The organism is Bacillus altaicus, from assembly GCF_042136375.2.
GTDB classification, from domain to species: Bacteria; Bacillota; Bacilli; order Bacillales; family Bacillaceae_G; genus Bacillus_A; species Bacillus_A cereus_U.
Genome location: NZ_CM143394.1, coordinates 3,395,834 through 3,453,504, shown reverse-complemented (window position 1 = coordinate 3,453,504; position 57,671 = coordinate 3,395,834). Strand labels below are relative to the sequence as shown.

Genomic DNA, 57,671 nt, shown 5'->3' with positions numbered 1-57,671 from the left:
GATAGAAGAAAAGGCATTGAAATACGGACAAAATAAATTAGCAATCAGAAAAGATTTTCCTAATACGTTAAGAAATCCTGAATATTTAAATGCAAGATTAGAAGATATATACTTTTCACAAGAACAAGGAATTAATTTTGCATTAAAAAAATACGATATTGATGCGATAATGTTCCCTTCATATATAGGCTCTACAATATGTGCAAAAGCTGGTTACCCATCTATAGCAATACCAGCCGGATATATGAAAAGCGGGAGACCTTTTGGGATTACTCTTGCAAGTACTGCTTTTAGTGAAGGAACTTTAATTAAGTTGGCATATGCTTTTGAACAAGCGAAAAAACATAGAAAGATTCCGAACTTATCATGAATAGAGAATACAAAAGGACAGGTGAACCCTGTCCTTTTTGCTCTATAGATTAAAATGAAATATCTTTCTTCTCTGTCTTCTGATATTTTAATAAGCTAAAAGATAAACAAGCAGAATATAAAATAAGAAAAGAAGCGATAATATAAATAGTGCGAACACCGAAAATGTCAGTAATTGTAGCTGATTTAGTTGTGATATAGATGTGAGTGGTAATAATCATTATATACACAATTTCAGCGAGAGTAATGCATATTTTGGAGCCAAAATAGTAAGTTAGTGAAAGTTTCGGCAATAAGAATACCACTTTTAAATCAATAATGTTTTTAAAATTATAATCTGAAAAAATTTTTTTGAAAGAATTAAATTTTTTGTCATTTTTTGAAAGGAATTTTCATGTATAATGAAGAATATATTAATATAGTATTTTATTAATGCTTGTTGTAACAGCGAATACATATAATAGCTTGTAGCAAACGCCCCCTCTATGAGAAAGGGCGGATAAACCATTCTTTTCTTCATATACATATAGAAAATGAGAAAGAAAGTGAGGGTTGCATATGGCTGGATGGGTGATTTGGTTTATAATAGCGGGTATTTTATTTATTGCAGAAATGTTGTCGATTACGTTTTACATGCTTTGGCTTGGAATTGGAGCTGTTGTCGGAGGTCTTATTGCTTTGTTTGCTCCTGATGCACTATTTTTACAAGTTGTTGTTGGGGCGATTGTAAGTTTAACATTGACTTTCTTTACGAAAAGAATTTCAAAAAACTTTCGAGAAGCAAAAGGTTTTACTGATACAGTAGATAAACTGGTTGGTAAAAATGGAATTGTTATGCAAACGATTACAAGTGAAGTGAACGGTATTGTGAAAGTGGATGGAGATACTTGGACAGCTATTTCGGATACTCCTATTGATGCTGGAGAAAAAGTCGTTGTTATAAAGAGGCATAGTACTATTTTACAAGTGAAAAAGGAGAGTGAATAAATATGGTAGTAGCATTAACGTTAACGATTATTTTCGCATTGATTGTCGTTGTATTTATTGCATTGACGATTAAAATTATTTCTCAGCAAAAAGTTGGGGTTGTTGAAAGGTTTGGTAAATTTCAACGGATTATGCACCCAGGATTAAATATTTTAATCCCAATTGTAGATCGTGTTCGTGTATATCACGATTTACGTATTCAACAAACGAATGTACCACCGCAAAAGGTAATTACGAAAGATAATGTACAAGTAGAAATTGATACAATTATTTTCTATCAAATTGTTGAACCAGAGCTTGCGACATATGGTATTTCAAACTATGAATATGGTGTTCGTAATATTACATCTGCAACAATGCGTCAAATTATTGGTAAAATGGAGCTTGATGAAACATTATCAGGCCGTGAAAAAATTTCAACAGAAATTCGTTTAGCACTTGATGAAGCGACAGAAAAATGGGGCGTTCGTATTGAGCGTGTCGAAATAGTCGATATTAACCCACCAAAAGATGTGCAAGTATCAATGGAAAAACAAATGAAAGCAGAACGTAATAAACGTGCGATCATTTTAGAAGCTGAAGCAGCAAAACAAGATAAAGTCCTTCGTGCTGAAGGGGAAAAACAAAGTAAAATTTTAATGGCTGAAGGGGATAAAGAAGCGCGTATTCGAGAAGCTGAAGGTTTAAAAGAAGCAAAAGAATTAGAAGCGCACGGGGAAGCAAGAGCGATTGAGGAAATTGCAAAAGCAGAACAAAACCGAATTGAATTACTTCGCGCAGCAGATTTAGATGAGCGCGTACTTGCTTATAAATCATTTGAATCATTGATTGAGGTTGCAAAAGGGCCAGCAAATAAAGTCTTTATTCCGTCTAATGCAATTGAAACACTTGGTACTCTTGGTGCGATTGGAGAAATTTTCAAAGAGAAACAAGCGAAGAAATTACCTTCGTCAGATACAGAAAAATAACTATAAGAGTGAGGAAGAGAAATGGGATGCCATTTCTCTTTTTTGTGCGTATATTACGAAAGGCTTGTACATATCCATGTATAAAGAAGGTGATACAGTGAGAAAGTATGCAACTCGTATACATGGGAAAAAACTAGCTTCGTTACTCTTTTTATATGCACTAATAGTAATTATTATTGCGTCGATTTTGACGTCACTTTTACATACAATGAAATCGAATTATGCGAATCAATGGTTTGGAAAAGTATCTATGCAAGGTTTTGTTCAAATGATAGAAAGTGAGAATCGCTATTATGGATTTGATTATTTTAAGCAAAATAAACGAGAATCAGTTGGGAATTTAATGTTCTCTATTGCGACAGATTTGAAAATAAAAGATTTAAGAACATTTGTCGGGAAAGAAGTACCTGGTATGTCAAAGTATTACTCGAATATTATCGTAGCTGGGGAAGGGACAAACTTTACGAATATCCCAAATGAATCTAGTGTACCGATTGAAGAAATAACGAAAGAGCGAGAAGTAGCAAAAGATAAAGTTACAGAAGCGGAAAAGAAAAATCCAGTGCAGAAAAAGAACGGAACGAAAAAAGGAGAAAGCGCAGTATACATTTATCATACACATAGCTGGGAATCCTTCTTTCCGTTATTACCAGGGGCTACCGATCCATCAAGTCCGGATGTAAATGTATCCTTACTAGGGAAACGTATGAAAGAACAACTTGAAGGACAAGGAATTCCGGTAATTCATGATAAAACGAATATGGGGGATTTATTAGCAAGTAAAAAATGGAAATGGCCGCAATCATATAAAGCGTCTCATGGATATGTAAAAGAAACATTAGCACAAAATAATAAAATTGCGTTTCCGATTGATATACACCGTGATGATCAGCGGAAGAAGGTAACAACAAAAGTAATTAACGGGAAATCGTATGCAAGATTATATTTTATAATTGGGATGGAAAATGAAGGGCTTGCTGAAAATGAAAAAATTGCAAGGGCAATCAATAGTTATTTAGATGAAAACTATTACGGATTAAGTAGAGGGATTTTTCCGAAGTATAAAAAAGATGGAAATGGCGTTTATAACCAAGATTTATCTAAAAATGCGATGTTAATTGAAGTTGGTGGTGTTGATAATACGTTAGATGAATTATATAACACAATTGATGTGTTAACGGAAGCGTTTAGTAAGTATTATTGGAATGATGCAGAGAAAGTGAATGGGTGAGGAACGGGAAATCGTTCCTTTTTTATTTTTGAAATCCTAAAATATGATATAATAGAATTTTGTGAATTTTAAACAAGGAGTGGGATAGACATGCAAATACTACTAATACGTCATGGTAAATCGGAAGCTGATATTTTAAATGTACATGAAGGTCGAGCTGACTTTGAATTAACAGAAAAGGGAAGACAGCAAGTACAAAGACTTGTACAGAAAGTGAAAGCAGACTTTCCACCAGATTTCATTTGGGCAAGCACATTAAAACGTGCTCGAGAAACTGGTGAAACATTAGCAGAAGAAATCGGATGCCAAATTCAACTAGAAGAGGAATTAATGGAGTTCAATAATGGAGTGCAAGCAGGTTTATCATTTGAAGAAGCGAAAAAATATCCAGAGCCAAAGTTTCTTCATGATCGGTTTGAAAACGGGGAATCATTTATTGAATTTAGAATGAGAATAGAAGGAATCTTTTCTAAAATCGTGACAGAAAATACATATGAACGGATTGCAATTGTTGCACACGGTGGTGTAATAACTAGTATTTTTCGAGCGTTTTTCCAAATGCCAATTTCAATGGACTATTATTTTAAAATGGGAGATACGGGAATTAGTTTGATTGAAATTGAGGGTGCACAAAAAACGGTACATTTCATAAATGATACGAATCATTTGGACGGGATGTAAGGACCTGTGTACAAAGTTGTATTTTTTGATGTTGACGGTACCCTTTTAAGTGAGATTGATAGAAGTATGCACGAAAGTACAAGAGAAGCGATACAAAGGTTAATAGATAAAGGGATTCACGTAGTTGTTACAACCGGGAGACCATATAGCTTATGTTCACAATTTAAAGAGCTGGGCATAAATACGTTTATTTCTGCAAATGGTGCACATATAAAATGTGCTGATGAAGTTATACATAAATCGGTACTTTCAATTGAAATTGTTCATGACATTTCAAATTTCGCTGAATTACATGGTCACAGTGTTTCTTATTTTACAGAAGAATTTGTAATGAATGGTATTGCCTCAAAAGACGAACGTGTAATACGAGCATTAAATGAAACGTTAAATTTAGAGCGGTATCCTGACAAAGTTAGAAACTTGTCGGAAGAGATTTATTGTGTATGTCTGTATGCTGATGAAACAGAAGCTCAAAAATTCTTTGAAAGATATCCAGCACTTACGTTTGAACGTTTTCATGGTTACGTTATGAATGTGTTGGAAGATAATAAAGTATCGAAGCTAACTGCAATTCAAAAGGTATTGGAACATCTGAAAATTTGTAAATCAGAAGCAATTGCTTTTGGTGACGGTGGAAATGATGTTGAGATGTTACAGTATGTAGGACTGGGAATTGCGATGGGGAATGGCGGAGAAGAGTTAAAAACAAGAGCAGATTTCGTTACAAAGAAATCAAGTGAAGGTGGTGTTTCTTTTGCTTTAAAAGAGTTTGGGATTATTTGAAAAAATAATTAGTCAGCTTAAAAAAATCCTGTTTTAATAACAGGATTTTTTTGTCTCACAATATTCTTGCAATAAAAGGAAGAATGTGAGTATAATGAAAAGTAGTTAGGTAAGCTAATTAATTGAAGGGAAAGGAGAGTGAAGATGAATGGATTCAAGAAAAGATTCTCTTCCTTTAGGGATTGAGCCTTATGTAGAGTTAATAAAAAAGACAGCATCAGCGGATACGGATCCAATCGCAGCAAAACTTGGTTTGTTAATGTTATGGACGTCTGATAATGTTCTTGATGCTGTTGACGTAGATTTAGCTCCGCTTGGTATTTCGGAAAGTAAATTAGATTTTTTACTGTTATTTATTCTGCGTGAAATGGAAGCGAATGGGGAAGAAGTGAACATGAGTCCTTCGGATATTGCGAGCCGATTAGGGATTACACGTGCTTCTGTCACTGGCTTATTAGATTGGATGGAGAAACGAGAGTTAATCGTAAGATTCCATCATTCTGAAGATCGAAGAAGATTAAAGGTGAAAATTACTCCAAAAGGAAAAGAGCTAGTTACGCATTCTTTACCAACTTTTTGGTCATCTTGCGCTTCGTTAGTTGATGACTTTAATCAAGAAGAGCGTCAAGTTTTAGAGAAGCTATTAAATAAAATGCAAGTAACTATGCAGAAGAAATTAGGGGAAGGCAGATAAAAAAGTTGATTATGAGAGTCAACTTTTTTATTTAAACATATAATTAGGTTACCTTATTATATGTTTAGCTAATTTGATCAAGGTGGTGATGTGTCTTTTAACGTAAACAAATTAAGTGAGTATTGAAGGAATGTCATTTTGAGTAATTTGCTTCAGATGTTTTAAACCGATGGGAAAAATCATTGTAAGGGGGAGATTTTATGATGGAAATATCAAAAGAAGTAAATAGTGAAAGGAATTATGCAGTAATGACAGCGGTGTTATGTTGGGCAGGTATGGTAGTTATGTCCAGCCTATATGTGACGATTCCTTTAAATGCTCTATTTTCAGACCTTTTTAAGGTTTCATTAGCGCAATCTGCGGCTACAGGCAGTATATTTTCTGTAGGCTTTGCTATAGGTTGTTTGTTATTTGGGGCAATCTCTGATAAATATGGGCGGAAGAAAGTGATTTTTATCGGATTACTTGCGCTGTCGATTGTTTCTTTTTTATTAGGGTTTGTTGATAGTTTATTTTGGCTTGTTATTCTTCGAGGATTACAGGGTATAGCAGCAGCTACATTTTCTCCAGTAGCGTTAGCTTACGTTGTAGAAATGTTTCCAGTAGAAAAAAAGGTTACAACAATAGGATTTGTTAGTACCGGTTTTTTAGTAGCTGGAATTGCAGGGCAAGTAATAAGTACTGCTGTTAGTCAGCATTTTGGATGGCATATGGTGTTCTTTCTTCTTAGCATTGTCTATATCATTACTGCTGTATGGATCCATTATTTTCTTCCGAAAGGGGAAACGTCTCAGTCCTATACTGATATTTTGGGACCCATTAAACAGATGGGTAAAGTCTTTACACATAAAAGTTTAGTATTGAGCTATATGATTGCTTTTGTTTTATTAATGGCTTTTGTTAATATGTATACTGTTTTAGGGAATTATTTGAGCTCTCCTACTTACAATTTAACTCCAGAACAAATTCTTTATTTTCGCTTAGCAGGGCTATTTGGTATGTTGCTGTCACCACTTACGGGTCGTTTAACAAAGAGGTTCGAAGTAAGGCAAGTTCTTCAGGGCGGATTGTTGTTCTCTATTTTTAGTCTAAGTTCAATGGGCTTTATTTCGAACCTGCCGCTACTTGTAATGATGAGCGTCTGTTTTGTAATAGGTATTGCTATATCCGTTCCGTCTTTAGTTTCTCTTGTCGGCCAATTAGGAGGGAAATCAAGGGGAATAGCAGTTTCTATTTATACTTTCATTTTATTTTTAGGAACTAGTATAGGACCTATTATTTCTATTTATCTTATGAAAATAGGGGACTATGCTCAGACGTTTATTTTATTAGGATTGATACTCTTTATTGGTTTTGTTTCCACTCTTTTTATTCGAATAAAGGAATGCAAGGATCTTTAATATGCTCAACTAATAAAATATGAATTTGCCCGCGATGATGATAAAAATGTGCAACGATTTCAAGCAACCATTCGAATCGAGAGTAAGAAATACCCCAATAAGCAGTCATAATTTCCGCTAATTCTTCATTGGAATAGGATAAAAAAGTTTTAGAAAGTAAATCGTACCCTTGTATCATCGTTTGTTGCATTTGAGTAATTGTTTCTGGTGTTTGTTCTATATAAAAGGTATGTAATTCTTTTTCTGTAATACCATTTAATATGAGTAAATCAGCATGGCAAATAAGGGAAAGATGTGTACACATTTCAAATAATGACCGCTTTGATTCAATTGGTTGTATTTTCAAATCACTTTCAGTATATTGGTTCAGTATTTGAATGGAAGTATCGATAGCAATTTTAACTTGATTCAATGCAGATGGAACAAACATTGTAATTATTTTCGCCTCCGTATATAATAGTTTCTTAAGGGTATTATATCGTACTCAAAATTCCGAAAATTCTAGTAGTTTGACTAGCATAGTGAAAAGTATTATATTGTAAAAGGTCATATGAAACGTGAAATAGAATGGAATGTAATTATTGAGTTAGGAGTTAGACCAATGAGCTTGAAATATGGAAGAGATACAATTGTTGAAGTTGACTTAAATGCTGTAAAACATAATGTAAAAGAATTTAAAAAACGTGTGAATGATGAAAATATTGCAATGATGGCTGCTGTAAAAGCGAATGGGTATGGTCATGGGGCAGTTGAAGTTGCGAAATCGGCTATTGAAGCAGGAATAAACCAACTTGCAGTAGCATTTGTAGATGAAGCAATTGAATTAAGAGAAGCTGGAATCACTATACCTATTTTAATTTTAGGATATACACCAGTAGCAGCTGTAGAAGATGTAATTCAATATGACGTTATGATGACTGTTTATAGAGTAGAAGATTTACATGGTATAGATGAAGTTGCAAACCATCTTCAAAAGAAAGTGCGAATTCATGTGAAAATTGATACAGGAATGAGCCGTATTGGTTTACAGGAAGAAGAAGTTAAACCGTTTTTTGAAGAGTTAAAACGTATGCGATATGTAGAAGTAGTAGGGATGTTTACACATTACTCTACCGCTGATGAAATAGATAAAACTTATACAAATATGCAAACAAGTTTGTTTGAGAAAGCTGTAAATACAGCGGAAGAATTAGGAATTCATTTTCCATATATTCATAGTTCAAACAGTGCAGGATCAATGGAACTTAGTAACACATTTCAAAATATGGTTCGTGTCGGTATTGGAATTTACGGTATGTATCCTTCAAGAGAAGTGGATCATACAGTTGTTTGCTTACAGCCAGCGTTGTCTTTAAAATCAAAAGTAGCTCATGTTAAACATGCGAAGAAAAATCGTGGTGTTAGCTATGGAAATACGTATGTAACAACGGGTGAAGAATGGATTGCAACTGTACCAATTGGTTATGCTGATGGTTATAATCGTCAGTTATCTAATAAAGGGCATGCATTAATTAATGGAGTTAGAGTACCTGTTATTGGTCGTGTTTGTATGGATCAGCTTATGCTAGATGTTACAAATGCAATGCCAGTACAAGTAGGAGACGAAGTTGTATTCTACGGCAAACAAGGTGAAGAAGAGATTGCAGTAGAAGAAATAGCTGATATGTTAGGTACAATTAACTATGAAGTTACATGTATGTTAGACAGAAGAATTCCACGTGTTTATAAAGAAAATGATGAAACGACTGCGGTTGTAAATATATTAAGAAAAAACTGAATCGATATGATTCAGTTTTTTTATTTTTGACAAATGAAAAATGTTCTATTTATACCGTGTAGTTGAATGTTTTTAAATCCTACAGATTCCAACGAAGAAATTATTTCTTCATTGGAGTAACAAGCTTCCTCAAAAGAAAAGTCACTTCTTTTCCAACTATCATCTATGTCATGTTTAAATAGTATGAAGTTCATTTCCGCTCTGTTACTTTCACTATCATACGTGGAATCAATGGTACAAACATATTCTCGTTCTGAAATATGAAACGAAGCACTCCAGTTTTCAAGAAATCCTTTTTCTGTATTCATATCAAATGCGAATGTACCTCCATCATATAATGCCGAATAAACATGATGAAAAGCGTCTTTTAGCTCGTTTAATTTCATAATGTGATTTAAGCTATCACCGGCTGAGATGACGTAGTGGAATTGCTCATTTATATTGAAATAGCGAGCATCATCGACGATGAAGGTTGCATCTGGCGCATTTTGACGTGCGTGTTCGATCATTTGAGCAGAACCATCTATACCAGTTACTATAAAATTATTATCAATTAGTTTCCTAGTAAGATGACCAGCCCCGCAGCAAAGGTCTAATATACGGGAGTGGGAAGCGGCATCTTGTAAAATGAATTTATGATAGGCTGGATAGGAGTGTTCTGCAAAATGTCCCCAATGCTTATTATAGATGTCTGCAAAAATATCATAATCAGAATAAATTAGTTTTTTAGACATATGTATTCTGCTCAAGATTCATTAAATTATAATAGTCATGCTTCGTTTTAATTTCAAAACCACATTGTGTATAGAGTTTTAAAGCATTGTTATTTTTCGTTTCGACGTCTAATTTAATTGTTGAAACTCCTTCTGTAATAAGTGTATGTACCATATAACTAAGAATATCTTTACCATATCCTTTACCTTGATAAGAAGGATGAACTGCGAATCCTGATAGTGTAGTAGATTGCTCTTGCTCAGTAACGGTAATCGTTCCAATTGCTTTTTCATTAATAAAAGCAATGTAAACTTGATGAGAAGGTGACTTCATCATTTTTTGTAGCCATGTGGACGTATTTGTTGCCGAATCTCCAAAAGCTTTACTAGCGATTTCTATAAGGTCAGGAAGTAATTCAGAAGATGCAACGGTAAGGTTAATATTATTTTTCATTGTTTTTTGTACTTCGTTTATTTTGCAATCCATACCGTACTCACTATATACATAAGGCAAGTTTATTTGTTTTGCAAATGATTTCCCTGAAATAGAGTCACCATTAACTATAAGAAGCGCTTCATCTGCTTCTCTTTTTTGTATTTCTTTCATTGCGGTTTGTAAAAGAGTAGTGCCTATATGTTGTTTCCTATAGTCCGGATGAACAAACCCTATTAACTCCAGTTTTGTTGGTCTCTCAAAGTCGTACATACTTAATGCACCGATTAATTGAGTATCATCATAAAATAGAAAATCATTTACCACTTCTTTATTACGGGCAGTTAAAAATTTGACATGCAAATCTGACGAGTAATCAATTTTATCGTGTTGCCCGCAAACATGAGCTAAATCTTTCAGCTGTTGTATTTCATTTTCAACTAAAAAGTTCTTTTTCTGAATATCCATTTCATAATCCCTCTCAATCATATTTAAAAATAGGATGGGTGACATAACCACTTTTCTAATTCCACACTACCTTGAACAGATAATAATTGATATAAGTATCGATAAGGCTGTCTACATTCTTCAAGACGAGGAATAGGCATAATAGTCTCATAACCTTTTTTAAAGGTATGTGCTTCTTTTTCTGTAAGTACATATTCTAATCCAATAAAATCAAACTCTCGTGGGGCAATTGCATAAGCTTCGGTATCTACTAAACCAGTAATAGATTCTCCATCTGATAAAAACTGAGTAGGATCCATATCAATTAAAACAAGTGTAGATTCCTTCGGTGACGGCAAGGAAGAGAGCTGTGACTCAAAAGTATGAAATGCGTTATGTATACTCATATTATCGGAATAAAACATATTTACAAGGTTCTTGCTTACTTTTAAAATGTGAGATTTAAATTCTTCTAGTGGAACTTGGAAAGCACCAGAAGGGTTTCCTGTGAAATTAGCTTTAAATGAATGAATCTCTGCTAGTCCTTTTCCAAGGATGAATAAAATAGAATCAGGTTGTCCGAAAAATGATTGCAGCGTACTTCCGGTTAGTTTTTCGACGATAACATACTCTCGTCCATTTAAAACATGTTTTTGCAAAATAGTCGGGATGGGTAAGGTAGTATGCTTTTTCAATAATGCGTGTATTGTTTCTAAATGATGTACATTCCTTGGATCAATTCCAAAAAGGTTTTTGCATCCCCACCAAAAATCATTGTTTGGCTCTTCAGTCATTTTTGAAGAGCGAACAATAACTTCTTCAGCTTCTGTTTTAACAAGAAATACGTCGCTTGCATGGTCTTCATACCCTGGATGTAGTGCTTGAACAGATAGGATAGGTGAAGTGAAGAGTTGTTGTAGCATAAAACCCCTCATTTTTCTGTGAATTCTATAAATTGATTATATAACAGATTATGTACTACGTGGATAATGATAGGGGATAATACAGAACATAAATAAATTTATAGTGAGAAATTAGAATGGAAATTATATTTTTCTAGTTTTGTATGAATTATCAAAATAATTCTTCGAGTGATTAACGTGTAAAAATGCTCGAATGTAAAGTACGTATTTAATAGGATATGGAGAGCAAAAGGGGAAATAAGTATTCATTTATAAGCTTTTGTAATCGTAATAGTGCGGGATATAGAAAATATTTCTCAATAATAAAATGAAGAGAAACATATGAAGAAGTAGAATAGATTCCTTTATAATAGATTTAAATTAATTAACTTGGTTAATTATTAAGTTTTGTTAGATGGAAAGGAGAGAATGTTATGGCGAACGTACTCGTAATAAATTTTCCTGGAGAAGGCCATATTAATCCGACGCTAGCAGTTGTTAGTGAGCTAATTCGGCGTGGGGAAACAGTCGTGTCATATTGTGTTGAAGATTACAGAAAAAAGGTTGAAGCAACAGGTGCTGAATTTCGAGCATTTGAAAACTTTCTTTCGCAAATCAATATTATGGAACGAGTAAATGAAGGTGGTAGTCCTTTAACGATGCTATCTCATATGATGGAAGCATCAGAACGTATTGTTACTCAAATAGTAGAAGAAGCGAAAGGAGAAAAGTACGATTATTTAATATACGATAATCATTTTCCAGTAGGACGTATTATAGCGAATGTTTTACAATTACCTAGTGTTTCTTCTTGTACAACTTTTGCTTTTAATCAGTACATTACTTTTAATGATGAGCAAGAATCGAGACAAATAGATGAAACTAATCCACTATACCAATCTTGTTTAGTTGGAATGGAAAGATGGAAAGAGCAATATGGAATGAAATGTAATAGTCTGTATGATATTATGAATCATCCTGGTGATATTACTATTGTATATACTTCAAAAGAATATCAGCCGCATTCGGATGTATTTGATGAATCTTATAAATTTGTCGGTCCATCAATTGCTACTCGTAAAGAAGTGGGTAGTTTTCCTATTGAAGATTTAAAAGATGAAACAGTGATTTTCATTTCTATGGGAACAGTTTTTAATGAGCAACCGGTGTTGTATGAGAAATGTTTTGAAGCGTTTAAAGATGTAGATGCGACGGTCGTATTAGTCGTTGGTAAAAAGATAAATATAAATCAATTTGAAAACATTCCGAATAACTTTAAGTTGTATAATTATGTGCCACAATTAGAAGTTTTACAACATACTGATGTATTCGTGACACATGGAGGTATGAATAGTTCGAGTGAAGCGTTATATTACGGTGTTCCGTTAGTTGTAATTCCGGTAACAGGAGATCAGCCATTAGTTGCGAAACGATTAAATGAAGTAGGGGCAGGCATAAGACTTAATCGTAACGAATTAACTTCTGAATTGTTACGTGAAACTGTAAAGAAAGTAATGTGTGATGTGACGTTTAAGGAAAATAGTCGTACGGTTGGAAAGTCGCTTCGAAATGGTGGTGGGTATCAAAGAGCGGTTGAGGAAATATTTAATTTAAAAATGAAGCCGTTTTCAAAGCTTAAGTAGATGTTAAAAACACACTTACTACTTTTAATCTGTAAGTGTGTTTCTTGTATTAGCCTTTAAATAAATTACATAAAAACCACCGTAATGGTGAAACTTTTGTGTATATAAACCGGTATCTTTGTATTAGTAGAAAAATTACGGTAAAATAATACTAAGAAAATATATAAGTTTTGGGGGTAATGAATGGAAAAATTATTCGAATACGTATTATTAACAATTGGATCTATTATTGTAGCTGGTTCACTAGAGCTTATTTTAGCGCCTAATGGATTAGTAGATGGTGGAGTAACTGCGATTGCTATTATGGCAAATAAAGTTGCAGGATTACCGCTTTACGGAGTTTTTTTAGGACTTAATATTCCTATTTTACTATTTACTGCAAAAGTAATGGGGAAGAAGTTTTTCATCCGTACTTCTTATGCAAATGTTGTTACAACACTCGGATTGATCTATTTAAAGCCATTTCCAGCTATTACGACTTCAGAATTATTAATTGTACTTTATGGAGGAGTCCTATTTGGTGTTGGGATTGTTGTAAAAATGGGCGGAGCAATTGATGGATCAGAAATGTTAGCTGTTTGGATGAATAAGTATTTTAAAGTACCAATTAGTACATTTTTACTTGCTGTAAATGCGGTTATTTTTGTATTTGTTGCTATTTTATTTTCAATTGAGCAAGCGATGTTTTCATTAGCAATTTTCTATATTGTTACGAAGATGATTGATTTCATATTAGACGGTATTAATCAAGGGAAGAGCGTCATGATTATTTCGAATAAAAATAAAGAAATTGGCGAACTGCTTATGAAAGAATTACAGCTGTCTGTTACGTATCTACATGGAGAAGGTGGTTTTTTAGGAGAGCACCAGAGAATTATTTATTGTATTACAAATCGTTTCATTTATCCGAAAATGAAAGATCTCGTTCTCTCTGTAGATCCAAGTGCTATAATTGAAGCTTCTTATTCAACAGAAACAACTGGTGTAAAGCGTCCAGGAAGGACAGCGAGATCAGGGCAAGTATCAGAAAAATAGTGAATGAAAATAACTCCACGTAAGTATAACTTGCGTGGAGTTATTTTTAGTTAGGGAACCAGACTCTTTTCAGCAATTTGACAACAGTTTCGATACAATCTTCTGGAATACTGCCGAAACCGAGTAATACATACGACGCCTCCCTTAAATTATGAACAGAATCGTATGTTGAGAGAGGGTACAACTTAATGCGTTGTTTCGCAGCAGCATGAATAAGTTCTTGTTCGTTCATCCCATTATGAACGTGAAGTACGATATGAAGTCCTGATTGTTCGCCGAGTATTTGAACACGAGATTCCATTTCATTTTTGATAGATTTAACTAGTAATGTATGCTTTTTTTTATATAACGTACGACTACGGTTTAAATGACGCTCCCAATCACCATTGTGAATAAAGGTTGCAAAAGCGAGTTGCTGCAGGGTAGAAACCGTTTGTTTAAACATGCCACCAAGTTCTTTATAGGTTTTTAAAAGATGAGGTGGTAAGACGATATATCCCATTCGTAAAGAAGGTAAAAAGGATTTCGAGAAAGTTCCCATATAAATAACACGTTCCTTTGAATCCAGTCCTTGTAAAGAAGGAATAGGTTTTCCTACATAGCGGAATTCCCCGTCGTAATCATCTTCAATAATATATCCTCTGCAATCATTCGCCCATTTTAATAGTTCGAGTCTTCTAGATAAAGGCATAATTATTCCAAGTGGAAATTGATGTGATGGAGTGACGTATGCTACATTAGCACCTGATTCACGTAAAGCTGAAATATGAATCCCTTTATCATCTAAAGGGATAGGGTGAATGGGAAGATTAGCACTTTGAATCATAGTAGTTATACGGTGAAATCCAGGATTTTCGATTCCGTATGCTTTTTTTGAACCAAGAAGTTGAAATAGTAGCCAAAGAAGAGGCTGCGTACCGGCTCCGATAATAATTTGATCAGGTGATGAATGTACCCCGCGGGCATGATATAAATATTTTGAAATATGCTCTCGTAGAACGAACTCACCTTGAGGATCTTCTTTAGCAAATAGTTCATTTTCATACTGGAATAAAGTTTCGTGTAATGCTCTTTTCCAGTTTGTAATTGGAAAAGTTTTTTGATCAATAAGCCCTTGGCTACAATCATAGTCATATTGTTCTTTCTTTATATTGTTAGCGCTGTTTGACACAACTTGTTGTTTATTTTGAATGACATCAATATCAACTTCCGCAACGAAAATCCCACGTTTCGGTTTGCTTACTACATACCCTTCAGCTAGTAATTGTTGATAAGCAGATTCAACTGTAATACGGCTCACATTAAGTTGTACCGCTAAGTTTCTGTGAGAAGGAAGGCGTGTACCGGCACGTAGTGATCCTTGAGAGATTTCTCGTTTTATATATTTGTAAATTTGTAAGTAAATGGGTGTTTTGCTTTGTAATTGCAATGGGATAGTAAGATCCATTTTATGAATTCTCCTTTAAAAATTGGCCTTATAAAAAAGAATCAAACTGTCACTTAAGTTAGGGGCAGTTACTTCTTATAATAATGATATAACATTTAGAAAATTTTATAAATAGTAAGGGGAGAGTCATAATGAATATTAGAGAAGTAGTAACAGAAGCTGGTTTACATGATGTATTACCCGTTTTACAGCAATTACGAACGAAACTTTCAAGAGAAGAAGCAAGTTCTTTATTTCAAAAAATGAAAGACGAAAATTATAAACTACTCTCGTTACAGAATGAAGATGACGAAGTTGTTAGTCTAGCTGGTGTAGCGATTTGTACGAATTTCTATAATGAGAAACATGTTTTCGTATATGATCTTGTAACTGCGAAAGCTCACAGATCAAAAGGGTATGGTAAGGTTCTGCTGTCATATGTAGAAAAATGGGGGGAAGAAAACGGGTGCAGTTCTATCGTTCTTACATCAGCGTTTCCAAGAGTTGATGCACATCGTTTTTATGAAAGAGAAGGCTATGATAAGGTAAGTTATTCTTTTTATAAAGAGTTATAATACTAAGTAGGTTCCGTGTGTGAAAATATATGGAACCTATTTTCTTTTACAGATTTGAGCTAGGAACAGGTCTAGTAATATAATTTGTCGAATATTAGAAATTAACAAGGGAATATTGTATTTAGAAAATGTTAGGAGCGTTTATACTTGGAAAAAATAAAGAAATTATCTATACCAAATGATGTAAGAGTCATCATTATTTCTGATATTCATGGAGAATTAGATCTTTTTAAGGAACTACTACATAAAGTTAATTTTAAAGATGAAGATTATTTAATTATTAATGGTGATCTTTGTGAGAAAGGAAGAAATAGTATTGGCGTCGTAAACTATGTGATGGATCTAGTAGTTAGCAAGCCAAATGTTTATGTGATTGAAGGGAATTGTGAAGTTGTAGTTGAAGCGCTTGTAAATGAAAATCCTGCGCTAATAAATTATTTGTGTACGCGAAAGAACACAATTTTTACTGAATGGCTAGGGCAATTGAACGTTACAGTTAATGAAGAAAGTGATATTTGTGAAGTGAAAAACATATTGATGAGCCATTTTTCAAAAGAAATAAAGTGGCTAACAGAGCTGCCAACTGCTATTGAAACTGAGGAGTATATCTTTGTACATGCTGGCCTTGAAGATAGAGAAGATTGGAAAGAAACAGAACGAAAAAATGCGATAGCAATGCCGGAGTTTTATAATAAATCACATAAAGTAAATAAGTATGTAATAGTGGGGCATTGGCCTGTTGTGAACTATTCTGATGAAGCCCCGTCTAACAATCCAGTTATTGATAAGGAGAAAAAGATTATTGTAATTGACGGCGGAAATGCGATTAAAGAGGCAGGGCAATTAAACGCATTTATCATTCAGAGAACAAGTGCAAGTGATACGTTTTCTTATACATATGTAGACTATTTTCCAGAATATGAAGTGATAGTAGATTTTAATGCGAACTCAGAAATGCAGGGCGGGGTTACCTATCCATATTATTACATAGTGCCGATGGAGAAGATGCAAGATTATACAATATGTAAGCAAAAGGAAACGAATAAATTACTATCTGTGAAAAATGAATATATTAGCCAACTTGATTCAGGTGAATACACAGTGAAAACCGATATTTCTTGTGCACAAATAAGCGTAAGAAAAGGGGATATTGTTTCTCTCATTGATGGTAGCTGTTCAGGATATAATTTAATTAAAAAAGATGGAGTAGAGGGCTGGATAGAGAAGGGAATTCTTCTTGAAAAAAATGAAAAGTAGTTAAAAATATATAACTGAAAATAGGAGGGAATTTATCCTCCTATTTTTTATTGCTGTAGACGTTACAATCGTATTTCTTCTAATTTGTTATATAGTTTATCTTCGGAAACTCCATTTTGCTTTAGTTTTTTAGTTTTATAAAAGTATGTACGAAATTCCTCGGCGACATCTGTAATTTCAGGTATTAATAGTATTATTAAGTAATTGAATGTTTGTATTTTGATTTTTCCGAAAAAATATTATAATTGTATATGAAATAAAGAGGAATGTAGGAGGAAATTATGCAAAACGTTATATTAAAGGGGAAAAAAGTTACGATTCGTACAATAGAAGAATCAGATATAAAAACATTATGGAGCTTCATATATAAAGAAGAAAATCCAGAATGGAAGAAATGGGATGCACCGTATTTTCCGTTTGCAATGCAAGAATATTCGTCCTATAAAGAGAAGATGCAAACGCGTTTACGAGAAGAACCGCTATCAAATTTAATAATAGAAAATAAAGGTCAAATTATAGGGACAGTCGGATTTTATTGGGAACATAAACCGACACGTTGGTTGGAGATGGGAATTGTTATTTATGATCCAGCATACTGGAATGGTGGCTACGGTACAGAAGCATTAACACTATATAGAGATTTGCTATTTGAAAATATGGAGATTGGTAGAGTAGGGCTCACAACTTGGTCTGGAAATGAACGAATGATGAAAGTAGCGGAAAAAATAGGAATGCGATTAGAAGGTAGAATGCGAAATTGTCGATATTATAACGGGACATACTATGATTCTATTCGAATGGGAATGATTCGTGAAGAATGGGAAGAGCTTTGTGTAACGAAGGGGTGAGGAAGCGTGTACGCTATTATTGCTACATTTGATAGAGTGTTTACTTATAAAATTAGAGAATTGCAAAGTGAATTAACGAATATAATCGGAACAAACCAACTAGCTGGAGTAGAACCCCATATTACATTGGCTGATTATAATGAGTTAGATGTTAATTTATATACTGAGAAATTAGAGGAGTTTGTAGCTTTTCAAGAGAACATTGCTGCTGTAACTTTTCCTTCTGTTGGAAATTTTCCTACTAACAGAACGATCTTTCTAGCACCGACCATTACTGATGAATTATTAAGACTTCATCATTCTTATCATGATTATTTCAAAACTTTTCATGATAGTCCACAGTCCTATTACGTACCAGGAAAATGGGTTCCGCATTGCACGATTGCTAATGTATTAAATTCAAATCAGTTTTTAAGTGTAATGGAATATATATATGGAAAATTTGATGTTACAACAGCTTCGATTGAGAAGTTAAAATTAATTAAGGTAAATTATGAAAATGGTTCTGCCATTTCTTCTAGTATATTAGCAGAATATAATTTAAAGAGAATGGAGACATCGAGATGACATATGTAATTAGAGAAATGAAGCAAGAAGATATTCATGCTGTACAGAACGTAGCAAAAATAGCTTGGCATGATACTTACGAAGGAATTATTCCGAGAGAGGTTCAAGATAGCTTTTTAGATGAAGCATATTCTGATGAAAAAATGAAATATCGTCTTAAAAATACACATTTATTCGTTGCGGAAGAAGAGGGGGAAGTAATTGGATTTGCGAATTTTTCACCAATTAGACTGCAAAATGAAGCAGAATTAGGTGCGATTTATTTGTTGCCAGATCAGCAAGGGAAAGGGATAGGGACAGCTTTGTTACAAAAAGGGATCACGACGTTAAAAGGGATTCGAAAAATGTACATTCATGTAGAAGCGGAAAATGAAAAAGGAAAACGATTTTATGAAGCAAATGGTTTTGCGGCTTTAGAGCAATTTGAAGAAGATTTCGAAGGGCATATGCTGCAAACAGTGAGAATGGTTTTATACATATAAGGAGGATCAGAAATGAAAATTTTTGATTTCAGTGAAAAAGTGGGAAAGCATATATCAGCATTTCAATCTAACTTTATAATGTCAAAAATATTAAAACATCAAGGGAATATACATATCGGTTCTATGCATCTACAACCGAATGGAGTTATTGGATATCATGAAGCAGTTGTATCTCAACTGCTTCTAATTGTACAAGGAGAAGGATTTGTTTGCGGATCAGATAAAGAAAAAGTGAAGATAGGAGCTGGACAAGCTGCGTTTTGGGCGAAGGGCGAGTTACATGAAACGAGTACGGAAAAAGGATTGATGGCAATTGTTATGGAGGCGGAGAATCTTGAACAAGCGATATTAATGCTTATTAGTGATGGGGAGTTGTGAAAAATGATAGAAAAGGCAAATCAAGAAGATACAAAAGAAATATTACAGTATGCAGCTCAATCGCTTTTTGAAGGAACGAGAGGAAATTGTCAGTTAAGTACAGAGAAAGCGATTGAAATAACAAAGCCAATAGTGGAAAAGGGCGCATATTATTTAGTCATTAAAGAAGAAAATAAAGTAATGGGATGGATATTAATAGGGGAAAACACTGATTATTTTTCTCATGAAAAACTAGGGTTTATATACGAATTGTATGTGTTTTCAGAGTATCGCGGGAGAGGGTTATCACGAAAATTAATGGAAGCTGGGATCAAGGAACTACAAGAAAAGTATTCAGAAGTTCGCTTGAATGTATTTGCTGGGAATTTTGCAAAAGAGATGTACGAAGAATTTGGGTTCATTGAAAGACAAGTAATTATGACTTTGAAGTGAGAAAATATTTCAAGCTGGAATAGCAAAATATAAAATAAAAGAAGCCGATGAATAAATCGGCTTTTTAACGATACATCGTCCACATTCCAATATCTTTAAACCCTAAACGTTTATAAATTCGTCCAGCAGCCGGATTGTTATAAAATAAGCAAAGCGTTCGGCCTTCTTTCGTAAAGTCTTGAATCATTTTCTGTAATATGAGCGAAGCATATCCATTCCCGCGATAATTCGGATGTGTACAGACGCCAACTACCATAGCGGATAATGAATTTTCAGCGGAAGTAGAGGCGGATGCGATGATTGCGCCATCTTTTTCAATATAATATGTACGTCCTGTAGTTGTTTCGATAGCTTGCCTTAACATTTTTTCAGATTCATTAGCAGTCGGAAATTCAGCAATGTTACTTCGTAATTTCATAATTCGTTCTATATCATCGAGTGAGGCAAGTTTAATTGTTTCATGAATTGGTGTGCTAGGTAAGTTGCTGTCATTTAGACATTCGCAAAAATACATTTCATTTTTGGCGCCTAGTTGTACACTTGGAGCAGTTTCAAATCTTTCTACAATAGTTGACTTGCCAGAGAGTTTAAGCGGCTTATATGCGGAAAGAAGTGCCTCATAGTCAGTAACCACAAACTCTTCTTTACTATACGGTATAAATGTATCGTGAAAGCGAAGTAAAATCGATTTTAATGTTCCATTCTCTTTATATACGCCCCATAATTCTTGAAAGTCTGTTTCATAACCGAAAGCTTCTAAATCCCCAATAATAAACAAGTTAAGGGCTGCTTCTTCTTTTAGGTAAGCGAATACTTGTTCATGATCTTTCTTTGTTAATTTTCTCATCATAAAAAATCGACCTCTTTTTTATTTTTCTAAATATTACAACTTAAGTTTTTTGAAATCAATATAAAATTTTATGTTTAGTTCACCAACTTTCGGAAAAACTAGGAAAGATATGACAAAGGAGGTTATGAACGGTGGATCATCCAATTCAAGGTTTAATGAAAGCGGCAATGGAAAATTTAAAAGAAATGGTCGATGTAAATACGATTGTTGGAGAGCCTGTTCAAACGGCTGACGGTGGTGTAGTGTTAACGGTTTCTAAAGTAGCGTTCGGTTTTGGAGCAGGAGGTTCTGATTTCCAAACGAATGATGGACAAAGAGCGAACGGTAACCCTGCATTTGGTGGCGGTAGCGCGGGTGGTGTTTCTATTACACCAGTAGCATTTCTTGTAGTGAATAAAGATGGAGTAAATATTCTGCATCTACAAAATGCGACACATTTAGCAGAAAAAATAATTGAATTAGCTCCACAAACAATTGATAAAATTCAATCGATGTTCCAAACAGATGAAAAGAAAGAGGGAAATCATCACCCTCAAAACCCAGATGAAATCCTTTAAAAACGCCTGCTTATGAGCAGGCGTTTTTTCTTGTAATCAGTATGTAATAAAACACATGAAATTGTAAATAGTTTTTGAAGTTTTTTCTATGTTTCTAAAATTTTTCATGTTAAAATATGCTATAGAATTGAAACATATAAAACGAAGGTGGCTAGGTGCTTTGTCTGGAGGATCTGACCAAGTAAACAATATGATATATATTAATGGTAATCGTCGGGGTCATTGTTTTATTACATCTGGAATTACGTTTAAAGAGTTTGCAAGTAACATCCCTTCACCGCTTCATCAAGTATTGCTTTTAAAGCATAATTTTGAGTGGACAGATTTTCATTATCATACTTTATTTGAATATGTTGAGGAAGAAAACATACATAAACTCATTCAAGCAGAGATTGATGAATTTGATGAATTTTGTTGGGTAGATTTCGATGATGCAAGCGATTTAGATGAGTTAGAGCCAAAAGAAATTGCAGAATTATTATATTTGGCTCACAAAAAAGAACCACTTGGAAGAACGTTCTTCCCATTGTTGAAGAATAGATTCGTTTATTTTTCACATGATGACGGTTGGTACAACAAAGTGTATTACCGTAGAATCGGTGATTTTGTAGGAATGCTAAGTAAAGTGATTCCATATAAACTCGGTTCGTTTGGAAAGAAACGTTTTACTTTCTTCCAAAAATCAAAAATTTTCCCAGCAATTTCAAAGGAAGTTATCCTTGGGCTTATGCCGTTAATGGAAGATGGGTTATACATTGATTTAGCGGGGAAAATTGAGTCGAGAAGAGGTCTTGAAATTCCGGTATATGTAGTAGGATCATTCGAAAGTACGGATGAGGTACTAGATAATATCGATGAATTGAAAGCGGAAGCAACAGAAACGGGTTGGCTCATTTTTGATAAGAAAGAACAAGAGTGGCAATGGGTTGTAGACTAAGAAAACTTGGCGCATGAAGTCAAGTTTTCTTGTCTTTTGAAAGGAGAACAAATGAAGAAATATTATACAATTGTGGGTATTGTAAGTATTATTCTCGTGGCAATATTACTTATAACTTGTCCGAAAGAATCAGATTTTAAATTGTATTTAGAGGATAAGTATGCATTGAAATGTGACGAGAGTAGCTTTGAATGCACGCAAAATGTAGATGAAAAAAAAGAGAAATTACAGTTTGAAAGTATTGATGCACGAAATGGTGTTTTCTTTATGACTGTAAAGCAAACGTATAAAACAGAAGCTGGTGTTACGAAAGAATATAGCGGAGTAGGTATATTCGGTACATTTCTTTTTGTTTCAGAGAAGACTTTCTAGTAATAGAAGGTCTTTTTTTTATGTTTATGTTCATATAGATGAAGTAAGACAAGCATAGGAGGGGTATTGATGAAGAAGGGATGTATCGTTTGTGGTGGTGAGGAGTTTTTTTCTTCAACATTATATGCACGTACGAAACAAGATTGGGCATATGCGCCAAACATGTACCGATTTGAAAAGGTGTTTATTGAGCATAGAGATGAAGAAAATTATCCAGTTTTTCAAGAAATTACAGCGAAGCATTGTTGTGGATGCGGTCATATCATGTTGTATCATGAATGAACACACCAAGTATAACTTGGTGTGTTTTTTTTAAAACGCTGATAAAGCAAGCGGATATAGTAAAGTGAATAAAACAGAAAAACTGCCAAAACCAATTGCGGTATATCCAAGTGTTCTCGCTCCAAAATTGACAGCTAATAAGCCAACTAAAATAGCAAGGGAGCCGAGTGTAACAGGATAAAAAGCAATGGAGAATAACGAAAGAAATAATGCGACATAGCCTATCATTGCACCGGTGTTTGTACCTTCTATTTCATTTGCAATTTCTTTGCGCTCATGTCTAATCGGAATACCAGCCGGAGATATTTCAGCTGCATACTCTTCGTTTTTTTCACCACTTTTAAAATGATGATTTCTCTTTCTTCGCATGTACATCCCTCTCTTTCAATTGGGTGTATCTATAGTATCTTTCATAAGGAGCAGAACATGAGTATGAGTTAAACCCAAGTAAAGCAAAAATTGGAGAAAATAGATTCCGTTGTTATCCTGTTCATCTCCTTATGAAGATAAAGTGAAACTTTAATCAGTGGGGGTTTTGTCCATCCTCCACTGATTATTAGCCTTCACCAATCGGGCTTTTACGGGCAGTTATCTTCCAACTAACTTCCTCGCATTCGCCGAATTCTACTGCCCGTTAATGCGGGATAAACAGGAATTTTGGAAAATGATGTAGAATGAAATGAATGATAATAACTGAAGGTAGGGGAATGTATGACGAGGTTTAATTGGCATGAATCGGCAGAGAAAAAATGGGATAACAATGCAGAGTTTTGGAATCAAAATAGTCAAGAAATGTGGGATAGCGGGAGCAGGAGTACAATCATTCCATTTTTTGAGCAGTACGTGGAAAAGGAAGTACAAGTGTTAGATGTTGGCTGTGGTGATGGGTATGGTACATATAAATTAAGTCTTACTGGGTACAAAGCGGTTGGGGTGGACTTATCGGAAGTTATGATTCAAAAGGGTAAGGAGCGCGGAGAAGGCCCAAACTTATCTTTTATAAAAGGTGATCTTTCTTCATTGCCATTTGAAAATGAGAAATTTGAAGCAATTATGGCAATTAATTCTTTAGAATGGACCGAGGAGCCGTTGCGAGCATTAAATGAAATAAAGCGTGTTTTAAAGAAAGATGGATACGCATGTATTGCAATTTTAGGACCGACAGCAAAACCGAGAGAGAACAGTTATCCTCGCCTATATGGCAAAGATGTTGTTTGCAATACGATGATGCCTTGGGAATTTGAACAGTTAGCAAAAGAACAAGGATTTGAAGTTGTAGATGGAACCGGCGTATATAAGCGCGGAGTAAATGAGAAGATGTTAGGTCAACTACCTACAGAGTTACAACAAGCGTTAACGTTCTTATGGGTATTTATGTTAAAAAACGTATAACGAAATCAAAGAATTTTTAGGAGGTAAAAAAGTGCAGAAAATACAAAAAACTGATACAATATCATCAGAACCAATTAAAGGGGGACTAGGGTATATGACAACTACTACAACAGTTAAATCCGATATTGCAATCGCACAAGAAGCAAGTATGAAGAAGATTCAAGAAATTGCAGCTAATTTAAATATTTTAGAAGAAGAACTAGAGCCATACGGACATTATAAAGGCAAGTTATCTCTTGATATTTTTAAGCGTTTACAAGATGAGAAAGACGGTAAAGTTGTTTTAGTAACAGCGATTAACCCAACTCCAGCAGGAGAAGGTAAATCAACAGTAACAGTTGGTTTAGGGCAAGCTTTTAATAAAATTGGTAAGAAAACAGTAATTGCACTTCGCGAACCATCTCTTGGACCAACAATGGGATTAAAAGGCGGAGCAGCAGGTGGCGGTTATTCTCAAGTAGTACCAATGGAAGACATTAACCTGCACTTTACTGGAGATATTCATGCGATTACAACTGCCAATAACGCATTAGCGGCGTTTATTGATAATCATATCCAACAAGGAAACACACTTGGAATTGACACGCGTAAAATCGTTTGGAAACGCTGTGTTGACTTAAATGATCGTGCCCTTCGTAACGTAGTAATTGGCCTTGGTGGACCGGTTCAAGGTGTACCACGTGAAGACGGTTTTGATATTACAGTAGCATCTGAAATTATGGCCGTATTCTGCCTTGCAACAGATATTCAAGATTTAAAATCACGTCTATCTCGCATTGTTGTCGCTTATAATTTTTCAAATCAACCTGTAACAGTTAAAGATTTAGGAGTAGAAGGAGCGTTAACACTTCTATTAAAAGATGCATTAAAACCGAACTTAGTACAAACATTAGAAAATACACCAGCTATCATTCATGGCGGACCATTTGCGAATATCGCTCACGGTTGTAACAGTGTTATCGCTACGACAATGGCAGCAAAATTAGGTGATTATGTTATTACAGAAGCTGGATTCGGTGCAGATTTAGGTGCTGAGAAGTTTTTAGATATTAAAGCACGTGCAGCTGGTATTAAACCAGAAGCGGTAGTTATTGTTGCGACTATTCGTGCGCTTAAAATGCACGGTGGTGTGGCGAGAGATCAATTAAAAGAAGAAAATGTAGATGCGTTAGCAAAAGGTATGGAGAACTTACAGAAGCATGTTGAAACAATTCAAAGCTTCGGTGTTCCTTTCGTAATTGCCATTAACAAATTTATTACTGATACAGATGCAGAAGTTGCATACTTACAAGAATGGTGCAATGAGCGTGGCTATGCAGTATCCTTAACTGAAGTTTGGGAGAAAGGTGGCCAAGGCGGAGTTGACCTAGCTGAGAAAGTGTTAAAAGAAATCGAAAAAGGTGAAAACAACTACGCACCACTTTATGAATTAGAATTACCATTAGAAGAAAAAATTCGTACAATTGCTCAAAAAGTGTACGGCGCAAAAGATATTGAATTTGCTCCGAAAGCACGCAAGCAATTAGCTCAATATGAAGGAGAAGGCTGGAGTAACCTACCGATTTGTATGGCGAAAACACAATACTCTCTTTCAGATGATGCAACAAAATTAGGTCGCCCATCTGACTTTATCGTTACAATTCGTGAATTAAAACCATCTATCGGTGCAGGGTTTATCGTTGCGTTAACAGGAACAATGTTAACAATGCCAGGCCTTCCTAAACAACCAGCAGCACTACAAATGGATGTAAATGAAGATGGAAAAGCAGTAGGTTTATTCTAAAAGGTTGTAATTCATCTCGTTTATCTGTAAACTATATATACATCAAGTGGCGCCTTTCCATCGAAAGGCGCCTGTTTTTTGGAGGAAATTATGTTTGATCCAACTGCTTTTGAAAATTTAAAGGTAATTGTGGAAGGAGCTGTCTATGATTTCGATTTACACGGTGATATTCTCGTAACAGATCGAAAAGATGTGATGGACCTTGCTTCATTAAGTCGTATGTATAGTATTTCATTTCAACTAACAGAAACATTTAACACGATGGTAGAGGCGACATTTTCACTATCTGTTGATGCAAAGAATTTATCAGGTGAAATATTAGAAGTACCTCAGTTTATACCAGGTTGTGAAATGAAGCTGGAATTCTCGTTCGAAATGGAGCAACCAGAGATAGGATGCGAAGAAATTGAAACTTTATTGCATTCTATATGGGGAAAAGAGCGAATGATTACGCAGAAAATTTCATACGAATATAATAAGCAAGCGATTTCATATCATAATAAGGTAGAGGTTCTATTTCAAAAAGCGATTACAGAAGACCATGTTGATGATTTAATAGCTGTTATTTCACACATGATAGAAACGGTGCGAACAATACAACATTTTCTTCAAAAATAGAGATAAAGGAGAAAAACAAATGATAAAAGATATGCAACCATTTTTACAACAAGCTTGGGAAAAGGCTGGTTTTAAAGAGTTTACTGAAATTCAAAAACAAGCGATTCCAACTATTTTAGAAGGACAAGACGTTATAGCTGAATCTCCAACTGGAACAGGAAAAACATTAGCGTACTTATTACCACTTTTACATAAAATTAATCCTGAAATTAAACAACCTCAAGTTGTAATTTTAGCGCCAACTCGTGAACTTGTTATGCAAATTCATGAAGAGGTTCAAAAGTTTACAGCAGGAACTGATATTTCAGGTGCGTCTTTAATTGGTGGTGCGGATATTAAGCGCCAAGTTGAAAAATTAAAGAAACACCCAAGAGTTATTGTCGGTTCACCAGGACGTATTTTAGAATTGATTCGTATGAAAAAATTAAAGATGCATGAAGTGAAAACGATTGTATTTGATGAGTTTGATCAAATTGTAAAACAAAAGATGATGGGTGCTGTACTTGATGTAATTAAATCAACGATGCGTGATCGTCAATTAGTATTCTGCTCGGCGACAATAACAAAAGCTGCAGAAGATGCGGCACGTGATTTGACAGTTGAACCACAATTAGTACGTGTAACACGCTCAGAGGCACAGAGCCTAGTTGAACATACGTATATCGTTTGTGAACGTCGTGAAAAAAATGATTATATTAGAAGAGTTATGCATATGGGAAATGTAAAAGCAGTTGCCTTCTTAAATGATCCATTCCGTTTAGATGAAATTACTCAAAAACTAAAATTCCGTAAAATGAAAGCGGCAGCTCTTCATGCAGAGGCAAGCAAACAAGAGCGTGAAGTAACGATGCGCGCTTTCCGCAGCGGGAAATTAGAGATTCTACTTGCTACTGATATTGCAGCACGTGGATTAGATATCGATGATTTAACACACGTAATTCACTTAGAATTACCAGATACAGTAGACCAATATATTCACCGCTCTGGACGTACAGGACGTATGGGTAAAGAAGGAACAGTCGTTTCTCTTGTAACAGAACAAGAAGAGCGTAAATTACTTCAATTTGCGAAAAAATTAGGTATCGTGTTTACGAAACAAGAAATGTTCAAAGGAACATTTGTAGAATCGAAACCACCAGCACCAAAGAAAAAGAAACCAGCTTTTACTGGTAAGAAAAAGCCTAGATAAATGAATGGAAAGACGTAACTATGCGTAGTTACGTCTTTTTTTTGTGGAATAATAGATGAAATTTTATTAACGATGATTAAAATTTCATCTATCGTAACTTTAAAAATATTAACGATTCTACAGGGAATATTGATAAAGGTGTAGCATTTCTAGTTTAGTTTGTACAAGGAAGTAACATAAAAAAAGTCGAATATTAACATGATACGAAATAATAAAAAGAAGGTACATGTATGGCTAGGAAATTAGGAATGTTTTTAAATACGAAACATATTGAAGTAAACGAAGGAATAAGAAAGGCGAGAGAATGGGATTTAGAATATATTCAACTATATGCTATGAATGAGAATTTCAATTTAGCTAATATTTCAAAGTTAGAATGGATTACTTTAAAGGATAGCTTATCTTTTAATGGGATTAAAGTCCCATCATTAGCGATTAATTTTGGAGAAAACGGAATTGTAGGAATGGAAGTTGACAGTGCAATAGAACGGTTTAAATATATTACTGACAGAGGGTTAGAGTTGGGAGCAAGGATAATAACAGCTCATATTGAGGGAATTCCAAATGATGAAAAAAGTGAGTACTATAATAAAATGGAACAAATCTGTTACGAAATAGGGAATTTAGCATTCAAATTCGGGGGAGTCTTCGCTATTGAGACGGGATCTGAAAAAGCAATAGTGTTAAAAAGATTTTTAGAAACTACAAACTCAAAAGGACTAGCTGTTAACTTTGACCCAGCAAATTTAATAAGTGATGTAAATGAAAATCCGATAGAAAGTTTATTGCTATTAAAAAATTATATAGTACAAACGCATATTAAAGATTGTAAAGAATTGAAAAGCGATAGTTCAAGTAAGTATATAGAAGTCGCAGCAGGAAATGGTGAAGTAGATTTCGACTTGTTTTTTCATACATTAGATAACATCGGTTTTGATGGATATAACATGATTGAAAGAAATGATTATTTTGACGAACGTGAAGGAATGATCCAGTCGATAAATTTCATAAAGAAGTACATATAAATGAAAAAGGAATAACAATAGTAATTGTAGAAAGCTACATAGAATATAAAAACCATTAGGGGGAAATGAAATGATTCATAAAGTCGGACAAATTATGTTATATGTAAATAATCAAGATGAGGCATTAAATTTTTGGACAGAAAAAGTAGGATTTCATGTAATCGCAGAGGAAGATAACAATCAAGGAATGAGATGGATTGAAATCGCTCCAACTAATGATGCTGAGACGAGTATCATATTACATAATAAAGAGATTATCTCCAAAATGAGTCCAGAATTGAATCTTGGTACACCGTCTTTAATGTTCTTCTCAGAAAATCTGGAACAACTATATACAGATTTAACAAATAAAAATGTTACAGTTGGCGAAATGGTAACAATGCCTTCGGGTAAAGTGTTTAACTTTGCTGATAGTGAAGGGAATTATTTTGCGGTTATGGAAAAGAACAAATAATGATATTGTTATGTCAAAATCCCCCTCATATATAATGAGGGGGATTAAATGTTTGAAGTGGATTTTTCATTAGAGAGTTGTTTGATAAAAAATGTCCCTTTTTCAATAGCTGTCTCAATATAACCAACGATTTGATCAAATGTAAACACCTGTAGGTCTTCATACAAATGTTGCTCGGGGTACAGCATATCTTCAAAAATATATTGCCGAAAAGCTAAAACATTCTCTCTAGAAATCTCCTCGATATTCACAATGTTAGCCTCTTGATTAAGTAGGGCGAAGAGCTGTTGTTCTTTATCGTAATGATGCAACAATTGTGCGTTCAATAATTTAAAATCGTTATAGTACATAGGCACGATAGTTTCGTCGTTCTCAATTCTGTTTTTTAGCCAAGGTAGAAAAAATCCACTTAGCCAATTATCATCGGCAATGAGGTGGGTATAATAACCTAAAATATAAGAGGAATCCATATGATCTTCATATTTATGAATAAATGAATCATAATCTATTCTTCTCGTATAGTTTTTCGTTGTACCAGCGTAAAAATGTGAAGTTCCTTTTTCTTCTTTTGAATGAACAGCATCAGGAGCTACACCACCAAGTAAGAAAGAGGTTTTATCTTGAATAGAAAGTTTCTCAGCAATACCGTTAGCGATAATGATATGCATAATTCGTGATCCCATGAATAACACCTCTATTTCATGTATTCATTTTAGGGAGCTGTCTGAACGTGTAGTATTACTTTCCCTGTACTTTGTCTACTTTCGACCCATTCATGTGCTTTCCCTGCATCTTGAAGAGGAAAAGATTTCGTAGTTTTAATTTGTAAACTTCCATCGCGTAAATAACGGAAAACTTGATTCGCAGTTTCTTGAAGCGATTCAGGACGTTTTTTTCGTGTAGTGCCAAAGCTGAAGCCGAGTATAGAACGGCAACTTGCGTGTAAATCTTTCGTTTGAAAACTACCAACTTCTCCGCTAGCATTGCCGAAATGGACGAGACGACCGTAATAAGCAAGGCACTCTAAACTTCTTTCGGACACAGTACCAGAAATAGAATCTAAAACAATATTAACGCCTTCTCCGTTTGTAAGCTGATTTACCCTCTCTACAAAATCTTCATCTTGATGACAAATAACATAATCAGCGCCAGCATCTAAAGCAATTTTTCTTTTTGCTTCACTTCCGACAGTCCCGATTACTTTTTTAGCCCCTAATAATTTTGCGAGTTGAATCGCAGTAGTACCAATTCCTCCAGCAGCGGCATGAATTAGAACAGATTCACCTTGCTGAAGTCTTGCAACATTTGCAAGTAAATTGTAGCTTGTAAAAGATACGATAGGGCAGGCAGCTGCAGTTTGGAAATCAACTTCATCAGGTAATACAAAAGTAAGATTTTCGTTCGCGACAACATATTCAGCGTAAGAGCCATTTTGAGGAAAAGTAATGACACGCTGGCCAGGATAAATATTTTTCACATGAGAACCTACGTGTTCTACAATACCAGTTGCATCTATCCCTGGAATAAAAGGTAAGGCTTTGTTTCCTTTTTTGCCATAACGTGATTTAATATCGGCGAAATTAACACTAGTAGCAACAACGCGAATTAAAACTTGATTATCTGAAATTGCAGGAATATCCATGTCCGTATATTTCAACACTTCAGGACCACCGAATGAAGTTACAACGATAGCTTTCATATACATCCTCCTAAATTTGAATATATATATTATTTTAAATCTTCATTAGGAATTGGAAAATTATATAATTGTTATGCAGGGTTATAAGTGAAGCTTATGAAGCCATTGCATCCTTATATTAATTTATTTGAAAAATCTTTGAAAGAAATCGAACGGAATATCGTTTGCTTACCAATATATAGTGTAGGACAAAGGAGGGATGGTATATGAAGGATGAAACAGTATACACAGAACTAATCCAATTAACTTTATCAGGCAATAAAGAAGCGTATAGTGAGTTGTATGATAAAACGATTCAAGAAGTATATAAGACAGCACATTTTTTAATGGAGTATGTAGATGAAAAGGTGAGATAAGTAAAAAGCTCATAGCTTTAGCTTTGAGCTTTCTTTATTGAAATGTAAATATATTAACCACCTATCCCTTTTGCTATCAATAGGAAATATACAACTACCAGTATTACTCCATTTAATGCAGTACCAAGTATTCCGAATAACCAATTTTTTGATGCTATCGCAAATATAATTCCGAGGAATGAAAGTATACTGAGAATCATAATAAGTAACGATAAATTCGCATTAGGCCCTCTTAAAATAAAGAAAGAAAATACACTTGCGATAAATGTTAGAAACGAGAAAGCCCCTAATTTATACATAATAAATCTCCCTTGGTTGAAATATATTTTGACTTAGCGCCCGATTTCCTTTAGTTTAACATAAATTTCCTATTACCAATTAAATATATGAACAATAAAAAACGAGTATAAAATCTATGCGATTTCATACTCGTTTTGTTATTACTTAAATTTCCTTACCGCATGTATAGCAACTCTCACAAGGAGTATTGCACTTATAAATAAACCACCATAACCAACGACACTTAAAAATTGATCATTAGGTTCTTTTGCATACAAGTCAGGGACAGAATTACCTTGACTTGCTTAATAAAGTGAAAGTGAGAAATCACTTAGTTATATTCCTTACTATTCTCCTTGTTTTTTTGTATAAAACAATCTAAAAGCGAGTAACCAGCTATTAAACTAATAATGGTAACGAAAGTCGTATTCACAAGAATAATATTAGTTAAATAAGGTAGGTATTCACCAACTGGTGAAAAGAGTAGAGCTGGAGAAAAGGAAATGATTAGTGTAGGCAACGTAATAGCGATAAGTTTATCCAGCTGAAAGTTCCAATTTTGTTTACTCGTTTCGCGATTAATGGATTGTAGGAATCTTAATAAAATGCCGACTAAAAGAGGGAAGAGTGTAAAGTAGAATAACCTTGGATAAACGTTAAAGTTCACTTGCGCGTCTGTATCTAAATAAAATTGAATTTTAACACCTACAACTAATAATAAGATGATAAATAATGTAAAGCAGAGGTATAGTATCACTTTTTGCATTTCATTCCACCATCCTTTATTAAAAAATATATTCAAGGAGCGAAGATATATACGATAATGGCGTTGTATATATCTTCGTTTTCTATTAGTTAATTGTGGATTTTGTTTGTTTCGTTAAGTAATCAATAATTCCCATCGCGCTAATCTCTAAATCAAGATGTAAAATGTTATAAACAGAATGATTTGATGGAACGTTTAGCTTTGTAAGGTGAGAGGAGACTTTCTCCATTAGTAAAGATTGTAATGCCTTAGTAGCCTCATCAAAATCAGTATGTTTTTGAAAAACTTCATTTCCAGTATTAACGAAAATAGGTAACCAATGTTCAAGTTGGTTATATACTTCTGTAACATTGGATGATGCGCCGTAATGACCGAAGTAAATAGTATCTACATTCATACTTTGAATATGATTTTTAGAAGCAATCATCGCATCTGGCTGGAATTGTGAAGGAGACGTTGATGGTAGATATAGTTCTACATCAAGGTCTGCGAGTTCTCTATAATAAATTCCTATTGTATCGCCAGTAAAAATGCCGTTTGTTAATGAATCGTGAATGCTAATATGGTGCTTCGCATGTCCCGGTGTATCATAAAATGTGAGTGTACGGTCTTCTTCAATTTTTAATGTATCACCATTTTGTACAATATGAACACGTTCTTCTTCAATTGGAAGAATTGGATCAAAAAGTTTATCAAAATCTTCTTTGTACACAGCTTTTGCGCCAAGAATTAGTTTTGTTGGATCAATCATATGACGAGCCCCGCGCGGATGCACAAATAGAGTAGCATTTGGGCACTTTTCCATCATTAACCCTGCTGCGCCTGCGTGATCTAAATGAACATGTGTAACGATAATGTTTTTTACATCATTTAAATTAATATGTAATTGCTGTAAGCCGTCTAAAATATAGGGAAGAGAAGGGGCCGCACAAGTTTCAATTAAAGTAATATCGTTACCTAATAAAACGTATGTACCGGTGCGTTCATCATGTTGTAAGTCATAATCATCAATAAGATATAGATGAGAAGATAGTTGTTCTACTTTTTTCATACTTACCACTCCTTATATACGGTATGTATCTATTATACGCTAAAAATAGAAAAAGACAGAAAACGAAAGCTCGTCTTCTGCCATTTTAAAGTGTTGTTATTTCGTTTGTTCTTTATTGATAGACATAACGAACAGTCCAACTATGCCACCAACGATTGGAAGCATAATTTCTCCTGCTAAATTAAAGTAGGAGCTTAAAAATAAACCATTTACATCGATTACCCAGCCAATCACATACAATAACATCATATATAGTACGAAATAAAACTCGCGATTTGAAATCGTTTCATGTTGTGCAGTTTTCATAATGAACACCATCCTTTTCTTTTATAATGGAATATAAACTGTCACATTTTGTTCACAATTCAATTGTAAAACTTTCCATCATAAAAGTCTAGTAGTCTGTGTCGAATTTTCGAACAAAAACAAAGCGCTATCATTTCAGCTTATAAGTACGTAAAAAGAGCTGTATATTCACGAATGTAGTATAGTATAAACATGGAATGATAGTGAAGAGAGGGGCAAGGACAATGACAATTTATGATTTTTCAGCTAAAACAATAACAGGAGAAGAAAAATCGTTAAAAGATTACGAAGGAAAAGCACTTCTTATTGTAAATGTAGCTAGTAAATGTGGATTTACACCACAATATAAAGGGTTACAGGAAGTATATGATAAATATAAAGACCAAGGACTAGAAATACTCGGTTTCCCTTGTAATCAATTTGGGGGACAAGAACCAGGCACAGAAGCTGATATTACTAGTTTTTGTGAATTGAACTACGGTGTGAACTTCCCAATGTTTGCAAAGATTGATGTAAAAGGTGACAAGGCTCATCCACTTTATACATACATGACAGAACAAGCACCAGGTTTACTCGGTATGAAAGCAGTGAAATGGAACTTTACTAAGTTTCTAATTGGAAAAGACGGGAAAATAGTAGGGCGTTTTGCGCCGCAGACGAAGCCGGTGGATTTAGAGGTTGAGATTGAGAAGGTGCTTGGGGAATAATTAGGAGTTAGCTATCTATTATGTTTACTAAAAAACACCTCAAAGAACAAAGTAGCTCTTTGAGGTGTTTTCTTTAAACTCACATTATCAAGATTAAATCACTCTATCGTAGTCGTTTGATTTAGGCAGAGAAGCTGCTTTTTTCATAAGCACTTCCCATAAGTGTACGGATGTCTTCCATTCGGCTGCGGCCTGTTCCTTTTGATACATAGCGTTCTCATAACTGAAAGTAAGTTGTTGCATATCGGCCGAATTGTAAAGTGTATCGATGTGGAGAGCGTATTCTCGGAATGTTTGACTTTCACCCCGTGGTATGCCGATTCTCGCAAATTGTTTTAAAAGTGCACCGTAAGCTTTTCTATAAACAGCATCATCTTTTCGGTATTTATAGAAAAGAATAATAAAAAATGTAATCCATTTCATTCTAGTGGTGAAGAGAATGTATCCGATGATACTAATCGGCATCGTAGAGAGGAATACGTACCACCAAGAAAACCCATTTTTAGAATTTGTGATCTTTTTAGTAGAGGCTTCTTCTGTATTTTCTATTAAATTTTTGAGCTTTGCTTCATTGTTCCGTTGGTGTATTGGCTCGTTATTAGAATTATTTACTTGGTTATTTTGTGAAGTAGAAGCAGGAGTATTATTTGTAAAATTATAGGGATTGGTAAATCCTTTTGTTGGTTCGAAGGGAATCCATCCGTATCCTGGGAAATATACTTCGACCCAAGAGTGTGCGTTATTGTTCGCGATTTTATAAACATTCTCACCTTCTGCAGAGGCAAGTGTATTCTCAAGAGTTCCTTCTGTATAGCCTTTTACCCAGCGAGCGGGAATCCCGGCAGAACGAAGTAACACGATCATAGATGTCGAAAAATTATTGCAGTAACCGCTTTTTGTATCGAAAAGGAATTGATCTACATAGTCTTGGTTTTTGGCAGGGTATAAGACATTCATTGTTTCGTATACAAAAGAATTGTCTGTAAAGTAATTTTCAATAGCTAATACTTTGTCATATCGGTTGCCTTTATCATTTGTAAGATTAACAGCTAAGTCTCTTACTCGCTGCGGTAATGATTCGGGAAGTTGTGTGTACTTTGTCATGAAATAAGGACTTGTTTCTTGACCTTCATTCGTTTTTGCAGCTTTCAAGTTTTCTATGGAAAACTCCGGGATCTCATATGTTACTTTATACGAATTTAAAGTAGTAGAAGAGTCTTCGTGCATAGTATAGATTTTTTCTGAAAATGGGTCAACGCTGTATGATACATCAGAAGAAGCCTTAACTGATACTAATCGGTAAGGTGAGGATAACTTTTTTGCATGGTGATTGTTGCCTCAGTTATCTCCGTTTTTGTATTTTGTTCGTACCAGCTCACGACGTCGTTTTTATTTTTAAAAGAAACCTTTTTCGGGTTTTCAGAAACCTCCCAGCCTTTTCCTGTATAAAAATCTTTTGTTTCTACTCTCCAATATTGTTTGTTTTGCATTTGTGCTGTAAAAACAATTGTATTATCGGCCTTAAAAGGACCACCTAATTGCGAGTCATATAAACCATACCCAATTTTAGAAACTTCTTGTTCTTTACTTGCTTCAGATGTGTTGAATTTTAAAAAATTCATTGGGTTTGGCCATTGAGGGCCAAATTTTGGAGCGAAGTATGCGATGGTTGCTGACAATACAATAAATATTGTAAGAGGTCTAAGTAATTTTGAGATTACTCTAGCATAATTTTGTAAGTGTTCCATCTTTTTTATTCGTTCTATTTGAAGAAGACTAAGCATAAAAAAGCCGATGACAACAGTACGAATAATAGCGTAGTTTGCATTGTATAAATGTAAGTTATGAAAAGTTGTGATATAAATAATAGTCAATGCAAGAAATAACAACCCACGTTTTTTATGAATAACCCAAAAAGAGCTGAAAGAACTCAAAAACCAAAATGATAGAAAAAATAATAATGTTGGAAAAACTGGAGAAATATCTAGCAAATCCCCCTGGAAAAACAGAGAGGAATTTCGAGAAATATCAGCAAAAAATTTTGTTAGCCAAGATGGATTTATAAAAGCATTTTTATAATACAGGAAATGAATGATGAATAAGATCGTGACAATCTTTATTGGAATCTGCCACCTTGTTTGAAAAAAAGAGAGAGTGAAGCAAATTCCTATAAATATTACAAAAATATCTAATCTACCTACGTTTGTAATACCTATAAGGGGTCTTAGCCATTCTAGTAAAAGTAGAAGTGCACATACATGCATGAAGAATCTGCTCATATCCCATTTGTATTTTGTTCGTAATGTTATCATTTGCTCACCTCAAAAAACACGTTTGTATACCGGTTCCCATAAACCACATTTACAAATATTTTTCGTTTTTGTAGAGTTTCTAGAATACTTAGTTCTCGATGTGAGAGTTGATTTGCTTTTTCTTTCACGACAAACACCATTAATTTTCTGTTTTTTATAGCAGCAAAGTCAGCCGTCTTTTGAATATCGGGAGAAAGATCGCTTGTTACGAGTATAATCGTTACGGGCTCATAAATTTTTCTTAATTCCATTTCTACACTCCGGGAGAGCGGGAATACACTGTCCGCTTGTACTTTCGCTAAATGACAAAAGATTTGTTGTAACTGACTATCTCCATTGTCTAAAGGGAAAAAAGTTCGTTCTTTTCCGACAGACACGAATGACGCTGGTGAATTTTGCTTCAAGACAGCCCTTACAATAGAGGCGGAAAATGTTACGACTGATTCGAATAGAGGGGACTCAGTTCTGTCCATAAATATCATGATATTATGGCTGCGCTGTTGTTCAAACTCTTTCGTCATAATGTTGTTTGTTCGTGCAGTTGCTTTCCAATCAATCCATGAAAAGCGGTCACCAGGTTTATAGTCTCTGACACCGACAGAAATTGTAGAGTCCTTTGCTAAATTTATATTTGCTGAAAGCGCTCCTTGTTCGAAATGATTTTCCAATTGTCGATACGTTATAGCTACATACTGGGGATAGACTAAAAATGTATCTAGAACTGAAAAAGTTACTTCTTTCTCCATCATTCCGAATAGATCACCAGTTTTGACACGTACGCTTGAAAAAGTGTGCTCTCCTCTAGGGATTGTGTCAATTGCATATTGAAACGAAATATTTCGTTTCAATCCTGGAAAGAGTATTACCTTATTCACCTTCGTTTGTCTACAATTTGTAAATTGTGATGGCAGTTCATCTTCTATAATTAAATAAAGTAAGGGAAAAGGAAATCTTCTTTTTATTGTAATAGTGCTTAAAAATTGTTCTCCTGCTGCATATTCATTTTGGTTTGTTATTCGTTTTACTTCAGCGTCTCGTAAAGCGTAGAAGGGAAGTAGTAGTGAATAAAGACCAATAGGAATCGTACTATAAAACAAAAACCAACTTACAAATCCTCCTTGAAGCATAGCGTACACAAATGTTAAGACTAGGCATAAAGGTATTAGCAATAACTTCGTAACGTGATATAGCGCCCGTAGTAGTCGTTTCATCAAAGGTTTTTCGTCCTTTGAGTCGGCACGGTAGTTCGTGCAACGATTTTGGCGATAACTTGTTCTCCTGTTATTCCTTCAAATCTTGCTTCCATTTTTAGAATGAGTCTGTGAGCTAAAACGTAAGGAGCTAAAAATTTAACATCGTCTGGAATAACATAATTTCTGCCATGGATGAATGCATAAGCTTGTGAAGCTTTCATTAAAGCGATTGAGCCGCGCGGACTTGCACCTAGCTGTATAGAACTATAAGAACGCGTCTGAGTAACAAGTTTTACAATGTAATGCTTGATTGCTTTGTCCATGCTTACTTCCCGTACGCTTTGTTGTAAATAAAGTAATTCTTTTATTGTAGTAATAGCTTGTAAATGAGAGAGTGGATTTGTTTTTTCCATCCGGTTTAAAATTTCAAATTCTTCTTCTGGTGTAGGATATCCCATTCTTAGCTTCAACAAGAAACGATCGAGCTGAGCCTCTGGTAAAGGATATGTTCCCTCATATTCGACCGGATTTTGTGTAGCCATTACAAAGAAAGGTTTTGGTAACGATCTTGTAATGCCATCTATTGTGATAGTGCCTTCTTCCATACTTTCAAGTAAGGCAGATTGTGTCTTTGGAGATGTACGATTAATTTCATCAGCAAGTACAAAATTCCCCATAATCGGTCCAGGCTTGAACTCAAATTGGAGTTCTTTTGGATTATAAATAGAAACACCTGTTACATCTGACGGCAGTAAATCAGGTGTGAATTGAATACGCTTGTAATCAGCATCAATTGATTTAGAAAGAGCACGTACTAGCATTGTTTTCCCGACACCGGGAACATCTTCTAATAGTACATGACCTTCAGCTAAGAGAGCTGTCAAAGCTAAGAGCGTTTCTTTTCGTTTTCCGACCATTAATTTTTCAATATTGGTGATTATTTTTTCTACTATGGGATGTAATGAATCAAGCTGGGGCATCGTAATCCTCCTAATTTTATTATCTTTTCTAATTCATTTTTATGTTAAAGAAAAGGAGTTCCTTCATTTTAATGCAGTATAATAGTAATCTAAGAGGTAAGTAGGAATGGTTTATATAAGTTCATATTGAGAACTTATATAAATAGGAAAAACTTAAATGTTAAAAATCATGGTGATATACTTTATAATTTCTATGTCCCCAAAGGAAATCTCACTCATAATTTTATGAATATTCAGATTATATATGTAGATAACATCTAGTATAATTGTTTCCGTAATTAAGGGCAATACAGTAAATAATGATTTGTAGTTTTATCCCTCTATTTGCGGGCTGATTAAAGTTTCACTTTATATAAAATATGTCTTGATAATAGTATCGTTGCAGAAAAGTAAATTCCTTATAGCATTATTGAAGTAGTATCAAAACTCTTTTTAATATATTTATATAAAAACGTAGGAATTTCTCCTGCGTTTTTTCTTATGCAAAAAAAGGTGAATCCTCCAAATACTATTCTCCTAATAAGCCCACCGCTGACCGAAATCTTCACAACAAAACAAAGTAATCTTTACTTATAAATGTTTCCCCTTAAACCGATTTCCAAATGAATTTATGACAATCTCTTGAACTGTGCGAAATGTCACATCTGTATTTTACAACCTCTTTTATAGTAAGGGTATGTAAGAGAGACGTACTAAGGGAGTGAACAGTATGAAGAAGAAACCTTCAGCACTAATGAGACGTTTAAAATATTTTTCACCAATAGATCGTTATAACGATAATCATACACAAGAAACATATGAAGATCGCGAATGGGAAAATGTGTACAGAAAGCGTTGGCAGCATGATAAAGTAATTCGTTCTACACATGGCGTGAACTGTACTGGTTCTTGTAGTTGGAACATTTATGTGAAAGATGGAATTGTAACATGGGAAGGGCAGGAGCTTAACTATCCGACTACAGGTCCTGATATGCCTGATTTTGAACCAAGAGGATGTCCGCGTGGAGCGAGCTTTTCTTGGTACATTTATAGTCCGCTTCGTGTGAAATATCCATATGTACGTGGTGTGCTTTGGGAAATGTGGCAAGAAGAACTACAAAATAACGAGTCACCATTAGATGCTTGGAAAAGCATTGTGGAAAACCCTGAAAAGGCACGTAAGTATAAGCAGGCGCGTGGTAAAGGGGGATTCATTCGTGCGAATTGGGATGAAGTATTACAACTTGTTTCAGCTTCTTTACTTTATACAGTAATTAAATACGGTCCAGACCGCAATGTTGGTTTTTCACCAATTCCAGCTATGTCGATGTTAAGTCACGCTGCAGGTAGCCGTTTTATGCAACTTATGGGTGGACCGATGCTTAGCTTTTATGATTGGTATGCTGATTTACCACCAGCTTCTCCGCAAATTTGGGGTGATCAAACTGATGTACCAGAAAGTAGTGACTGGTATAACTCTGGTTACATTATGACATGGGGTTCAAACGTACCGATGACGAGAACGCCAGATGCACACTTTTTAGCCGAAGTTCGATATAAAGGAACGAAAGTTGTTTCTGTAAGTCCTGACTTCGCCGAGTCTACTAAGTTTGCGGATGATTGGATTAGTGTGAAACAAGGTACAGACGGTGCGCTTGCGATGGCAATGGGGCATGTGATCTTACAAGAATTTTACGTAGATAATCAAGTGGAATACTTCACAAAGTATGCGAAGCAATATACTGATTTTCCTTTCTTTGTCACATTGAAACAAAAAGGAGATCAATTCGTCGCTGATCGTTTCTTAAATGCTACTGATATTGGACGTGAAACAAAGTTAGGAGAATGGAAGCCTGTTCTTTGGAACGATAACACGAAAGATTTTGCAACACCTCACGGCACAATGGGATCACGTTGGGATAACGAGAAGAAATGGAACTTGCGTTTAGAAGATGAACAGACAGGTGAAACGATTGATCCACGTCTTTCTTTACTTGGAATGGAAGATAGTGTTGAAACAGTGCAAATTCCGTACTTCTCTGATGATGGAAATACAATATTAGAACGTACAATTCCAGTGAAAAAAGTTATGACAGAAGAAGGCGAAGTGTTCGTTACAACTGTATATGACTTAACGTTAGCAAATTACGGTGTGAACCGAGGTCTTGGCGGGCAAGAACCGAAAGATTTCAATGATGATGTACCGTTTACACCTGCATGGCAAGAGAAAATGACTGGAGTAAAACGAGAGCTTATTATTCAAATTGCTCGTGAGTTCGCGCAAAATGCAGTTGATACGAATGGCCGCTCGATGATTATTATGGGAGCTGGTATTAACCATTGGTTTAACTCTGATACGATTTATCGCGCAGTTTTAAATCTTGTTCTTCTCGTTGGGGCACAAGGTGTAAACGGCGGCGGTTGGGCACATTATGTTGGTCAAGAAAAATTACGACCAGCAGAAGGATGGCAAACAATCGCGATGGCGAAAGATTGGCAGGGGCCACCGAAATTACAAAATGGTACATCTTTCTTCTATTTCGTAACAGATCAATGGCGCTATGAAGATACACCTGTTGGACATTTAGCATCACCAGTTGAGGGCAACTCTCGTTATCAACATCACGGTGATTACAATGTATTAGCAGCACGACTTGGCTGGTTACCTTCTTATCCAACATTCGAGAAGAATGGAATTGAATTATATAAAGAAGCTGTTGCTGCTGGTGCAACAACACAAGAAGAAATCGGAAAATACGTTGCACAAAAACTAAAAGAAAAAGAACTGAAATTTGCAATTGAAGATCCAGATAATAAAAACAACTTCCCGCGTAACTTATTCGTATGGCGTGCAAACTTAATTTCAAGTTCCGGTAAAGGACACGAATATTTCTTAAAACATTTATTAGGTACAACAAACGGATTAATGAATGACGATAGTGACTCATTACGACCAGAAGAAATTAAGTGGCATGAAGATGCACCTGAAGGGAAGTTAGATTTACTCATTAATTTAGATTTCCGTATGGCTGGAACGGCGCTTTATTCTGATATTGTCTTACCTGCTTCAACTTGGTATGAAAAGCATGATTTAAGCAGTACGGATATGCATCCATTTGTGCATCCATTTAATCCAGCAATCGGTTCACCGTGGGAAGCACGCTCTGACTGGGATATTTTCACCGCTCTTTCTAAAGCTGTGTCAGATTTAGCGAAGAAAATCGATCTTGAACCAATGAAAGAGGTCGTTGCAACACCACTTCTTCACGATACACCGCAAGAATTAGCGCAACCACTTGGCAAGATTAAAGACTGGAGCAAAGGTGAGTGTGAACCGATCCCAGGTAAAACAATGCCGCAAATTCATGTTGTCGAAAGGGATTATAAAACGATTTATGACAAGATGACAGCGCTTGGACCAAATACCGGAAAACAACCGATTGGTACGAAAGGGATTTCTTGGTCGGCAGAAAAAGAATATGAGCAATTAAAGAGTCGATTAGGAGTTGTTCGAACGGATTCTATTGCGAAGGGGTGCCCAGACATAAAAGAAGCAATTAATGCTGCTGAGGCGGTATTAACACTTTCTTCTACAACAAACGGTCATATGGCGGTAAAAGCATGGGAAGCGCTTGAAAAACAAACCGATTTAAAACTACGTGACTTAGCAGAAGAACGTGAAGAAGAATGCTTCACATTTGAACAAATTACAGCGCAGCCTAAAACAGTAATTACTTCTCCGGCCTTTACTGGTTCTGAAAAAGGTGGACGCCGTTACTCACCATTTACAACAAATGTTGAACGTCTCATCCCTTGGAGAACGATAACTGGTCGACAATCTTTCTACTTAGATCACGACATGATGAAAGAATTTGGCGAAACGATGGCAACATTTAAACCAATACTGCAACATAAACCATTCCGTAAATCACGCCCTGAAGTAGAAGGGAAAGAAATTACACTAAACTATTTAACACCGCATAATAAGTGGTCGATTCATAGTATGTACTTCGATTCATTGCCAATGTTAACGCTGTTTAGAGGTGGTCCAACTGTTTGGATGAATAAAGATGATGCGAATGAAGCTGGTGTTGCTGATAATGATTGGATTGAATGCTTTAACCGTAACGGCGTAGTCGTAGCACGTGCTGTTGTAACGCACCGTATACCGAGGGGGATGGCATTTATGCATCATGCGCAAGATCGTCACATTAACGTGCCTGGTACGAAATTAACAAGCACCCGCGGGGGAACACATAATAGTCCAACCCGTATTCACGTTAAACCAACACATATGATTGGTGGATATGGCCAATTAAGCTATGGATTTAACTATTATGGTCCGACTGGGAACCAGCGTGACTTAAACGTTGTAATCCGTAAACTGAAGGAGGTAGATTGGCTTGAAGATTAAAGCGCAAGTCGGAATGGTAATGAACTTAGATAAATGCATCGGCTGCCATACTTGTAGCGTAACATGCAAAAACACCTGGACGAATCGTCCAGGTGCTGAATATATGTACTTCAATAACGTAGAAACGAAACCTGGAATTGGTTATCCGAAACAATGGGAAAATCAGGAGAAATACAAAGGCGGCTGGGAATTGAAAAATGGTGAAATTCAGCTGAAATCCGGTTCGAAAATGAAGCGTCTTATGAATATTTTTCACAATCCAGATCAACCAACAATTGATGATTACTTTGAACCTTGGAATTATGATTATGAAACGTTAACAAACAGCCCGCAGCGTAAGCATCAACCAGTTGCTCGTCCAAAATCAGCAATTACGGGCGAATTTATCGACAAAATTGAATGGGGTCCAAACTGGGAAGATGATTTAGCAGGCGGACATATAACAGGATTACAAGATCCGAACGTCAAGAAAATGGAAGAAGGAATTAAAACGGATTTTGAAAATGTCTTTATGATGTATTTACCACGCATATGCGAACATTGTATGAATCCATCTTGCGTTTCGTCTTGTCCATCTGGTGCGATGTATAAACGTGAAGAAGATGGGATTGTCCTTGTTGATCAAAATGCATGTCGTGCTTGGAGATTTTGTGTATCGTCTTGTCCGTATAAAAAAGTATATTTTAACTGGCAAACAAATAAAGCAGAAAAATGCACAATGTGTTTCCCGCGTATTGAAGCTGGTATGCCAACAATTTGCTCTGAAACATGTGTAGGACGTATTCGATATATTGGGGTAATGCTATATGACGCTGACAAAGTAAAAGAAGCGGCTTCTGTTGAAAATGAAAAAGATTTATATGAATCTCAGCTAACTGTTTTCCTAGACCCAAATGATCCAGAAGTAATAGCGGAAGCAAAAAAACAAGGGATTCCTGATGAATGGATGAAAGCGGCTCAAGAGTCACCTATTTATAAAATGATTATTGATTGGAAAATTGCTCTTCCGCTTCATCCAGAGTACCGTACAATGCCGATGGTTTGGTATATCCCGCCGCTTAGCCCGATTATGAATATGGTGGAGGGGAAAGGAAGTAACTGGAAAACAGAAGAGATTTTCCCTGCTATCGATAATATGCGTATTCCAATTCAATATTTAGCGAATTTACTCACTGCAGGAGATGAATCACACATTCGTCTTACATTGAAAAAAATGGCTGTTATGCGAACACATATGAGAGCACTGCAGATTAATAAAGAACCAAATGAAGCTGTATTAAAAGAACTTGGTTTAACGAAAGAAGATGTAGAAGATATGTATCGTCTTCTTGCCATTGCGAAATATAAAGATCGCTTCGTCATTCCGGCCTCTCACCGCGAACAAGTTGCAGATTTATATAGCGAACAAGGAAGTTGTGGTCTTTCCTTTACAGGTGGTCCAGGCTCTTGTATGACAATTTCTTAAATAAAGGGGGCAGACAAATATGAAACAAAGTTTACAAACCGCTTTTTCTTGTTCTTCTTTTCTTCTCTCCTATCCTGAACTAGGTTGGAGAGAAGCTTTACTAGAATTACAGGAAGAGATTCAAGAAATTGAACAGGAAGAAATCAGAGCATCACTTACAACATTTATAAAAGCAGCGCTAGATAAAACAGACAATCAACTTATTGATTCTTACGTCTATACATTCGACTTTGGAAAGAAGACAAATATGTATCTTACCTACATGAAAACAGGTGAACAAAGAGAGCGTGGAATTGAATTATTAGAGTTAAAACAGCATTATCAAAAATCTGGTTTTAACGTAACAGATAAAGAACTACCTGATTATTTACCGCTTTTACTTGAGTTTCTTGCAAATGCAAACGAAGAAGATAGCGAACCAATTATGAGTAAATACACGGAAAATATACAAGCGTTGCACGGGCAATTAAAAGAAGCAAACTGTATGCACGAACCAATTCTTGCAGCCGTTCTCTTTGCTATCGACGCCTGGGGAGTACAAGTGAATTAGAAAGGAGTGTTGTCAAAATGATGGATCAATTTTTATGGGTGCTGGTTCCCTATATCATTTTTGCAATCTTTATTGGTGGACACATTTTCAGATACAACTATGATCAATTTGGCTGGACATCAAAATCTAGCGAACTATTAGAGAAGAAAATGCTCCGGATCGGAAGTCTATTATTCCACTTTGGGATAATGTTCGTAATTGGCGGTCATGTTATGGGGATTTTAATTCCAGAGTCCGTATACCGTTCAATAGGTATTTCTGAGCATATGTATCATGTAGTAGCAATTAGTTTCGGACTTCCGGCAGGGATTGCCTCTATTATTGGATTAATTGTATTAACGTATCGCCGCTTTACAGTAAAACGTATCATTGCAACGAGTACAATAGGAGATTATGTTGCGCTTATCTTATTGCTTATTGTGATGCTGGCGGGACTGTCTTCAACCTTTTTAAATATTGACTCAAAAGGGTTTGATTATCGTACAACAATCGGTCCTTGGTTCCGTAGTCTCTTTATTTTCCAACCGAAAGTTGAATATATGATGGAAGTACCTGTATGGTTTAAAATTCATATTATTGCAGGGATGGGGCTTTTCGCAGTATGGCCGTTTACAAGACTTGTCCATGTTTTTAGTGCTCCGATTAAATATTTAAGCCGTAGTTATGTTATTTACAGAAGACGTATTCCTAATGAATTGAAAAAATAATGCCGCTATACCTATTTAGTAATATATCAAGAAAGACGAGGTTTAATTGAAGCCCTCGTCTTTCTTGATATAGGGGATAGCAACAAGGAAAATAACCAGTAACTTAATATGAAAAAAGAGTAGCATCTAAATAAGATGCTACTCAATACTACAAATTGAGGCAGAGCAATCCTCACAAGCAATTTCACATTTTAAAAATTGTAAATCATGAATTGTAATCTTGCCTTTATAAATAGAAATTGTACCTTGTTTTTTTAATTCATTTAACATTCGATTTACACTTTCGCGTGAAGTTGCACAGAAATTCGCAAGTTCTTGATTTGTTAAAGGTAAATCGATGAGAATCCCATTTTCTTTTAAAATACCATAACTATTTGTCATGCGAATAAGGGTAGAATACAGGGCCCCTTTTTTACCGTGTAATACTAGATCTCGGAATTTTGTTTGCATTCTTCTTAAATGTTCGCTAATCCATCTCATAAATTCAAATACAAGTGCAGGCTTTTGAAGTAATGCTATTTCTAAGGCTGCACGTTTAATAACCCCTACTTCAACATCTTCAAGGCATTTTGAATTTAATAAATACCTTGCATTTTCCGTGAACAATGTTAATTCCCCAATAATATCATTTTGTGAACAAATGCGAAGTGTTAATTCTTGTCCGTCAGCACTAAGTTTACTGATTTGCACTTTTCCAGAGTGAATGATATAAATTTCTGTTGCTTCCATACCTTCTTGAAAAATAAAACTCCCCTTATTGATTTGCATTTTATATTCAACAGATGAAAGTAACTCCTTTAAATCTTTGGATAATGCCGTACTGTTTGCCACAGCAATCACCTTTCTTCTTATAAGCAGTATATTTCTTATTTTGGATGTAATCATGATGAAATTGCAAGAGATATTTTTGAAAATAAAGTGAAATTTCAATGACCGTAAGGAAAAACGACCTAAAATGTCTAAAAAGCTACTTATAGTAAGGGATTATATTATGCGAATATAAGTTTTTTAGTTTAAGAAATTTTAGTATGTAAAGAGAATGGGACTAGAGATGTGAACAAAATTCGAACGGATTTGTGAAGATTTTTTAAATGGGGAAAGTAATGTGAGAAAAGTCACATTGAATATGTAGCTTCTTTTTTATAATGAAGGCAAATGAAAAATTGAAAACTTACTAAGGATTTAAGTAGAAAAGAAGGGATATAGATGCAAGGGAAGATGAAAGATTCTTTAGAGCGACCACTTCAAGATTTACGTATTTCAGTTATTGACCGTTGTAATTTTAGGTGCACATACTGTATGCCGGCTGAAGTGTTCGGACCTGATTATGCTTTTTTACAGGAAGAGTGTTTACTAACATTCGATGAAATTGAAAGGTTAGCGAAATTATTTATTAGCATGGGAGTGAAAAAAATTAGGCTTACGGGCGGAGAACCTTTATTACGTAAAGACTTACCGAAATTGATTGCAAGACTTGCAAAGTTAGGTGGCTTAACGGATATTGGACTCACAACAAACGGTATTCATTTAGCAAAACAAGCTAAGCTATTAAAAGAAGCAGGATTACAACGTGTAAATATTAGTCTAGATGCGATAGAAGATCATATCTTTCAAAAAATTAATGGTCGTAATGTAAGTACGAAGCCTATATTAAAGGGAATTGAGGCAGCAAAGGCAGCAGGACTAGAAGTAAAGGTGAATATGGTCGTAAAAAAAGGGATGAATGATAGTCAAATTCTTCTGATGGCAGGTTATTTTAAAAAGCAGGGAATTCAGCTTCGTTTTATCGAGTTTATGGATGTTGGTAGTACGAACGGATGGAACTTTGAACAAGTAATTACGAAAGAAGAGTTAATAGAAAAAATTAATCGTGTATATCCTATTGAGCCCATTAAGCCTCGTTACTTTGGAGAAGTAGCGAAATTGTATCGGTATGTAGGGAGCGATACAGAAGTTGGATTTATTACTTCTGTTTCTGAGTCATTCTGTTCTTCTTGTACGAGAGCTCGTATTTCGGCAGATGGTAAATTTTTCACGTGCTTATTCAGAGCAGATGGAACAGATTTACGAACGCTTCTTCGGGGAAATATTTCTGATGCATCATTATTAAAAATTCTAAAAGGTGTATGGGAGTACAGAAAAGATCGGTATTCAGATGAACGAACGGCAGAAAGTACAAAAAATCGTCCTAAAATTGAAATGTCTTATATTGGTGGATAACGAAAGGAGGATTCCGCATGGAAGAGCGTTATTCAAGGCAAGTTTTATTTTCTGGAATTGGTGAAATGGGCCAAAGAAAAATAAGAGAAAAGCATGTGCTCCTAATCGGTACGGGTGCACTAGGAGCTGCAAATGCGGAAGCGCTAGTTAGGATGGGAATTGGGAAATTGACAATTGCTGACCGTGATTACGTTGAATGGAGTAATTTACAAAGGCAGCAGTTATATACAGAAGAAGATGCACAGCAGTGTAAACCAAAAGCAATTGCAGCGGCAGAACATTTAGGGAAGATTAATTCTGAAGTAGAAATTGTACCAATTGTAACGGATATCACAGTGCAAGAGATGGAAGTGTTAACAAAAGAAGTGGATCTCATATTAGATGCGACTGACAATTTCGATACACGCCTACTTATAAATGACATTTCACAAAAAGAAAATATACCTTGGATATACGGTGGGTGCATTGGAAGTTACGGTGTAACGTATACAATTCTTCCAGGGAAAACACCATGTTTTCGTTGCCTAATGGACCATCCAATGGGCGGTGCAACATGCGATACAGCGGGAATCATTCAGCCAGCTGTACAAATGGTCGTTGCTCAGCAAGTAACAGAAGCGATGAAAATATTGGTAGGTGATTTTCAGTCGTTACGAGGGACAATGTTATCATTTGATATTTGGAACAATCAATATCTTTCATTAAAAGTAAATAGGCAGAAAAAAAGTACATGTCCATCTTGTGGGAATTTACGCACGTATCCAAGTTTAACGTTTGAATCACAGATGAAAACAGAAGTGCTATGCGGGCGGAATACGGTTCAAATCCGTCCGGGAGTAAAGGGGATTCTTAATTTAGAAGAAATTCAAAAGCGCTTACAAAAAAGTGTGAATGTCAAAAAAACCCCATATTTACTATCGTTTCTAGTTGATGAATACCGTGTTGTTTTATTTACAGACGGTAGGGCATTTATTCATGGGACAAATGATATGAAAATGGCAAAACGATTATACGCAAAATATATAGGGTGAACATAAAGAAAGTTTTTATAGCTATTGAGAAAACAGCTAGGTAAGGAAAGTGAATGAATTACGTAATTTATATTTTTATCAAAACGAGGTGAAGTTGGCTTAGATAAATCAAGTGCAATTTCTTCACTTGCAGATGCGAATGCATTTATCGTTTTACCGGGAGGAACAAGAGGATTTGAAGCAGGAATAACTGTTTCGGTACTGTTATTAGAATGGAACTTAGGAAGCGAGTGGCCATGGGAAGAACCACTTCGATCATACAAATAATAGAAAAATAGATGGTGGCTTCTCCACGGATTATGATTTATACAAAGATAAGAGGTGCAAGATGACACATACGTATTATGAAGTAATTGATACACCTATTTCAATTGAAGAAGTTACTAGTAAAGTAATTCGGCGTGAGTGCGGTGCTGTTACTACTTTTATTGGTACTGTCAGAGAATTTACGAAAGGTCGCCGTACGCTTTATTTAGAGTATGTTGCTTATAAAACAATGGCGGAAAAGCAGCTTGCGAAAATTGGTACTGAAGTAGAAGAGAAATGGCCGGGGACATATGTGGCAATTACACATCGCATTGGTACATTGCAAATTTCTGACCTTGCTGTTGTTGTCGCTGTTTCTACACTGCACCGGAAAGCAGCCTATGAGGCGAATGAATATATTATGGAACGAATTAAACAAGTTGTTCCAATTTGGAAGAAAGAGTTTTGGGAAGATGGTGAGTTGTGGATAGGCGATCAGTTAGAGAAAACAGCATATGCAAATGGTGAGCCTGAAAAGGAGATGAGAAAATGATTGAAGTACTATTATTTGCAAATTTGCAAGAAGAAGCAAGTAAGTCAGCTTTGCGAATAGATTGTGAAAAGATTACAGTTGCTGAGCTAAAAGATATTCTTGTTAAAGGATACAACATAACAATTTCAAATCAGATTATGATCGCTATAAATGAAGAATACGCAAATGAGGACGACATCATTCAAACTGGCGATGTTGTAGCGATGATTCCGCCAGTAAGTGGTGGTTGATTCTTTTCAGTCTAATCATGTTAGTACGTGATTAGACTGGAGGGAATTAATATAACTATGCATACATAGGAGGGAACAGGATGAAAAGTCCTAATTTTCAATTAAGTTTACAAACTTCTAATCTAGTTATTGGTTTTATGGTATGGGTCATTTTATCATCATTAATGCCGTATATTAAAGCGGATATTCCATTAACTGCGGGACAAATTTCTATGGTCACAGCAGTACCCGTTATTTTAGGTTCTATTCTTCGCATTCCAATTGGTTATTGGACTAATCGTTTCGGAGCAAGAAAATTGTTTTTTGTGAGTTTTATTCTTCTATTATTCCCTGTCTTTTATATTAGCGTTGCCAATTCTATGATGGATTTAATTATTGGTGGCTTATTTGTAGGAATCGGTGGAGCTGTTTTCTCCGTAGGGGTAACTTCTTTACCAAAGTACTTCCCAAAAGAGAGTCACGGCTTTGTAAATGGTATTTATGGTGTAGGTAACGCCGGAACAGCAATTACTTCTTTTTTAGCACCTGTAATTGCAACTTCATTTGGCTGGAGAACAACAGTACAGTGTTATTTAGTTTTACTTGCAGCATTTGCACTTATGAACTTTTTATTAGGTGATCGTAAGGAGAAAAAGGTGAATACACCATTAATGGAACAAATAAAAGGTGTATATAAAAATGAAAAACTTTGGTTTTTATGTATCTTTTACTTTTTAACATTCGGATCATTTGTCGCATTTACGGTATACTTACCAAACTTTTTAGTATCTCATTTCGGATTAGAGAAAGTAGATGCAGGTATGCGGACAGCAGGATTCATCGTATTAGCAACAATGATGCGCCCAATTGGTGGTTGGCTCGGTGATAAATTTAATCCATTTAAAATATTAATCTTCGTATTTATCGGTTTAACACTATCGGGTATTATTTTATCATTTATGCCTAGTATGAACGTGTATACATTTGGTTGCTTACTAGTCGCATTCTGTGCAGGTATTGGAAATGGTACAATCTTTAAGCTCGTTCCAATGTACTTCTCTGAACAAGCAGGTATTGTAAATGGGGTTGTGTCAGCTTTAGGTGGACTAGGAGGGTTCTTCCCACCATTAATTTTAACGTTACTATTCCAACTAACAGGTCATTATGCAATTGGATTTATGGCATTATCAGAAGTCGCACTTGCTTGTTTAATCATTACAGTGTGGATGTATAGTCAAGAGAAGATGTTAGTAATGTTAAAGAATAATTAAGAGGGAAAGAGGGTGTCTAGTAGAGGCATCCTTTTTTATACTTGAACACGAGAGAAAATGAATTGTTTTATCAAGATCGTTCTATGGATAACGACCTTTTACTTGTTTAATAATAAAAAGAACGTTTGTCCAAAGGTAATTAATATTTTAGCTAAGAGATAGATTACAATTTGTCCCGCTAACGGGCAGTAAAACTCCCACCTCAAAATTCGGCACATGCGAGGAAGTTAGGTGGGAGGTCAACTGCCCGTAAAAGCCCGATTGGTGAGGGCTAATAATCAGTGGGTGATGAACAAAACCCCCACTGATTATAGTTTCACTTTATGAGTACGAGAAAGCTTTTTTATAAGTTTAGGGAGTATAGATGTTAATTCCTTTTTCATACGCTTTGTAAACGATGGATCTTTACCTGAAGTTGAAATAGTGACAACATATTCATCATTTCGTATGATACCAGGTGTGTGAAAAGATGATTCTGTACCGTCACTTACAACGTTAACCCATTGGAAATCATGGGAGGCTTGCTTGACCATCATGTTTACAGTATGTTGATTTGTTGCGGCATAAATAAGATGGGCATCTTTAATATCATCATTAGTAAAAGTTTTTTGCTTCCATGTAATATAAGGAAGCTCCTTCATTTCCTCGCAAATTTCCGGGCTGACAACCGTGACAAAAGCGCCTGTATCCTTTAATCCAGACGCTTTTCGATATGCAATTTTACCTCCACCAACTATAACAACCACTTTTTTATTTAGATTAAACATAAGAGGGTACATGCTATACATACACACATTCCTCCATTCGTTCTAATAATGTTAACTTCATGTATGTATCAAACTGAAGGCAGTTGCAAGTTGTAACGTGATCATATTTTTTTGTATATAATTTAATTTTTTGAAGCAATAATCCGGTAAAGAGAAGGTACGGCATGACATATACATGTGACGCAGCCTGTGTTATATTTTTGAGCTCAGCAGTAAAAGAGGGCGTTCCTTTTGTTAAAAAGGAACAAGATACTGGCATACCGAGTTTTCGTCCGGCAGCTGCTCCAATTTGTTGTAACTCATATATAGGCTGAGGATCACTACTACCTCGGCCGACGAGTAAAACGCTACTACTTTGCATTGGCATAGTTTCACGTATTCTTTTCACTACAAGTTCCACCATATGTGGATGCGTACTAAAAGGTGGTGCAACTGAAAAATTTATATGTGGATATTTCTTTTGTAGTTGCTCTATCTCAAAAGGAATATCACGTTTATAATGAGCTGCTGCAAATAATAAAACAGGAACAATCATTATTTCAGTTGCTCCTTCTATTATTGTTTCTGTAACTGCATCTTGAATGGTAGGTGTTGCTAGTTCAAGAAAAGCTATTTTTTGAATCCTTTCGTTACGCTCTGTCATAACTGATTGAATAAAGTGAGTGAATTGTTCGTTCCCTTCTTGCAGCCGGCTACCGTGTCCAACATATACAATTCCTTTCATCGTGCCACCATATCCTTCTTCATAATAATTTCTTGTAATGGATGATCAATGTTATGTAACCCGACTTTATTTGCATAGTGCAAAGTTGGAACGTCGGTATACGAGAATGGAAGAGTAAGAACATGCATAAAGCCAAGACGCTTTACTTCTGATAGAAACGTATCAATTGAAGCGCGTCCTTCAAATACAATACTATCCCATGAGAATTCAGAAAGCATACGTGAATGAATTTCATCGAAACGATTATCAATTTTATACTCATGAGTCATTATATAAGACCCAGCACCAATTTTTTCTTGAATAAAAGCAATTCGGTTTATATTCCGGCCTAAATAGACAGTTGTTTCTAAAGAAAATGCTGCATGTTTACTTAACAATCCGTACTGCAGAAGCTTTTCTTGAACAGGAAGGTTCATATATTGTAGTTCTGCCTGTAAGGAACGAATATCTTTATGATGCTTACTGCATGATTGCATCAAGATTTCTACACTTTCAGCTGAACAAAATACAAGGCGATCAACGCTGAAAATTTCATTGATTTGTTCAGATGTTAATGTGTATTTTTCTTTTTTGAAAGTTGGAATTTGATATATTTCTGCACCGGATTCTTGTAACGTTTGTTTTATTGAACTTTCTTTATTTGTTGCAGATGCAAATAAAACTTTTTTGCCATGCAATGGTTTATGTTCTTTCCAAGCGATTTGATTCCGCAAGGTAACGACATCACCAACAATTGTCATAGAAGGGTTAGAAATATTTTCGTTTTTGACGTTATGAACAATTGTTGCTAATGTCCCTGTGACAACGCGCTGTTTCCCCGTTGTACCCCATTCAATGACTGCTACAGGCGTATCTTCTTTTTTTCCTGCTTGTAGTAAGCTTTCACAAATTGTAGGTAAGTTTTTTATACCCATATAGTAGGCGATCGTGTCGCTATTGTGGGATGAATTGTATTTTCCATGATCGGTTAAAGGACCTTTTGCATGTCCAGTTAGTAAAGTTACACTATTACTGTAGTTGCGGTGGGTGAGGGGGATACCTGCATAGCTACTAGCGGCGATGCTAGCTGTAATACCTGGCACAATCTCGTATGGAATGTTCGCTGCTGCTAAAGTTTCTGCTTCTTCACCAACTCTGCCGAAAATAGATGGATCTCCGCCTTTTAAGCGGACAACGATTTTTCCTTCTTTCGCAAATTGAAGAAGGTGGGCGTTAATCATTTCTTGTCGCATAGTATGATTTTTCGGCATTTTCCCGCAATAAATAAGTTCACAAGTTTGCTTTGTATAACTAAGAAAAGTAGGGTTCAATAAGCGGTCATATAAGACAATATCTGCACGCTTTAAGCAATCTATCGCTTTTTTTGTAATAAGCCCTTCATCACCTGGTCCTGCACCAACTAAATATACATATCCGTTCATATTCGCACCTCGTCTATTTTTATTTAAAAGGAAGCCAGGGGAGGCTTCCTTTTGTCAATTACATGTATAGATAAATATCCCCGTCAATAACTTCTACTTCGTACGTTTGAATACAACCGTCATCAGGTTTTTGAACTTCACCTGTTATTAATGAAATTTTCCAATCATGTAGTGGGCAAAAGACGAATTCCCCAGATACAATTCCTTCTGCCAATGGACCATTTTTATGAGGACAACGATTTTCTACAGCTCGAACATCGCCATTTGAGAGACGAAATAGGGCGATAGACATACCTTTCATTTGCACCTCTTTACCAATTTGAATAGGAAGGTCTTCTGCACACATAATTTTTATTTTTTCTTTCGTTTGTAACATATAGTACACGCTCCTTATTTTACAGTTTCTACTTCATACATTGCTTTTAATGACTTCGATTCTAGAGCTTGTCCCCATGCTTCTTTATATGTGCTACGAGCTGTTTGGAAACGTTCATTTAGCATAGTGACCATACTTGTATCTTGTAGTATTTCTTTTATGTGATCGAAGCCTAATCGTTCTGTCCAATAGGCAGTACGCTCCCCATAAATACCAGTTTCACGATAATATTGCATGTAAGCTGTAGCGATGCGAAGGACATCGTCTTCAGTAGGGACGATCATTACAAAATCAGCTTCACGTACTTCCGTACCACCATTTCCGCCGATATAAAGTTGGAATCCATTTTCAACACACACAACACCGAAATCTTTCGTAAGTACTTCCGCACAGTTACGTGGACAACCCGTTACACCCATTTTCATTTTATGAGGTGTATCTACCATCTCTAATGATTGTTCAAGGAGCATACCAAGTCCTAATGAATCTTTCGTACCGAAACGACAGAAACGAGAACCAACACATGATTTTACATTACGAAGGGATTTTGAATATGCATATCCAGAAGTCATATTTAAGTCGGCCCATACGTTAGGTAAGTCTTGTTTCTTAACACCATATAAGCCGATTCGACTTGCACCTGTAATTTTCACGAGAGGGACGTCATATTTTTTCGCAACTTCAGCAATTTTCATTAAATCATCTGCGGTTGTAACGCCTCCGTACATACGTGGAATAACAGAAAATGTGCCATCATGCTGGATGTTACCATGCATTCTTTCATTAACGTAACGGGATGATTTATCATCTGCATATTCTTCTGGAATCGTCATACGTAAATAGTAATTTAAAGCAGGACGACATTTCGAACATCCGTCTTCATGTGCAAAACCAAGAACATTTCGTACTTCTTTTGGTGATTTTAAACCTTTCTCGTGAATTGCCGCTACAACTTCATCACGCGATAAAGTTGTACATCCACACATACCGGCAGATTGCGTTGAGGCATCAAAAGCATCTCCAAGTGTATGAGATAAAATTTGTTCAACAAGTGGACGACATTTACCACAAGAACCTGCGGCTTTCGTGCATCCTTTTACTTCTTCAAAAGTAGTTAACTCTTGTTCTAAAATGGCGTGAACTATTGTGCCTTTCGTAACACCATTACATCCGCAAATAGTGTCATCCGCACTCATAGTAGCAACGTTAAGTTCGCTTTCTTCACCAGCTTTGTGAAGAAGGGAAGCTGCTGTATAGTCTTGTATGTCTTCTTCTTTCTTTAACATGCTAAAGAGGCGTGTGCCATCAGCAGTATCACCATATAAAACGATACCAACGACTTTATTGTCACGAATTAATACTTTTTTATAGGACCGTTTACATTCATCAAAGATTGATATTGCTTTCGTTATATCATCTTCATAAATTTGGCCAGCAGAGAATAAATCACAACCTGCAACTTTCAATTGCGTACCGACGATACTGCCTGTATATCCATCAGTTTGTAAATTCGTTATATGTTTTGCTAGTATTGCACCTTGTTCATAAAGAGGAGCAACAAGTCCATATGCGATACCGTCATGTTCTGCACATTCTCCAACTGCATAAATGGATTCATCATTTGTTTGCATATGGTCGTTGACTACAATACCGCGATTTACAATTAAATTGGTATCTTTTACTATTTGGATATTCGGACGTATTCCGACAGCCATGACGATTAAATCACAATTTACAATTTCACCATCTTCAAACTGAATACCCTCAACATGATCGGTACCAAGAATCTTCACAGTTTTCTTTTCCATGAGAAATTTCATGCCTTGCGCTTCTAAATCTTCACGCAGAAGGGAAGCAGCTTTGGCATCTAATTGTTGCTCCATTAAGTTCGGCATTAAATGAACAACATGGACATCCATTCCTAAGTCAATAAGACCTCTTGCCGCTTCTAAACCAAGTAATCCACCACCAATGACAACGGCCTTTTTCTTATCTTTAGCAGTGTTAATCATAAATTGTGTATCTTCAATTGTTCGAAATCCAGTCACACCAGGAAGGTTGGAACCTTCAACAGGTAATATAAAAGCACTAGATCCCGTTGCGATAATGAGTTTGTCATATGTAAGAGTACGATTTTTTTCTGTGACAATGAATTTTTCTTCTCGGTCAATACTTTGAACTCTCTCGTTTGTATATAAAGTTATTTCATTTTCTTCGTACCAACTATATTCGTTCATAATGATATCTTGCATATTTGTTTTTCCCTGCAGAACATGAGAGAGCATAATGCGATTGTAGTTTGGATGTGGTTCATCTCCAAAAATAGTAATATTATATAAATCACTATCATGTTTTAATATTTCTTCCATACAGCGTATACCAGCCATACCATTCCCGATCATAACTAAACGTTTTTTCATATTCATTTCCCTTTCTATGTGAAAAGTTGAACAAAGAATTATATTTCCATTATAGAAAATTAAAAAAGAGGGAGATGTGATATTTATCACATTTTTATAATGATTCACAAATTGTTAAAATTCGGATTTATGTGAAAGGAGAAGCGAAAGGGAATATGGTTATATGGGTAGAGGGGGAGGGG

At 35.4% G+C, this 57,671-nt stretch carries 59 protein-coding genes and 4 pseudogenes (1 of these 63 cut by a window edge); 40 read left to right on the top strand and 23 right to left on the bottom strand.

The genetic code is table 11. The features are described from left to right. A protein-coding gene (locus tag ACE38F_RS17920) for an amidase family protein (protein WP_375370704.1) crosses the window boundary here: on the top strand, nt 1-370 show its end. 1,106 nt of this gene lie to the left of the window's left edge; only the last 370 of its 1,476 coding nucleotides appear in the window; its start codon lies beyond the left edge, outside the window; its stop codon occupies nt 368-370. An 88-nt stretch (nt 371-458) separates the two neighbouring features. Here ACE38F_RS17920 and ACE38F_RS17915 read toward each other — a convergent pair. Then, nucleotides 459-662 (bottom strand): annotated as a pseudogene (locus ACE38F_RS17915) (MFS transporter); the annotation flags it as partial. 265 nt (nt 663-927) lie between these two features. Here ACE38F_RS17915 and ACE38F_RS17910 point away from each other — a divergent pair. The 7 genes from ACE38F_RS17910 (at nt 928) to ACE38F_RS17880 (ending at nt 7,113) form a co-directional block, all read left to right on the top strand. Then, nucleotides 928-1,356 (top strand): NfeD family protein, encoded by a 429-nt coding sequence (locus ACE38F_RS17910; RefSeq protein WP_341306985.1) that lies wholly within the window; start codon nt 928-930, stop codon nt 1,354-1,356. 2 nt (nt 1,357-1,358) lie between these two features. Continuing rightward, on the top strand, nt 1,359-2,324 hold the full coding sequence (locus ACE38F_RS17905; RefSeq protein ID WP_375370705.1) for an SPFH domain-containing protein: 966 nt from the start codon (nt 1,359-1,361) through the stop codon (nt 2,322-2,324). A 97-nt stretch (nt 2,325-2,421) separates the two neighbouring features. Beyond that, nucleotides 2,422-3,555 carry a stage II sporulation protein P gene (gene spoIIP, locus ACE38F_RS17900; RefSeq protein WP_375370706.1) on the top strand — a complete coding sequence of 378 codons (1,134 nt, stop codon included), beginning with the start codon at nt 2,422-2,424 and terminating at the stop codon, nt 3,553-3,555. A 90-nt stretch (nt 3,556-3,645) separates the two neighbouring features. Then, nucleotides 3,646-4,236 (top strand): histidine phosphatase family protein, encoded by a 591-nt coding sequence (locus ACE38F_RS17895; RefSeq protein ID WP_375370707.1) that lies wholly within the window; start codon nt 3,646-3,648, stop codon nt 4,234-4,236. 6 nt (nt 4,237-4,242) lie between these two features. Further along, complete coding sequence (locus tag ACE38F_RS17890) at nt 4,243-5,019, top strand: Cof-type HAD-IIB family hydrolase (protein ID WP_375370708.1); 777 nt, start codon at nt 4,243-4,245, stop codon at nt 5,017-5,019. A 148-nt stretch (nt 5,020-5,167) separates the two neighbouring features. Continuing rightward, complete coding sequence (locus tag ACE38F_RS17885) at nt 5,168-5,713, top strand: MarR family winged helix-turn-helix transcriptional regulator (RefSeq protein WP_215556120.1); 546 nt, start codon at nt 5,168-5,170, stop codon at nt 5,711-5,713. A gap of 203 nt (nt 5,714-5,916) precedes the next feature. Next, on the top strand, nt 5,917-7,113 hold the full coding sequence (locus ACE38F_RS17880) for an MFS transporter (protein WP_375370750.1): 1,197 nt from the start codon (nt 5,917-5,919) through the stop codon (nt 7,111-7,113). Here the strand turns inward: ACE38F_RS17880 and ACE38F_RS17875 are convergent. After that, nucleotides 7,082-7,543, bottom strand: a complete 462-nt coding sequence (locus ACE38F_RS17875) for a DinB family protein (RefSeq protein WP_016104636.1) — start codon at nt 7,541-7,543, stop codon at nt 7,082-7,084. The genes ACE38F_RS17880 and ACE38F_RS17875 overlap by 32 nt on opposite strands. 171 nt (nt 7,544-7,714) lie before the next feature. On the opposite strand from ACE38F_RS17875, the gene alr reads away from it, so the two are divergent. After that, nucleotides 7,715-8,890, top strand: coding sequence for an alanine racemase (gene alr / locus ACE38F_RS17870; RefSeq protein WP_375370709.1), 1,176 nt, complete (start codon nt 7,715-7,717; stop codon nt 8,888-8,890). Nucleotides 8,891-8,910: 20 nt separating this feature from the next. Here alr and ACE38F_RS17865 read toward each other — a convergent pair whose 3' ends face one another. The 3 genes from ACE38F_RS17865 to ACE38F_RS17855 are packed head-to-tail and all read right to left on the bottom strand — an operon-like array spanning nt 8,911 to nt 11,406. Continuing rightward, complete coding sequence (locus ACE38F_RS17865) at nt 8,911-9,624, bottom strand: class I SAM-dependent methyltransferase (protein ID WP_375370710.1); 714 nt, start codon at nt 9,622-9,624, stop codon at nt 8,911-8,913. Then, nucleotides 9,617-10,504, bottom strand: a complete 888-nt coding sequence (locus ACE38F_RS17860; RefSeq protein ID WP_375370711.1) for a GNAT family N-acetyltransferase — start codon at nt 10,502-10,504, stop codon at nt 9,617-9,619. The genes ACE38F_RS17865 and ACE38F_RS17860 overlap by 8 nt, the downstream gene beginning before the upstream one ends. Nucleotides 10,505-10,527: 23 nt before the next feature. Then, on the bottom strand, nt 10,528-11,406 hold the full coding sequence (locus tag ACE38F_RS17855; protein WP_375370712.1) for a nitrate reductase: 879 nt from the start codon (nt 11,404-11,406) through the stop codon (nt 10,528-10,530). 413 nt (nt 11,407-11,819) lie between these two features. On the opposite strand from ACE38F_RS17855, the gene ACE38F_RS17850 reads away from it, so the two are divergent. Both ACE38F_RS17850 and ACE38F_RS17845 read left to right on the top strand, forming a co-directional pair. Continuing rightward, the gene (locus ACE38F_RS17850; RefSeq protein ID WP_375370713.1) at nt 11,820-13,028 is read left to right on the top strand and encodes a macrolide family glycosyltransferase; all 1,209 of its coding nucleotides are present in this window, start codon (nt 11,820-11,822) and stop codon (nt 13,026-13,028) included. Nucleotides 13,029-13,211: 183 nt separating this feature from the next. Further along, nucleotides 13,212-14,063 (top strand): YitT family protein, encoded by an 852-nt coding sequence (locus tag ACE38F_RS17845; RefSeq protein ID WP_375370714.1) that lies wholly within the window; start codon nt 13,212-13,214, stop codon nt 14,061-14,063. A 46-nt stretch (nt 14,064-14,109) separates the two neighbouring features. Here ACE38F_RS17845 and pdxR read toward each other — a convergent pair whose 3' ends face one another. Further along, nucleotides 14,110-15,510 carry a MocR-like pyridoxine biosynthesis transcription factor PdxR gene (gene pdxR, locus ACE38F_RS17840; RefSeq protein WP_375370715.1) on the bottom strand — a complete coding sequence of 467 codons (1,401 nt, stop codon included), beginning with the start codon at nt 15,508-15,510 and terminating at the stop codon, nt 14,110-14,112. Between the two features lie 131 nt (nt 15,511-15,641). Here pdxR and ACE38F_RS17835 point away from each other — a divergent pair, with 131 nt between their 5' ends. From ACE38F_RS17835 to ACE38F_RS17805, 7 genes are all read left to right on the top strand, one after another. Beyond that, on the top strand, nt 15,642-16,064 hold the full coding sequence (locus ACE38F_RS17835) for a GNAT family N-acetyltransferase (RefSeq protein ID WP_215556127.1): 423 nt from the start codon (nt 15,642-15,644) through the stop codon (nt 16,062-16,064). Between the two features lie 147 nt (nt 16,065-16,211). Beyond that, nucleotides 16,212-17,321, top strand: a complete 1,110-nt coding sequence (locus ACE38F_RS17830) for a metallophosphoesterase (protein ID WP_375370716.1) — start codon at nt 16,212-16,214, stop codon at nt 17,319-17,321. 281 nt (nt 17,322-17,602) lie between these two features. After that, on the top strand, nt 17,603-18,169 hold the full coding sequence (locus ACE38F_RS17825) for a GNAT family N-acetyltransferase (RefSeq protein WP_375370717.1): 567 nt from the start codon (nt 17,603-17,605) through the stop codon (nt 18,167-18,169). Between the two features lie 6 nt (nt 18,170-18,175). After that, entirely contained in the window at nt 18,176-18,736 is a 561-nt protein-coding gene (locus ACE38F_RS17820; RefSeq protein WP_375370718.1) for a 2'-5' RNA ligase family protein, read from the top strand. Then, on the top strand, nt 18,733-19,218 hold the full coding sequence (locus tag ACE38F_RS17815; RefSeq protein WP_215556131.1) for a GNAT family N-acetyltransferase: 486 nt from the start codon (nt 18,733-18,735) through the stop codon (nt 19,216-19,218). The genes ACE38F_RS17820 and ACE38F_RS17815 overlap by 4 nt, the downstream gene beginning before the upstream one ends. Nucleotides 19,219-19,230: 12 nt before the next feature. Continuing rightward, nucleotides 19,231-19,596 (top strand): cupin, encoded by a 366-nt coding sequence (locus tag ACE38F_RS17810; RefSeq protein WP_375370720.1) that lies wholly within the window; start codon nt 19,231-19,233, stop codon nt 19,594-19,596. A 3-nt stretch (nt 19,597-19,599) separates the two neighbouring features. Continuing rightward, nucleotides 19,600-20,028, top strand: a complete 429-nt coding sequence (locus ACE38F_RS17805; RefSeq protein WP_375370721.1) for a GNAT family N-acetyltransferase — start codon at nt 19,600-19,602, stop codon at nt 20,026-20,028. Nucleotides 20,029-20,092: 64 nt separating this feature from the next. Here the strand turns inward: ACE38F_RS17805 and ACE38F_RS17800 are convergent, their stop codons facing one another. After that, nucleotides 20,093-20,878 (bottom strand): GNAT family N-acetyltransferase, encoded by a 786-nt coding sequence (locus tag ACE38F_RS17800; protein ID WP_375370722.1) that lies wholly within the window; start codon nt 20,876-20,878, stop codon nt 20,093-20,095. A gap of 131 nt (nt 20,879-21,009) precedes the next feature. Here ACE38F_RS17800 and ytfJ point away from each other — a divergent pair, with 131 nt between their 5' ends. From ytfJ to ACE38F_RS17780, 4 genes are all read left to right on the top strand, one after another. Beyond that, on the top strand, nt 21,010-21,435 hold the full coding sequence (gene ytfJ, locus ACE38F_RS17795) for a GerW family sporulation protein (RefSeq protein WP_002127061.1): 426 nt from the start codon (nt 21,010-21,012) through the stop codon (nt 21,433-21,435). A 160-nt stretch (nt 21,436-21,595) separates the two neighbouring features. Next, nucleotides 21,596-22,372: a hypothetical protein gene (locus tag ACE38F_RS17790; RefSeq protein WP_002085994.1), complete on the top strand. Its 777-nt coding sequence runs from the start codon at nt 21,596-21,598 to the stop codon at nt 22,370-22,372. Nucleotides 22,373-22,423: 51 nt separating this feature from the next. Next, the gene (locus tag ACE38F_RS17785; RefSeq protein ID WP_002118741.1) at nt 22,424-22,744 is read left to right on the top strand and encodes a hypothetical protein; all 321 of its coding nucleotides are present in this window, start codon (nt 22,424-22,426) and stop codon (nt 22,742-22,744) included. 69 nt (nt 22,745-22,813) lie between these two features. Then, nucleotides 22,814-23,026, top strand: a complete 213-nt coding sequence (locus ACE38F_RS17780) for a hypothetical protein (RefSeq protein ID WP_002012518.1) — start codon at nt 22,814-22,816, stop codon at nt 23,024-23,026. A 30-nt stretch (nt 23,027-23,056) separates the two neighbouring features. Here the strand turns inward: ACE38F_RS17780 and ACE38F_RS17775 are convergent, their stop codons facing one another. Continuing rightward, a complete protein-coding gene (locus tag ACE38F_RS17775; protein ID WP_001253195.1) occupies nt 23,057-23,395 on the bottom strand; it encodes a hypothetical protein in 339 nt (112 codons plus the stop codon). Nucleotides 23,396-23,737: 342 nt separating this feature from the next. Between ACE38F_RS17775 and ACE38F_RS17770 the strand changes: the two genes are divergently transcribed. The 6 genes from ACE38F_RS17770 (at nt 23,738) to ACE38F_RS17745 (ending at nt 29,487) form a co-directional block, all read left to right on the top strand. Continuing rightward, complete coding sequence (locus ACE38F_RS17770) at nt 23,738-24,418, top strand: class I SAM-dependent methyltransferase (RefSeq protein WP_215556141.1); 681 nt, start codon at nt 23,738-23,740, stop codon at nt 24,416-24,418. 94 nt (nt 24,419-24,512) lie between these two features. Next, the gene (locus ACE38F_RS17765; protein WP_375370751.1) at nt 24,513-26,201 is read left to right on the top strand and encodes a formate--tetrahydrofolate ligase; all 1,689 of its coding nucleotides are present in this window, start codon (nt 24,513-24,515) and stop codon (nt 26,199-26,201) included. Between the two features lie 90 nt (nt 26,202-26,291). Then, complete coding sequence (locus ACE38F_RS17760) at nt 26,292-26,819, top strand: hypothetical protein (protein ID WP_215556143.1); 528 nt, start codon at nt 26,292-26,294, stop codon at nt 26,817-26,819. Between the two features lie 19 nt (nt 26,820-26,838). Beyond that, a complete protein-coding gene (locus ACE38F_RS17755; protein ID WP_002158100.1) occupies nt 26,839-28,008 on the top strand; it encodes a DEAD/DEAH box helicase in 1,170 nt (389 codons plus the stop codon). A gap of 230 nt (nt 28,009-28,238) precedes the next feature. Then, nucleotides 28,239-29,033, top strand: a complete 795-nt coding sequence (locus tag ACE38F_RS17750) for a sugar phosphate isomerase/epimerase family protein (protein WP_002158099.1) — start codon at nt 28,239-28,241, stop codon at nt 29,031-29,033. Nucleotides 29,034-29,103: 70 nt separating this feature from the next. Then, nucleotides 29,104-29,487: a VOC family protein gene (locus tag ACE38F_RS17745; RefSeq protein WP_375370723.1), complete on the top strand. Its 384-nt coding sequence runs from the start codon at nt 29,104-29,106 to the stop codon at nt 29,485-29,487. Between the two features lie 44 nt (nt 29,488-29,531). Here ACE38F_RS17745 and ACE38F_RS17740 read toward each other — a convergent pair whose 3' ends face one another. Then, nucleotides 29,532-30,170: a zinc dependent phospholipase C family protein gene (locus ACE38F_RS17740; RefSeq protein ID WP_002158096.1), complete on the bottom strand. Its 639-nt coding sequence runs from the start codon at nt 30,168-30,170 to the stop codon at nt 29,532-29,534. 29 nt (nt 30,171-30,199) lie between these two features. Continuing rightward, nucleotides 30,200-31,186: a quinone oxidoreductase family protein gene (locus tag ACE38F_RS17735; RefSeq protein ID WP_375370724.1), complete on the bottom strand. Its 987-nt coding sequence runs from the start codon at nt 31,184-31,186 to the stop codon at nt 30,200-30,202. 206 nt (nt 31,187-31,392) lie between these two features. Here ACE38F_RS17735 and ACE38F_RS17730 point away from each other — a divergent pair. After that, nucleotides 31,393-31,518, top strand: a pseudogene (locus ACE38F_RS17730) (sigma-70 family RNA polymerase sigma factor); the annotation flags it as partial. A 77-nt stretch (nt 31,519-31,595) separates the two neighbouring features. On the opposite strand, the gene ACE38F_RS17725 reads toward ACE38F_RS17730, so the two are convergent. From ACE38F_RS17725 to ACE38F_RS17710, 4 genes are all read right to left on the bottom strand, one after another. Next, complete coding sequence (locus tag ACE38F_RS17725) at nt 31,596-31,841, bottom strand: hypothetical protein (protein ID WP_375370725.1); 246 nt, start codon at nt 31,839-31,841, stop codon at nt 31,596-31,598. 311 nt (nt 31,842-32,152) lie between these two features. Further along, nucleotides 32,153-32,587 carry a hypothetical protein gene (locus tag ACE38F_RS17720; protein ID WP_375370726.1) on the bottom strand — a complete coding sequence of 145 codons (435 nt, stop codon included), beginning with the start codon at nt 32,585-32,587 and terminating at the stop codon, nt 32,153-32,155. An 85-nt stretch (nt 32,588-32,672) separates the two neighbouring features. After that, nucleotides 32,673-33,638, bottom strand: coding sequence for an MBL fold metallo-hydrolase (locus tag ACE38F_RS17715; protein WP_375370727.1), 966 nt, complete (start codon nt 33,636-33,638; stop codon nt 32,673-32,675). A 96-nt stretch (nt 33,639-33,734) separates the two neighbouring features. Beyond that, entirely contained in the window at nt 33,735-33,944 is a 210-nt protein-coding gene (locus tag ACE38F_RS17710; RefSeq protein WP_002127081.1) for a DUF3925 family protein, read from the bottom strand. 224 nt (nt 33,945-34,168) lie between these two features. Here ACE38F_RS17710 and bsaA point away from each other — a divergent pair, with 224 nt between their 5' ends. Next, a complete protein-coding gene (bsaA, locus tag ACE38F_RS17705; protein ID WP_375370728.1) occupies nt 34,169-34,651 on the top strand; it encodes a glutathione peroxidase in 483 nt (160 codons plus the stop codon). A gap of 93 nt (nt 34,652-34,744) precedes the next feature. On the opposite strand, the pseudogene ACE38F_RS17700 reads toward bsaA, so the two are convergent. From ACE38F_RS17700 to ACE38F_RS17690, 3 genes and pseudogenes are all read right to left on the bottom strand, one after another. Then, nucleotides 34,745-36,963: pseudogene (locus ACE38F_RS17700) on the bottom strand (DUF4129 domain-containing transglutaminase family protein). Beyond that, complete coding sequence (locus tag ACE38F_RS17695; protein WP_375370729.1) at nt 36,960-38,174, bottom strand: DUF58 domain-containing protein; 1,215 nt, start codon at nt 38,172-38,174, stop codon at nt 36,960-36,962. The pseudogene ACE38F_RS17700 and the gene ACE38F_RS17695 overlap by 4 nt, the downstream one beginning before the upstream one ends. Beyond that, nucleotides 38,174-39,136 carry an AAA family ATPase gene (locus ACE38F_RS17690; RefSeq protein ID WP_016092716.1) on the bottom strand — a complete coding sequence of 321 codons (963 nt, stop codon included), beginning with the start codon at nt 39,134-39,136 and terminating at the stop codon, nt 38,174-38,176. The genes ACE38F_RS17695 and ACE38F_RS17690 overlap by 1 nt, the downstream gene beginning before the upstream one ends. 709 nt (nt 39,137-39,845) lie before the next feature. Here ACE38F_RS17690 and ACE38F_RS17685 point away from each other — a divergent pair. Genes ACE38F_RS17685 through narI form a run of 4 tightly spaced genes read left to right on the top strand, consistent with a single transcriptional unit; the run spans nt 39,846 to nt 46,251 of the window. Beyond that, a complete protein-coding gene (locus tag ACE38F_RS17685) occupies nt 39,846-43,529 on the top strand; it encodes a nitrate reductase subunit alpha (protein WP_113938587.1) in 3,684 nt (1,227 codons plus the stop codon). After that, entirely contained in the window at nt 43,519-44,994 is a 1,476-nt protein-coding gene (gene narH / locus ACE38F_RS17680) for a nitrate reductase subunit beta (RefSeq protein WP_375370730.1), read from the top strand. The genes ACE38F_RS17685 and narH overlap by 11 nt, the downstream gene beginning before the upstream one ends. A gap of 19 nt (nt 44,995-45,013) precedes the next feature. Continuing rightward, a complete protein-coding gene (narJ, locus tag ACE38F_RS17675) occupies nt 45,014-45,544 on the top strand; it encodes a nitrate reductase molybdenum cofactor assembly chaperone (protein ID WP_375370731.1) in 531 nt (176 codons plus the stop codon). A gap of 17 nt (nt 45,545-45,561) precedes the next feature. Then, the gene (gene narI, locus ACE38F_RS17670) at nt 45,562-46,251 is read left to right on the top strand and encodes a respiratory nitrate reductase subunit gamma (RefSeq protein WP_375370732.1); all 690 of its coding nucleotides are present in this window, start codon (nt 45,562-45,564) and stop codon (nt 46,249-46,251) included. A gap of 138 nt (nt 46,252-46,389) precedes the next feature. On the opposite strand, the gene ACE38F_RS17665 is transcribed toward narI, so the two are convergent. Next, a complete protein-coding gene (locus ACE38F_RS17665; RefSeq protein ID WP_215556160.1) occupies nt 46,390-47,082 on the bottom strand; it encodes a Crp/Fnr family transcriptional regulator in 693 nt (230 codons plus the stop codon). A 375-nt stretch (nt 47,083-47,457) separates the two neighbouring features. Here ACE38F_RS17665 and moaA point away from each other — a divergent pair, with 375 nt between their 5' ends. From moaA to narK, 6 genes and pseudogenes are all read left to right on the top strand, one after another. Further along, a complete protein-coding gene (gene moaA, locus ACE38F_RS17660) occupies nt 47,458-48,471 on the top strand; it encodes a GTP 3',8-cyclase MoaA (protein WP_375370733.1) in 1,014 nt (337 codons plus the stop codon). A 17-nt stretch (nt 48,472-48,488) separates the two neighbouring features. Beyond that, the gene (locus ACE38F_RS17655; RefSeq protein WP_215556162.1) at nt 48,489-49,502 is read left to right on the top strand and encodes a molybdopterin-synthase adenylyltransferase MoeB; all 1,014 of its coding nucleotides are present in this window, start codon (nt 48,489-48,491) and stop codon (nt 49,500-49,502) included. Between the two features lie 93 nt (nt 49,503-49,595). Further along, nucleotides 49,596-49,769 (top strand): annotated as a pseudogene (locus ACE38F_RS17650) (molybdopterin molybdenumtransferase MoeA); the annotation flags it as partial. Nucleotides 49,770-49,830: 61 nt separating this feature from the next. After that, nucleotides 49,831-50,301, top strand: coding sequence for a molybdenum cofactor biosynthesis protein MoaE (locus tag ACE38F_RS17645; RefSeq protein WP_375370734.1), 471 nt, complete (start codon nt 49,831-49,833; stop codon nt 50,299-50,301). Further along, a complete protein-coding gene (moaD, locus tag ACE38F_RS17640) occupies nt 50,298-50,531 on the top strand; it encodes a molybdopterin converting factor subunit 1 (protein ID WP_215556164.1) in 234 nt (77 codons plus the stop codon). Before ACE38F_RS17645 ends, moaD begins: the two co-directional genes overlap by 4 nt. An 80-nt stretch (nt 50,532-50,611) precedes the next feature. Beyond that, entirely contained in the window at nt 50,612-51,781 is a 1,170-nt protein-coding gene (narK, locus tag ACE38F_RS17635; RefSeq protein WP_215556165.1) for a nitrate transporter NarK, read from the top strand. A 308-nt stretch (nt 51,782-52,089) separates the two neighbouring features. Here narK and ACE38F_RS17630 read toward each other — a convergent pair whose 3' ends face one another. The 5 genes from ACE38F_RS17630 to nirB are packed head-to-tail and all read right to left on the bottom strand — an operon-like array spanning nt 52,090 to nt 57,489. Then, nucleotides 52,090-52,569, bottom strand: coding sequence for a precorrin-2 dehydrogenase (locus tag ACE38F_RS17630; protein ID WP_375370735.1), 480 nt, complete (start codon nt 52,567-52,569; stop codon nt 52,090-52,092). Further along, nucleotides 52,562-53,272 (bottom strand): sirohydrochlorin chelatase, encoded by a 711-nt coding sequence (locus tag ACE38F_RS17625; RefSeq protein WP_375370736.1) that lies wholly within the window; start codon nt 53,270-53,272, stop codon nt 52,562-52,564. Before ACE38F_RS17625 ends, ACE38F_RS17630 begins: the two co-directional genes overlap by 8 nt. Further along, complete coding sequence (locus ACE38F_RS17620) at nt 53,269-54,693, bottom strand: uroporphyrin-III C-methyltransferase (RefSeq protein ID WP_215556168.1); 1,425 nt, start codon at nt 54,691-54,693, stop codon at nt 53,269-53,271. The genes ACE38F_RS17625 and ACE38F_RS17620 overlap by 4 nt, the downstream gene beginning before the upstream one ends. 58 nt (nt 54,694-54,751) lie before the next feature. After that, nucleotides 54,752-55,069 carry a nitrite reductase small subunit NirD gene (nirD, locus tag ACE38F_RS17615; RefSeq protein WP_215556169.1) on the bottom strand — a complete coding sequence of 106 codons (318 nt, stop codon included), beginning with the start codon at nt 55,067-55,069 and terminating at the stop codon, nt 54,752-54,754. A gap of 14 nt (nt 55,070-55,083) precedes the next feature. Then, the gene (gene nirB / locus ACE38F_RS17610) at nt 55,084-57,489 is read right to left on the bottom strand and encodes an NADPH-nitrite reductase large subunit (protein WP_375370737.1); all 2,406 of its coding nucleotides are present in this window, start codon (nt 57,487-57,489) and stop codon (nt 55,084-55,086) included. Nucleotides 57,490-57,671 lie beyond the last annotated feature (182 nt).

Coding starts and splice junctions, on each gene's coding strand:
- ACE38F_RS17800 (WP_375370722.1), bottom strand. CDS start 20,878: ATGATGAGAAAATTAACAAAGAAAGATCATGAACAAGTATTCGCTTAC.
- bsaA (WP_375370728.1), top strand. CDS start 34,169: ATGACAATTTATGATTTTTCAGCTAAAACAATAACAGGAGAAGAAAAA.
- ACE38F_RS17695 (WP_375370729.1), bottom strand. CDS start 38,174: ATGAAACGACTACTACGGGCGCTATATCACGTTACGAAGTTATTGCTA.
- ACE38F_RS17685 (WP_113938587.1), top strand. CDS start 39,846: ATGAAGAAGAAACCTTCAGCACTAATGAGACGTTTAAAATATTTTTCA.
- ACE38F_RS17910 (WP_341306985.1), top strand. CDS start 928: ATGGCTGGATGGGTGATTTGGTTTATAATAGCGGGTATTTTATTTATT.
- nirD (WP_215556169.1), bottom strand. CDS start 55,069: ATGTTACAAACGAAAGAAAAAATAAAAATTATGTGTGCAGAAGACCTT.
- ACE38F_RS17625 (WP_375370736.1), bottom strand. CDS start 53,272: ATGAAAGGAATTGTATATGTTGGACACGGTAGCCGGCTGCAAGAAGGG.
- ACE38F_RS17785 (WP_002118741.1), top strand. CDS start 22,424: ATGAAGAAATATTATACAATTGTGGGTATTGTAAGTATTATTCTCGTG.
- ACE38F_RS17645 (WP_375370734.1), top strand. CDS start 49,831: ATGACACATACGTATTATGAAGTAATTGATACACCTATTTCAATTGAA.
- ACE38F_RS17740 (WP_002158096.1), bottom strand. CDS start 30,170: ATGGGATCACGAATTATGCATATCATTATCGCTAACGGTATTGCTGAG.
- ACE38F_RS17845 (WP_375370714.1), top strand. CDS start 13,212: ATGGAAAAATTATTCGAATACGTATTATTAACAATTGGATCTATTATT.
- ACE38F_RS17880 (WP_375370750.1), top strand. CDS start 5,917: ATGGAAATATCAAAAGAAGTAAATAGTGAAAGGAATTATGCAGTAATG.
- ACE38F_RS17735 (WP_375370724.1), bottom strand. CDS start 31,186: ATGAAAGCTATCGTTGTAACTTCATTCGGTGGTCCTGAAGTGTTGAAA.
- ACE38F_RS17865 (WP_375370710.1), bottom strand. CDS start 9,624: ATGTCTAAAAAACTAATTTATTCTGATTATGATATTTTTGCAGACATC.
- moaD (WP_215556164.1), top strand. CDS start 50,298: ATGATTGAAGTACTATTATTTGCAAATTTGCAAGAAGAAGCAAGTAAG.
- moaA (WP_375370733.1), top strand. CDS start 47,458: ATGCAAGGGAAGATGAAAGATTCTTTAGAGCGACCACTTCAAGATTTA.
- ACE38F_RS17755 (WP_002158100.1), top strand. CDS start 26,839: ATGATAAAAGATATGCAACCATTTTTACAACAAGCTTGGGAAAAGGCT.
- nirB (WP_375370737.1), bottom strand. CDS start 57,489: ATGAAAAAACGTTTAGTTATGATCGGGAATGGTATGGCTGGTATACGC.
- ACE38F_RS17860 (WP_375370711.1), bottom strand. CDS start 10,504: ATGGATATTCAGAAAAAGAACTTTTTAGTTGAAAATGAAATACAACAG.
- ACE38F_RS17905 (WP_375370705.1), top strand. CDS start 1,359: ATGGTAGTAGCATTAACGTTAACGATTATTTTCGCATTGATTGTCGTT.
- ACE38F_RS17885 (WP_215556120.1), top strand. CDS start 5,168: ATGGATTCAAGAAAAGATTCTCTTCCTTTAGGGATTGAGCCTTATGTA.
- ACE38F_RS17720 (WP_375370726.1), bottom strand. CDS start 32,587: ATGCAAAAAGTGATACTATACCTCTGCTTTACATTATTTATCATCTTA.
- ACE38F_RS17710 (WP_002127081.1), bottom strand. CDS start 33,944: ATGAAAACTGCACAACATGAAACGATTTCAAATCGCGAGTTTTATTTC.
- ACE38F_RS17770 (WP_215556141.1), top strand. CDS start 23,738: ATGACGAGGTTTAATTGGCATGAATCGGCAGAGAAAAAATGGGATAAC.
- narJ (WP_375370731.1), top strand. CDS start 45,014: ATGAAACAAAGTTTACAAACCGCTTTTTCTTGTTCTTCTTTTCTTCTC.
- ACE38F_RS17760 (WP_215556143.1), top strand. CDS start 26,292: ATGTTTGATCCAACTGCTTTTGAAAATTTAAAGGTAATTGTGGAAGGA.
- ACE38F_RS17765 (WP_375370751.1), top strand. CDS start 24,513: ATGACAACTACTACAACAGTTAAATCCGATATTGCAATCGCACAAGAA.
- ACE38F_RS17715 (WP_375370727.1), bottom strand. CDS start 33,638: ATGAAAAAAGTAGAACAACTATCTTCTCATCTATATCTTATTGATGAT.
- ACE38F_RS17825 (WP_375370717.1), top strand. CDS start 17,603: ATGCAAAACGTTATATTAAAGGGGAAAAAAGTTACGATTCGTACAATA.
- ACE38F_RS17620 (WP_215556168.1), bottom strand. CDS start 54,693: ATGAACGGATATGTATATTTAGTTGGTGCAGGACCAGGTGATGAAGGG.
- ACE38F_RS17745 (WP_375370723.1), top strand. CDS start 29,104: ATGATTCATAAAGTCGGACAAATTATGTTATATGTAAATAATCAAGAT.
- alr (WP_375370709.1), top strand. CDS start 7,715: ATGAGCTTGAAATATGGAAGAGATACAATTGTTGAAGTTGACTTAAAT.
- ACE38F_RS17630 (WP_375370735.1), bottom strand. CDS start 52,569: ATGTATAGCATGTACCCTCTTATGTTTAATCTAAATAAAAAAGTGGTT.
- ACE38F_RS17725 (WP_375370725.1), bottom strand. CDS start 31,841: ATGTATAAATTAGGGGCTTTCTCGTTTCTAACATTTATCGCAAGTGTA.
- ACE38F_RS17895 (WP_375370707.1), top strand. CDS start 3,646: ATGCAAATACTACTAATACGTCATGGTAAATCGGAAGCTGATATTTTA.
- ACE38F_RS17850 (WP_375370713.1), top strand. CDS start 11,820: ATGGCGAACGTACTCGTAATAAATTTTCCTGGAGAAGGCCATATTAAT.
- ACE38F_RS17835 (WP_215556127.1), top strand. CDS start 15,642: ATGAATATTAGAGAAGTAGTAACAGAAGCTGGTTTACATGATGTATTA.
- ACE38F_RS17750 (WP_002158099.1), top strand. CDS start 28,239: ATGGCTAGGAAATTAGGAATGTTTTTAAATACGAAACATATTGAAGTA.
- ACE38F_RS17855 (WP_375370712.1), bottom strand. CDS start 11,406: ATGCTACAACAACTCTTCACTTCACCTATCCTATCTGTTCAAGCACTA.
- ACE38F_RS17815 (WP_215556131.1), top strand. CDS start 18,733: ATGACATATGTAATTAGAGAAATGAAGCAAGAAGATATTCATGCTGTA.
- ACE38F_RS17875 (WP_016104636.1), bottom strand. CDS start 7,543: ATGTTTGTTCCATCTGCATTGAATCAAGTTAAAATTGCTATCGATACT.
- ACE38F_RS17805 (WP_375370721.1), top strand. CDS start 19,600: ATGATAGAAAAGGCAAATCAAGAAGATACAAAAGAAATATTACAGTAT.
- ACE38F_RS17775 (WP_001253195.1), bottom strand. CDS start 23,395: ATGCGAAGAAAGAGAAATCATCATTTTAAAAGTGGTGAAAAAAACGAA.
- ACE38F_RS17780 (WP_002012518.1), top strand. CDS start 22,814: ATGAAGAAGGGATGTATCGTTTGTGGTGGTGAGGAGTTTTTTTCTTCA.
- pdxR (WP_375370715.1), bottom strand. CDS start 15,510: ATGGATCTTACTATCCCATTGCAATTACAAAGCAAAACACCCATTTAC.
- ACE38F_RS17690 (WP_016092716.1), bottom strand. CDS start 39,136: ATGCCCCAGCTTGATTCATTACATCCCATAGTAGAAAAAATAATCACC.
- narK (WP_215556165.1), top strand. CDS start 50,612: ATGAAAAGTCCTAATTTTCAATTAAGTTTACAAACTTCTAATCTAGTT.
- ACE38F_RS17655 (WP_215556162.1), top strand. CDS start 48,489: ATGGAAGAGCGTTATTCAAGGCAAGTTTTATTTTCTGGAATTGGTGAA.
- narI (WP_375370732.1), top strand. CDS start 45,562: ATGATGGATCAATTTTTATGGGTGCTGGTTCCCTATATCATTTTTGCA.
- ACE38F_RS17810 (WP_375370720.1), top strand. CDS start 19,231: ATGAAAATTTTTGATTTCAGTGAAAAAGTGGGAAAGCATATATCAGCA.